The sequence below is a fragment of the Flavobacterium sp. 103 genome, assembly GCF_003096795.1.
Taxonomy (GTDB): domain Bacteria; phylum Bacteroidota; class Bacteroidia; order Flavobacteriales; family Flavobacteriaceae; genus Flavobacterium.
Window position 1 is genome coordinate 2,306,862 of sequence record NZ_QENX01000001.1, and the last position, 57,671, is coordinate 2,364,532.

52 protein-coding genes and 3 tRNA genes (2 of these 55 cut by a window edge) are annotated in these 57,671 nt (G+C 33.6%); 22 read left to right on the forward strand and 33 right to left on the reverse strand.

Going from position 1 to position 57,671, the window contains the following annotated elements:
- Both C8C85_RS09325 and pdxA read right to left on the reverse strand, forming a co-directional pair.
- Positions 1–79 carry the beginning of a YceD family protein gene (locus C8C85_RS09325; protein WP_116796837.1) on the reverse strand. Its footprint begins 470 nt before the window's first position, so the window shows 79 of its 549 coding nt (coding positions 1–79); its start codon is at positions 77–79; its stop codon lies beyond the left edge, outside the window.
- A gap of 84 nt (positions 80–163) precedes the next feature.
- Entirely contained in the window at positions 164–1,213 is a 1,050-nt protein-coding gene (gene pdxA, locus C8C85_RS09330; protein ID WP_116796838.1) for a 4-hydroxythreonine-4-phosphate dehydrogenase PdxA, read from the reverse strand.
- 58 nt (positions 1,214–1,271) lie between these two features.
- Between pdxA and C8C85_RS09335 the strand changes: the two genes are divergently transcribed.
- Positions 1,272–1,859, forward strand: coding sequence for a riboflavin synthase (locus C8C85_RS09335; protein WP_116796839.1), 588 nt, complete (start codon positions 1,272–1,274; stop codon positions 1,857–1,859).
- Between the two features lie 34 nt (positions 1,860–1,893).
- Here the strand turns inward: C8C85_RS09335 and C8C85_RS09340 are convergent, their stop codons facing one another.
- From C8C85_RS09340 to mce, 3 genes are all read right to left on the reverse strand, one after another.
- Positions 1,894–2,100 (reverse strand): hypothetical protein, encoded by a 207-nt coding sequence (locus C8C85_RS09340; RefSeq protein ID WP_116796840.1) that lies wholly within the window; start codon positions 2,098–2,100, stop codon positions 1,894–1,896.
- Between the two features lie 398 nt (positions 2,101–2,498).
- A tRNA-Ile gene (locus tag C8C85_RS09345) sits at positions 2,499–2,572 on the reverse strand.
- Positions 2,573–2,710: 138 nt separating this feature from the next.
- A complete protein-coding gene (gene mce / locus C8C85_RS09350; RefSeq protein WP_116796841.1) occupies positions 2,711–3,112 on the reverse strand; it encodes a methylmalonyl-CoA epimerase in 402 nt (133 codons plus the stop codon).
- Positions 3,113–3,372: 260 nt separating this feature from the next.
- Between mce and rbfA the strand changes: the two genes are divergently transcribed.
- Positions 3,373–3,765 (forward strand): 30S ribosome-binding factor RbfA, encoded by a 393-nt coding sequence (gene rbfA / locus C8C85_RS09355; RefSeq protein ID WP_100432845.1) that lies wholly within the window; start codon positions 3,373–3,375, stop codon positions 3,763–3,765.
- A gap of 3 nt (positions 3,766–3,768) precedes the next feature.
- The gene (locus C8C85_RS09360) at positions 3,769–4,968 is read left to right on the forward strand and encodes an ABC transporter permease (RefSeq protein ID WP_116796842.1); all 1,200 of its coding nucleotides are present in this window, start codon (positions 3,769–3,771) and stop codon (positions 4,966–4,968) included.
- Positions 4,969–5,050: 82 nt separating this feature from the next.
- Here the strand turns inward: C8C85_RS09360 and dusB are convergent, their stop codons facing one another.
- A complete protein-coding gene (gene dusB / locus C8C85_RS09365) occupies positions 5,051–6,043 on the reverse strand; it encodes a tRNA dihydrouridine synthase DusB (RefSeq protein ID WP_116796843.1) in 993 nt (330 codons plus the stop codon).
- A 395-nt stretch (positions 6,044–6,438) separates the two neighbouring features.
- On the opposite strand from dusB, the gene lepA reads away from it, so the two are divergent.
- The 3 genes from lepA (at position 6,439) to C8C85_RS09380 (ending at position 8,876) form a co-directional block, all read left to right on the forward strand.
- Positions 6,439–8,235 (forward strand): translation elongation factor 4, encoded by a 1,797-nt coding sequence (lepA, locus tag C8C85_RS09370; protein ID WP_100432924.1) that lies wholly within the window; start codon positions 6,439–6,441, stop codon positions 8,233–8,235.
- Positions 8,236–8,348: 113 nt separating this feature from the next.
- A complete protein-coding gene (locus C8C85_RS09375) occupies positions 8,349–8,570 on the forward strand; it encodes an addiction module protein (RefSeq protein WP_116796844.1) in 222 nt (73 codons plus the stop codon).
- A 3-nt stretch (positions 8,571–8,573) separates the two neighbouring features.
- Complete coding sequence (locus tag C8C85_RS09380) at positions 8,574–8,876, forward strand: type II toxin-antitoxin system RelE/ParE family toxin (protein ID WP_116796845.1); 303 nt, start codon at positions 8,574–8,576, stop codon at positions 8,874–8,876.
- Between the two features lie 115 nt (positions 8,877–8,991).
- On the opposite strand, the gene C8C85_RS09385 is transcribed toward C8C85_RS09380, so the two are convergent.
- The gene (locus tag C8C85_RS09385) at positions 8,992–9,924 is read right to left on the reverse strand and encodes a 1-phosphofructokinase family hexose kinase (RefSeq protein ID WP_116796846.1); all 933 of its coding nucleotides are present in this window, start codon (positions 9,922–9,924) and stop codon (positions 8,992–8,994) included.
- A gap of 182 nt (positions 9,925–10,106) precedes the next feature.
- On the opposite strand from C8C85_RS09385, the gene C8C85_RS09390 reads away from it, so the two are divergent.
- Together C8C85_RS09390 and thiL are read left to right on the forward strand one after the other, a co-directional pair.
- Positions 10,107–14,165, forward strand: coding sequence for a T9SS type B sorting domain-containing protein (locus tag C8C85_RS09390; protein WP_116796847.1), 4,059 nt, complete (start codon positions 10,107–10,109; stop codon positions 14,163–14,165).
- A gap of 583 nt (positions 14,166–14,748) precedes the next feature.
- Entirely contained in the window at positions 14,749–15,795 is a 1,047-nt protein-coding gene (thiL, locus tag C8C85_RS09400; protein ID WP_116796849.1) for a thiamine-phosphate kinase, read from the forward strand.
- A gap of 68 nt (positions 15,796–15,863) precedes the next feature.
- Here thiL and C8C85_RS09405 read toward each other — a convergent pair whose 3' ends face one another.
- The 5 genes from C8C85_RS09405 to C8C85_RS09430 form a co-directional block, all read right to left on the reverse strand.
- Entirely contained in the window at positions 15,864–16,559 is a 696-nt protein-coding gene (locus tag C8C85_RS09405; protein ID WP_116796850.1) for a response regulator, read from the reverse strand.
- Positions 16,559–18,604 (reverse strand): tetratricopeptide repeat protein, encoded by a 2,046-nt coding sequence (locus C8C85_RS09410; RefSeq protein ID WP_410501038.1) that lies wholly within the window; start codon positions 18,602–18,604, stop codon positions 16,559–16,561. The genes C8C85_RS09405 and C8C85_RS09410 overlap by 1 nt, the downstream gene beginning before the upstream one ends.
- Before the next feature lie 97 nt (positions 18,605–18,701).
- A complete protein-coding gene (locus C8C85_RS09415; RefSeq protein ID WP_116796851.1) occupies positions 18,702–18,959 on the reverse strand; it encodes a hypothetical protein in 258 nt (85 codons plus the stop codon).
- Positions 18,960–19,134: 175 nt separating this feature from the next.
- Positions 19,135–19,944, reverse strand: a complete 810-nt coding sequence (locus C8C85_RS09425) for a LytR/AlgR family response regulator transcription factor (protein ID WP_116796853.1) — start codon at positions 19,942–19,944, stop codon at positions 19,135–19,137.
- 309 nt (positions 19,945–20,253) lie between these two features.
- Complete coding sequence (locus tag C8C85_RS09430) at positions 20,254–21,795, reverse strand: glycine--tRNA ligase (protein ID WP_116796854.1); 1,542 nt, start codon at positions 21,793–21,795, stop codon at positions 20,254–20,256.
- Positions 21,796–21,891: 96 nt separating this feature from the next.
- Between C8C85_RS09430 and C8C85_RS09435 the strand changes: the two genes are divergently transcribed.
- Positions 21,892–22,575: a ComF family protein gene (locus C8C85_RS09435; protein ID WP_116796855.1), complete on the forward strand. Its 684-nt coding sequence runs from the start codon at positions 21,892–21,894 to the stop codon at positions 22,573–22,575.
- Positions 22,576–22,716: 141 nt separating this feature from the next.
- Here the strand turns inward: C8C85_RS09435 and C8C85_RS09440 are convergent, their stop codons facing one another.
- The 4 genes from C8C85_RS09440 to C8C85_RS09450 are packed head-to-tail and all read right to left on the reverse strand — an operon-like array spanning position 22,717 to position 26,897.
- Positions 22,717–24,978, reverse strand: a complete 2,262-nt coding sequence (locus C8C85_RS09440; RefSeq protein ID WP_116796856.1) for a hypothetical protein — start codon at positions 24,976–24,978, stop codon at positions 22,717–22,719.
- Positions 24,938–25,942: a hypothetical protein gene (locus C8C85_RS09445; RefSeq protein ID WP_116796857.1), complete on the reverse strand. Its 1,005-nt coding sequence runs from the start codon at positions 25,940–25,942 to the stop codon at positions 24,938–24,940. Before C8C85_RS09445 ends, C8C85_RS09440 begins: the two co-directional genes overlap by 41 nt.
- 23 nt (positions 25,943–25,965) lie before the next feature.
- Positions 25,966–26,136, reverse strand: coding sequence for a hypothetical protein (locus C8C85_RS18455; protein WP_165818112.1), 171 nt, complete (start codon positions 26,134–26,136; stop codon positions 25,966–25,968).
- A 2-nt stretch (positions 26,137–26,138) separates the two neighbouring features.
- Complete coding sequence (locus tag C8C85_RS09450) at positions 26,139–26,897, reverse strand: enoyl-CoA hydratase/isomerase family protein (RefSeq protein WP_116796858.1); 759 nt, start codon at positions 26,895–26,897, stop codon at positions 26,139–26,141.
- A 125-nt stretch (positions 26,898–27,022) separates the two neighbouring features.
- On the opposite strand from C8C85_RS09450, the gene C8C85_RS09455 reads away from it, so the two are divergent.
- The 4 genes from C8C85_RS09455 (at position 27,023) to C8C85_RS09470 (ending at position 30,083) form a co-directional block, all read left to right on the forward strand.
- A tRNA-Ala gene (locus tag C8C85_RS09455) sits at positions 27,023–27,096 on the forward strand.
- 125 nt (positions 27,097–27,221) lie between these two features.
- Positions 27,222–28,061 carry a hypothetical protein gene (locus C8C85_RS09460; protein ID WP_116796859.1) on the forward strand — a complete coding sequence of 280 codons (840 nt, stop codon included), beginning with the start codon at positions 27,222–27,224 and terminating at the stop codon, positions 28,059–28,061.
- A 244-nt stretch (positions 28,062–28,305) separates the two neighbouring features.
- The gene (locus C8C85_RS09465) at positions 28,306–28,602 is read left to right on the forward strand and encodes a helix-turn-helix domain-containing protein (protein ID WP_116796860.1); all 297 of its coding nucleotides are present in this window, start codon (positions 28,306–28,308) and stop codon (positions 28,600–28,602) included.
- Positions 28,599–30,083 carry a primase-helicase family protein gene (locus C8C85_RS09470; RefSeq protein ID WP_116796861.1) on the forward strand — a complete coding sequence of 495 codons (1,485 nt, stop codon included), beginning with the start codon at positions 28,599–28,601 and terminating at the stop codon, positions 30,081–30,083. Before C8C85_RS09465 ends, C8C85_RS09470 begins: the two co-directional genes overlap by 4 nt.
- A gap of 160 nt (positions 30,084–30,243) precedes the next feature.
- On the opposite strand, the gene C8C85_RS09475 is transcribed toward C8C85_RS09470, so the two are convergent.
- From C8C85_RS09475 to C8C85_RS09490, 4 genes are all read right to left on the reverse strand, one after another.
- Complete coding sequence (locus tag C8C85_RS09475) at positions 30,244–30,645, reverse strand: hypothetical protein (protein WP_116796862.1); 402 nt, start codon at positions 30,643–30,645, stop codon at positions 30,244–30,246.
- A 63-nt stretch (positions 30,646–30,708) separates the two neighbouring features.
- A complete protein-coding gene (locus C8C85_RS09480) occupies positions 30,709–31,311 on the reverse strand; it encodes a hypothetical protein (RefSeq protein WP_116796863.1) in 603 nt (200 codons plus the stop codon).
- 15 nt (positions 31,312–31,326) lie between these two features.
- On the reverse strand, positions 31,327–31,833 hold the full coding sequence (locus tag C8C85_RS09485) for a hypothetical protein (RefSeq protein ID WP_116796864.1): 507 nt from the start codon (positions 31,831–31,833) through the stop codon (positions 31,327–31,329).
- Positions 31,834–31,862: 29 nt separating this feature from the next.
- Positions 31,863–32,327 carry a hypothetical protein gene (locus C8C85_RS09490; RefSeq protein ID WP_116796865.1) on the reverse strand — a complete coding sequence of 155 codons (465 nt, stop codon included), beginning with the start codon at positions 32,325–32,327 and terminating at the stop codon, positions 31,863–31,865.
- A gap of 106 nt (positions 32,328–32,433) precedes the next feature.
- Between C8C85_RS09490 and C8C85_RS09495 the strand changes: the two genes are divergently transcribed.
- Positions 32,434–32,670 (forward strand): helix-turn-helix domain-containing protein, encoded by a 237-nt coding sequence (locus tag C8C85_RS09495; RefSeq protein ID WP_116796866.1) that lies wholly within the window; start codon positions 32,434–32,436, stop codon positions 32,668–32,670.
- Between the two features lie 131 nt (positions 32,671–32,801).
- On the opposite strand, the gene C8C85_RS09500 is transcribed toward C8C85_RS09495, so the two are convergent.
- Positions 32,802–33,236 carry a RadC family protein gene (locus tag C8C85_RS09500; RefSeq protein WP_116796867.1) on the reverse strand — a complete coding sequence of 145 codons (435 nt, stop codon included), beginning with the start codon at positions 33,234–33,236 and terminating at the stop codon, positions 32,802–32,804.
- A 149-nt stretch (positions 33,237–33,385) separates the two neighbouring features.
- Positions 33,386–33,781, reverse strand: a complete 396-nt coding sequence (locus C8C85_RS09505; RefSeq protein ID WP_116798446.1) for a hypothetical protein — start codon at positions 33,779–33,781, stop codon at positions 33,386–33,388.
- 674 nt (positions 33,782–34,455) lie between these two features.
- Between C8C85_RS09505 and C8C85_RS09510 the strand changes: the two genes are divergently transcribed.
- Complete coding sequence (locus C8C85_RS09510) at positions 34,456–35,097, forward strand: hypothetical protein (RefSeq protein ID WP_116796868.1); 642 nt, start codon at positions 34,456–34,458, stop codon at positions 35,095–35,097.
- Positions 35,098–35,318: 221 nt separating this feature from the next.
- On the opposite strand, the gene C8C85_RS09515 is transcribed toward C8C85_RS09510, so the two are convergent.
- The 11 genes from C8C85_RS09515 to C8C85_RS09565 all read right to left on the reverse strand — a co-directional run bounded on the left by C8C85_RS09515 (position 35,319) and on the right by C8C85_RS09565 (position 49,789).
- Positions 35,319–36,287 carry a hypothetical protein gene (locus tag C8C85_RS09515; RefSeq protein ID WP_116796869.1) on the reverse strand — a complete coding sequence of 323 codons (969 nt, stop codon included), beginning with the start codon at positions 36,285–36,287 and terminating at the stop codon, positions 35,319–35,321.
- Between the two features lie 486 nt (positions 36,288–36,773).
- Positions 36,774–39,095: an AIPR family protein gene (locus C8C85_RS09520; protein ID WP_116796870.1), complete on the reverse strand. Its 2,322-nt coding sequence runs from the start codon at positions 39,093–39,095 to the stop codon at positions 36,774–36,776.
- 3 nt (positions 39,096–39,098) lie between these two features.
- Positions 39,099–40,127: a PD-(D/E)XK motif protein gene (locus C8C85_RS09525; protein ID WP_243412095.1), complete on the reverse strand. Its 1,029-nt coding sequence runs from the start codon at positions 40,125–40,127 to the stop codon at positions 39,099–39,101.
- The gene (locus tag C8C85_RS09530) at positions 40,087–42,864 is read right to left on the reverse strand and encodes a Z1 domain-containing protein (protein WP_116796872.1); all 2,778 of its coding nucleotides are present in this window, start codon (positions 42,862–42,864) and stop codon (positions 40,087–40,089) included. Before C8C85_RS09530 ends, C8C85_RS09525 begins: the two co-directional genes overlap by 41 nt.
- A complete protein-coding gene (locus C8C85_RS09535) occupies positions 42,857–44,338 on the reverse strand; it encodes an ATP-binding protein (protein WP_116796873.1) in 1,482 nt (493 codons plus the stop codon). Before C8C85_RS09535 ends, C8C85_RS09530 begins: the two co-directional genes overlap by 8 nt.
- Positions 44,335–45,594: a DNA cytosine methyltransferase gene (locus tag C8C85_RS09540; protein ID WP_116796874.1), complete on the reverse strand. Its 1,260-nt coding sequence runs from the start codon at positions 45,592–45,594 to the stop codon at positions 44,335–44,337. Before C8C85_RS09540 ends, C8C85_RS09535 begins: the two co-directional genes overlap by 4 nt.
- Before the next feature lie 8 nt (positions 45,595–45,602).
- Positions 45,603–45,860 (reverse strand): helix-turn-helix domain-containing protein, encoded by a 258-nt coding sequence (locus C8C85_RS09545; protein WP_165818114.1) that lies wholly within the window; start codon positions 45,858–45,860, stop codon positions 45,603–45,605.
- Positions 45,861–45,873: 13 nt separating this feature from the next.
- Positions 45,874–46,116: a hypothetical protein gene (locus tag C8C85_RS09550; protein ID WP_116796876.1), complete on the reverse strand. Its 243-nt coding sequence runs from the start codon at positions 46,114–46,116 to the stop codon at positions 45,874–45,876.
- 397 nt (positions 46,117–46,513) lie between these two features.
- Positions 46,514–47,545, reverse strand: coding sequence for a DUF3871 family protein (locus tag C8C85_RS09555; protein ID WP_116796877.1), 1,032 nt, complete (start codon positions 47,543–47,545; stop codon positions 46,514–46,516).
- A complete protein-coding gene (locus tag C8C85_RS09560; RefSeq protein WP_116796878.1) occupies positions 47,526–48,389 on the reverse strand; it encodes an AAA family ATPase in 864 nt (287 codons plus the stop codon). Before C8C85_RS09560 ends, C8C85_RS09555 begins: the two co-directional genes overlap by 20 nt.
- A gap of 176 nt (positions 48,390–48,565) precedes the next feature.
- Positions 48,566–49,789 carry a site-specific integrase gene (locus C8C85_RS09565; protein ID WP_116796879.1) on the reverse strand — a complete coding sequence of 408 codons (1,224 nt, stop codon included), beginning with the start codon at positions 49,787–49,789 and terminating at the stop codon, positions 48,566–48,568.
- A 118-nt stretch (positions 49,790–49,907) separates the two neighbouring features.
- Here C8C85_RS09565 and C8C85_RS18460 point away from each other — a divergent pair.
- The 7 genes from C8C85_RS18460 to C8C85_RS09595 all read left to right on the forward strand — a co-directional run.
- Positions 49,908–49,996, forward strand: a tRNA-Ser gene (locus tag C8C85_RS18460).
- A gap of 112 nt (positions 49,997–50,108) precedes the next feature.
- On the forward strand, positions 50,109–52,217 hold the full coding sequence (locus C8C85_RS09570; protein WP_243412139.1) for a prolyl oligopeptidase family serine peptidase: 2,109 nt from the start codon (positions 50,109–50,111) through the stop codon (positions 52,215–52,217).
- Positions 52,218–52,735: 518 nt separating this feature from the next.
- Positions 52,736–53,509, forward strand: coding sequence for a threonine/serine exporter ThrE family protein (locus C8C85_RS09575; protein WP_111408129.1), 774 nt, complete (start codon positions 52,736–52,738; stop codon positions 53,507–53,509).
- A 1-nt stretch (position 53,510) separates the two neighbouring features.
- Complete coding sequence (locus tag C8C85_RS09580) at positions 53,511–54,032, forward strand: threonine/serine exporter family protein (protein ID WP_116796881.1); 522 nt, start codon at positions 53,511–53,513, stop codon at positions 54,030–54,032.
- A gap of 144 nt (positions 54,033–54,176) precedes the next feature.
- The gene (locus C8C85_RS09585) at positions 54,177–55,184 is read left to right on the forward strand and encodes a YhcG family protein (RefSeq protein WP_116796882.1); all 1,008 of its coding nucleotides are present in this window, start codon (positions 54,177–54,179) and stop codon (positions 55,182–55,184) included.
- 172 nt (positions 55,185–55,356) lie between these two features.
- Positions 55,357–55,752 (forward strand): (deoxy)nucleoside triphosphate pyrophosphohydrolase, encoded by a 396-nt coding sequence (locus C8C85_RS09590; RefSeq protein WP_116796883.1) that lies wholly within the window; start codon positions 55,357–55,359, stop codon positions 55,750–55,752.
- Positions 55,749–57,671, forward strand: the 5' portion of a protein-coding gene (locus C8C85_RS09595; RefSeq protein ID WP_116796884.1) for a DUF3427 domain-containing protein. The gene runs 1,218 nt beyond the window's last position; 1,923 of the gene's 3,141 nt are visible here — the first part of the coding sequence; the start codon lies at positions 55,749–55,751; its stop codon lies beyond the right edge, outside the window. Before C8C85_RS09590 ends, C8C85_RS09595 begins: the two co-directional genes overlap by 4 nt.

Genomic DNA, 57,671 nt, shown 5'->3' on the forward strand with positions numbered 1-57,671 from the left:
TATTAATTTGATACTCAAATTTGTGTTTCCCTAGCTTCAATCCTACGAAAGGAATTACATATTCTTTTGTCTTGCTCATTTCAACAACAATTTGCCCTAAACTTCGGGAGTGCAAAGATATAAAATAATTGGAAATCTAATAATGTTATTCACCTTTTTTTGTTTATAACTGTTTTTCTTTTGTTTTTAAAGGCTTCTCGCTGATTTCCGCGTATTGATTTCTTGAATTATACACATCAATAGCAAGATAAACAGCCTCTTTGAAAGAATTATAGTCGGCTATATTTTTTCCGGCAATATCATAAGCAGTTCCATGATCTGGGGAAGTTCTTATTTTGTTCAACCCAGCGGTATAGTTTACTCCATTGCCAAATGATAATGTTTTGAAAGGTATTAAGCCTTGATCGTGATAGGTTGCAATAACAGCATCATATTTTTCATATTGATTGCTGCCGAAGAAACCGTCTGCTGGGAAAGGGCCAAAAACTAAAGTTCCTTTTTCGAATAATTTTTTCAATGCGGGTTTCAATACAGTGTCATCTTCGGTTCCAATAACTCCGCCATCTCCGCAATGTGGATTAAGTCCCAATACGGCAATTTTGGGTTTGTTGATGCTAAAATCCTGAATCAAAGTTTGATTGATGGTTTCGATTTTCTTAAAGATTAACTCTTCGGTTAAATGTGAAGCCACTTCATTAATAGGAATGTGATCTGTTAATAAACCAACTCTTAGGTTGTCTTGCACCATTAGCATTAGGGCATCACCTTCTAGTTCTTGGTTTAAATAATCAGTATGTCCTGGGAATTTGAACTCTTCTGATTGAATGTTGTATTTATTTATAGGTGCTGTGACCAATACGTCTATAACGCCTTCTTTTAGTGCTTTGGTGGCGGCTACGAATGATTTTATAGCATATTCACCTACTTTTTCATCATTTGTTCCAAGGTTTAAATCAATTCCTTCTCTCCAAAGATTGAAGACGTTGACTTTGCCGATCACAATTTGATCCAATTTGTCGATACCGTGTAAGGCGACAGTGGATTCAAAATTCTTTCTGACGAACGAAAGTATCTTTACGTTGGCAAAGATAACAGGAGTACATAATTCTAACATGCGAGAGTCTTCGAATGTTTTTAGAATGACTTCGCTTCCAATACCGTTTAAATCTCCTATTGAAATTCCTACGATTATATTTTCTGCTTTTTTCATAATGTCCTCTAGTTATTTATTGCTAATTTTGAAGTGCAAATTTAGTAAAATAAAATAAGAAATGTTTACAGGAATTATTGAAACACATGGGATTGTCCAAGAAGTTAAAAAAGAGCAGGATAATATTCATGTTACTGTTGAATCTTCGATAACAGGAGAGTTGAAAATCGATCAGAGTGTTGCTCATAACGGAATATGCTTAACAGTGGTTGCCATAGAAGGGCATCATTATACGGTTACTGCAATAGGGGAAACTATAAATAAGACCAATATTTCAAGTTGGAAGGTAGGGGACAGTGTTAATCTGGAAAGAGCGATGAAATTAGGGGATCGCCTGGATGGGCATATTGTACAAGGTCATGTCGACCAGATAGGTACTTGTGTTTTGGTTAGAGAAACTAATGGAAGTTGGTTTTATACCTTTGAGTATGATTCTGCTTTGCAAAATATTACAATAGAAAAAGGTTCTATTACAGTAAATGGGGTTAGCTTGACTGTAGTGGATTCAGGTAAAAGTAATTTTAGCGTAGCAATTATACCTTATACACATGAACATACTAATTTTAATTCGTTTGTTGTTGGAACCAAAGTAAATTTGGAATTTGATGTAATTGGGAAGTATGTTTCCAGGTTATATGGGAATAAATAAACTGCAATTTAGCTGGTATAAAAAAAGCGTCAATTTAAATTGACGCTTTTTTGTTTTGAATGTGTTTGTAAATGATATAGAAACCAAATAGCAAGGCTATAAATAGTAAAATATTGATATTTTCATTAATTGGTAAATCTGGTGGGATTTCTTCTGGAGGAGGTGGGTCATCGCAATATCCGCTTACTCCTGTAAGGAGGAGTAAAATGCAGAGTAAAAATTTATTTTTGATAATTTTCATAAATTTATATAAAGTAATAAATCATTTTTATTAAATAATAAAAGAACTTTTTTGATTTAAAACTCCTAACACTATATAAATAATTTAATGCCGCGAAGTTATAGATATATTTTTTGAGAGACAAACGATAATTCTATAAAATGATACTTTTGACGTTAAAATTAACTTTATTAAGCTAAAGTTAATCTAATACTTACAAAAAAACAAGGTAGATCTTGTTTGTAACCTTGGGGTGATTACTACAACTAAGTTACTGTTTTTTTTGTACTTATGATATTTTCTAGTCAGGATTACGATGAATTGTATGTTTTTGTGGTTAAAGTGTATAAGAGAAGGATCTTTGTGGATTCTAAAAAAAAATAAACCCCTCAATATCAATCGATATGAGGGGTTTATTGTGGTCCCACCTGGGCTCGAACCAGGGACCACCTGATTATGAGTCAGGTGCTCTAACCAGCTGAGCTATAGGACCGGTTAAGAGTTTGCAATATTACTACAATTATTTTATTACTACAAGTATTTTAAGAGTAGATTTTCGGATAGTTTAATGACTAGGGGGAATCTGTTTTGAAAATGACTGATTATGAATTGAGTAAATTATGGATTTTTTTTATTTTATTTCTTGACATAGTTCAATTAATACGCCATTGGTGCCTTTTGGGTGCAAAAAAGCGACTAGTTTATTGTCGGCTCCTCTTTTTGGGGTTTCGTTTAGGACGGTGAATCCTTCTGATTTGAGACGTTCGATTTCGGAAAGGATGTCTTCTACATCAAAAGCGATGTGGTGGATTCCTTCTCCTTTTTTTTCGAGGAACTTGGCTATAGGACTTTCTGGATTGGTGGCTTCGAGGAGTTCTATTTTGTTGGGGCCATTCATGAAGAAGGAAGTTTTTACGCCTTCGCTGGTGACTTCTTCTTGTTTGTAGGCTGGTGCACCGAATAGTTTTTCGAATAACAAATTGGATACTTCAAGGTTTTTGACTGCGATGCCAATGTGTTCTATTTTTCTCATTGTGTGATGGTTTGTGTTTTTTATTTTTTTTGAATTGTTCCCAAAAAAGGACTATTGTTTGTCTTTAGCCCTGATGGAAGTGGCATCCCATCTCGTTTTTTCTGCGAGATGGAATATAGCGGACAGCAGGAACTTTGCCTCCTGAAAAAGCCTAATCTTTCGCTTTTGATTCTGCTCCCAAATCATAAAACAAATATAAAAAACTTTATGAGTTTCTGACTTTGTAAGGTTGTCTCTCAAAAAATTAGTATTTTTGCACTATGGAAACAAATAGACAGAAAAAAATAGGCGGGGTTATCCAAAAAGATTTGGTTGATATTTTGCAAGGTGAAGTGAGAAAAAATGGAATTACGAATTTGATAATTTCAGTATCCAAAGTTGTCGTGACTACAGATTTGTCTGTGGCCACGGTGCATTTAAGTATTTTCCCTCAAGAAAAAGCAGCGGAAACATTGGTAGGGATTAAGGCTAATTCGACTTTGATTAAACACGATTTATCTCAAAGAGTACGTTTGCAATTGCGTAAAGTGCCTAATTTGGTTTTCTTTATTGATGATTCTTTGGATTATATTGAGAAGATTGACAACGCCTTGAAAAATCAAGAAAATCCAATTGAGAATAGAGATTTGTTGGACAAACGCAGATTTCAATAAAGTTTGAATTTTCCTCTTTACATAGCCAAGCGGTATATTTTTAGCAAAAGCAAAAATAATGCTATCAATATTATTAATCGTATTGCCAGTATGGGAATTATTGTGGGAGCCATGGCATTATTTGTCGTGCTCTCGGTTTTTACGGGGTTGAAAGAATTTAGTCTTTCGTTTACCAATGATATTGACCCTGATCTTAAAGTAAGCAGTACGCTTGGAAAATCTTTTTTTATTGTACCAAAACAGGAAAAAGAGATTGCGGAAATTGAAGGTCTCGCTTCTTATTCTAAAGTTATTGAAGAGCGAGTATTGTTTACGTTTAATGGAAAACAAGAGGTTACTTTTCTTAAGGGAGTTGATTCTACTTTTAACACCGTTAGCGATTATAATAAAAAACTATATAATGGACAATGGCTGAAACCGGATACTTATCAGGTCGTTGTTGGCTATGGAATTGCTCAAAAATTCTCGATGGGTTTACTGGACTACAATAATGCCTTTGAGGTTTTTGTTCCAAAGCCAGGTAGGGGAGCTATTGAAAATCCAGCTCAGGCTTTTAACAAAACAGATGTTTTTCCGGTTGGAATTTATGCAATCAGTGAAGATTTAGATTCTAAATATGTGTTTGCCGATTTAGGTTTGGCACAAGAATTATTGGAATACAAGTCTAATCAGATTTCCAGTCTTGAGATTAAATTAAAACAAGGAGCTGACGAAAGTGCTGTTATTGAGAAACTCCAATCGATTTTCAAGAATAAAATTACCGTAAAAAACAAGGAACAGCTGAATGAAGCCTTGTATAAAATGTTGAATACAGAGAATATTGCGGTGTATTTGATATTTACATTGGTAATTGTTGTGGCACTTTTTAACTTGATTGGTGCGCTCATCATGATGATTTTGGATAAAAAAGGAAATCTTAAAACTCTCTTTAATCTAGGAACCGGCATCAAGGATTTGAGAAATATATTTTTACTGCAAGGAACTTTATTGAGTTTTTTCGGAGGGATTATCGGATTGTTATTGGGTGTTGTGTTTGTGTTATTACAACAACAATATGAGCTGATAATGATAACTCCTACATTGGCTTATCCAGTGGTTTTTACAATGGAAAACGTACTTATTGTTATGGCTACTATTGTCACGCTTGGTTTTATTGCATCATTAATAGCAAGCAGCCGAGTGAGCAAGAAATTATTGGATTAAGCAAAGATTTAAGAAAAAACACGAATTCCACTAATTTACACAAATTCATTCGTGAAAATTAGTGGAATTCGTGTTTAAGCTTTTAAACAACCTCATATCCAGAATAAGCCTCTTCTATTTCATTCAGCGCAGCGAATAATTCTTCTGGACGGTCTAGGGTAACTAATTTTTGTTTGTAAGTTTTGAAAGAATGAATTCCTTTGAAATAATTGGTGTAATGAGGTCTTGTTTCAACAATACCGAGTCTTTCGCCTTTCCATTCCATTGCCCAAGTAAGGTGATTTCGTACGGCTTCAACTCTATCGGCAACGGTTGGTTTTGCTAAATGTTCACCGGTTTTGAAGTAATGCTTGATTTCATTAAAAATCCAAGGATAACCGATAGCGGCACGACCAATCATTATTCCGTCGATACCGTATTCATTTTTATAATGCAATGCTTTTTCGGGTGAATCAATATCGCCATTTCCAAAAATAGGCATTGTGATTCTCGGATTGTTTTTCACACGGGCAATGTGCGACCAATCGGAATGGCCTTTGTACATCTGTGCACGGGTTCTGGCGTGGATGCTCAAAGCGGCAACACCAATATCCTGCAAACGCTCGGCAACTTCATCAATATTTATCGAACTGTCATCCCAACCCAAACGCGTTTTTACGGTAACAGGTAAATGGGTACTATCAATAACGGCTTGTGTCAAGCGAATCATTAAATCAACATCTTTCAAAACTCCGGCACCGGCACCTTTGCAAACGACTTTTTTGACAGGGCAGCCAAAATTGATGTCTATTAAATCTGGGTTTACGGTAGAAACTATTTTGGATGACAACGCCATTGCCTCTTCGTCTCCACCAAAAATTTGAATTCCAACAGGTCTTTCGTAATCGAAGATGTCTAATTTCATTCGGCTTTTGATGGCGTCTCGGATTAGTCCTTCGGAAGAAATAAATTCGGAGTACATTAAATCGGCACCATGCTGTTTGCATAATCTGCGGAATGGAGGGTCGCTCACATCTTCCATAGGTGCTAACAGTAGGGGAAATTCTGGTAATATAATGTTGCCAATCTTAATCATCGTCCTTAAATTTTTTGCAAAATTACATCTTTTAAGCGAAAGGATAAAAAACTTAATGATATTAGATAACTAAGAAGATGATTTTGAATAATTTGCTAACTAATTAAGGAGTATATGTATTACAATTTGAAAAGACTTTGGGTAAATGCTTGAGTTTCCTATTTTGAAACTTTGAAACTGTTGAATTTAGAGTATATTTGCAGATTAATTGTCGCTTTACGGCGTTTGCGTGAGGGATAGCAGCGGAAATCCTTTCCCTTTTTTCTTTAAAAAGGAAAAGATTGCAGCGAATAGCCCGACGGCTTTTTCTGCCGTCACGCCCAAATAAATTTGATATTAGTAGAAGATGACTTGCGGAGCATTGCATGTTTCCAAAAAGTAAATAAAAGTTACACATGAAACATATTAGGAATTTTTGCATTATTGCACATATTGATCACGGAAAAAGTACATTGGCGGACCGATTATTGGGGGCAACCCAAACGGTAACGGCTCGTGAAGAAAAGGCGCAATTGCTTGATAATATGGACTTGGAACGTGAACGTGGTATTACGATTAAGAGTCACGCGATACAGATGGAATATACGTATAAAGGCGAAGAATATATCTTGAACCTTATCGATACTCCGGGGCACGTGGATTTCTCCTATGAAGTTTCGCGTTCTATTGCGGCTTGCGAAGGAGCGTTGCTGATTGTTGATGCTGCACAAAGTATTCAGGCACAAACGATTTCTAACTTGTATTTGGCACTAGAAAATGACTTGGAAATTATTCCGGTTTTGAACAAAGTAGATTTACCAAGTGCCAATCCAGAGGAAGTAAGCGATGATATTATTGACTTGCTTGGATGTAAATTGGAAGATATTATTCACGCATCGGGTAAAACTGGTTTTGGTGTAGAAAATATATTGGCTGCGATTATTGAAAAAATTCCAGCTCCAAAAGGAGTGAAAGATGAGCCTCTTCAGGCTTTGATATTTGATTCTCATTACAATCCATTTCGTGGGATTGAGGTAATTTTCCGTGTGAAAAACGGTGAAATTAAAAAAGGCCAAAAAATTAAATTTATGGCTACCGGCAATGAATATTTTGCTGATGAAGTTGGAACATTGAAATTGAATCAAGTTCCTAAAAATGTAATTTCGACAGGAGATGTTGGGTATTTGATTTCTGGAATTAAAGAAGCCAAAGAGGTAAAAGTAGGTGATACTATTACGGATGCCAAAACGCCTACTACAAATATGATTACAGGTTTTGAGGATGTAAAACCAATGGTATTTGCTGGGATTTATCCTGTAGATACAGAGGATTATGAAGATTTGCGTTCTTCTATGGAAAAACTGCAGTTGAACGATGCCTCATTGGTATTTGTTCCAGAAAGTTCTGCTGCTTTAGGATTTGGTTTCCGTTGCGGATTCTTAGGAATGTTGCACATGGAGATTATCCAAGAGCGTTTGGAGCGCGAGTTTGACATGACTGTAATTACTACAGTACCGAACGTTTCGTATTTGGCTTACACCAAAAAACATCCAGAAGATGCTTTTGTAGTTAACAATCCATCAGATTTACCAGAACCTTCTCGTTTGGACCGAGTTGAGGAACCTTATATTAAAGCGACTATCATTACCAAATCTGATTTTGTTGGAAACGTAATGAGTTTGTGTATTGAAAAACGGGGTCAAATTACCAATCAAACGTATTTGACAACAGAGCGTGTGGAGTTAAATTTCGATATGCCTTTGGCAGAGATTGTATTTGATTTTTACGACAGATTGAAAACGGTTTCTAAAGGATATGCTTCATTTGATTATTCTCCAATTGGAATGAGAACTTCAAAATTAGTCCGTTTGGACGTTTTATTGAATGGTCAAACGGTTGATGCACTTTCTGCGTTGATTCACGAAGACAATGCGTATAACATTGGAAAGAAAATGACCGAGAAATTGCGTGAGTTGATTCCGAGACAACAATTTGATATTCCGATTCAAGCTGCGATTGGTGCTAAAATAATTGCCCGTGAAACGATTAAAGCCTTACGTAAAGACGTTACCGCAAAATGTTACGGTGGGGATATTTCCCGTAAACGTAAATTGCTTGAAAAACAGAAAAAAGGTAAAAAACGTATGCGTCAAGTAGGAAATGTCGAAATTCCGCAGGAAGCGTTTATGGCGGTATTGAAATTGAATGATTAATCTTTTTTTTAGAGAATAGAAGAAAGATTCAAGAATAAAGAGAAAACCTGACGATGATAAAATTGTCAGGTTTTTTTGTTAGTGACAATTGTTTTTTCTCTAATTTTGTTTTTATGGAAACTATAAAATTAAATATCGATTTGAGCGTTAATCAATTGATTGAAGCAGTGAAGCAACTATCGCCTAAAGACAGATTGAAAGTTAATGAAGCCATTTGGAATGAAGATACTGAGATTCCTGTTGAGCATCAACGAATTGTTTTAAATCGAATGACAAAAGCAAAAGCAAATCCAGAAAGACTTTTAGATTGGGATGAAGTTTCTAAAAATCTATAATTTTTGATTTACTCCGTAAAAATACATATTGATGCTTTCAATGACATTCAAGAAGCTTCTGAATGGTATGAGATGCAATTGAAAGGATTAGGTTTACGTTATAAAACCCAAACGAAAAAACAAATCAATTCTTTAAGAGAGAATCCATATTCTTTTGCTGTAAAATATAACGAGGTCAGATGTCGTAAGATTTCAAAATTTCCTTTTCTAATTCATTATACAATTGATGAGGAGTTAAAAACCATAACTGTTTTTGCCGTTTTTCATACTTCAAGAAATCCGGAGATTTGGAAAAAACGAAATTAATAACTTATTTTTTCTGCAAAAATAAATTTAGCTTTTATGAAAATATAGAGAAAACCTGACAATGTAAAAATTGTCAGGTTTTTTTGTTTTTCGTTCTCCTTCAGGGGTTAGGGGCTTATTTATCCTTCAACCAATTGAATAATCGTTGTGCATCTGCACATTTAAACAATTGGGTTCCTTCGTTCATTGTGGCAGCAGAACCACAGGCTACTCCCAAACGAATGACTTCTTTCAAGCTTTTATTTTGCGAAAGCGCCCAAACCATTCCGCCAACCATACTGTCGCCGGCACCAACGGTACTTCTCTTGGCAACATTGGGAGCCGGAACAAACTCATAGCTATCTTTGGTTACCAAAACTGCTCCTTGCGGGCCAAGTGACACTACTACAATTTCGGCGCCTCCTTTGGCAATGATTTGTTTAGCAGCTTCATTGACTTCTTCCATTTCCAGTCGTTCAACACCAACTAGTTTAGCCAGTTCTCCCACATTTGGTTTGATGAGGTATGCACCCGTTTCCAATACTTTTTTCAAGGCTTCTCCTGAGGTGTCCACTATTAATTTTGAATTAGATTTTTTCGCTATTTCGGCTACCTTTTGATAAAAATCAGCTGATAAGCCTTCGTTTAGACTACCACTGGCTACCAAGAATTTTGGCTTTAAGTTGGCTATGGCGTTAAGTACGGCTTGTTCCTCTTCATTCGTTATTTCACCTCCCGTAAACCCAAAACGATATTGCGAATTGGTATTCTCATCTACCGCTACAAAACTTTCTCTAGTCCAGGTCTGAATTGGAATTGCTTGAAAGGCGATGGATTCTTTGGCAACCAATTCTTCCAGCATTTTTCCTAATGGTCCTCCTGAAGTAAATACTGCTAAGGAAGATCCTCCCAAACGTGAAATAGCTTTGGAAACATTGATTCCGCCTCCTCCGGCATCAAACCTTGGTTCGGAACAACGTATTTTTTGTTCGGCAACCAAGCCTTTAAAATGGGTGCTTTTGTCCAAAGCAGGATTTACAGTAAGGGTGACAATATCAAATGAACTCATTTTTTGATTTTTAAGTAATAGTAATAAGGTGAATATGCAATTTACTAAAATTTGTATGGATAATCGTTCTTGTGCAATAATTAATTGTAAATGATTTTAACAGTCTAAAATACTGAAATTCATTACATTAAAAATAAAATCATTTGTATCTTTAAGCACCCCAAATTAATAAAATCAGAATTATGAGAACGCCTCTATTTCTACTTTTATTATTTTATTCGACTCTATCTTTGTCACAGGGGATCATAGTCGATACTACATCTTTGGGTATACCTGAACTGGTTCGGGAAGAATTAATGCAAAATGCCTGCGCCAATGAAAGCAACTTTAAATTTTCGTCCCACCAAGGCATTGGCAAATTCACTAATACCGATCCCAATTTCCCGATTTCTAGCGGAATTATTATTCGGAATGGAATGGCAAAATATACCGAAGGAATTTATACCGGAACTAATGAAAGCAGTCAATTAAACACAGCAAGCGATGCCGATTTGCAAGCTATAAGCGATAGTAATGGGCAAATGATCCCCATTACAGATGTGAGTTATATTCAATTTGATTTTACTCCTTTGTCGAGTAATTTTAGCTTTGATTTCCTTTTTGCTTCCAATGAATATGGCGAATTTCAATGTGGTTTTAGCGATGTTTTTGCATTTATACTAACTGATTTAACCACTGGAATCTCAAAAAATCTGGCTGTAGTTCCAGGAACAACTACACCTGTTTCTGTCAAAAATATTCGAGATGGGCAATTTAATTCTTCCTGTTTATCTGCCAATGCCAATTTATTTGACCATTATAATGTAACCAATCCAGGAGAGTCGGCCATAAATATGAGGGGTGAAACCAAAGTTTTGACGGCGTCGTCAACAGTGGTTCCAAATAGGACTTACAGTATAAAGTTGGCAATTGGCGATTATAATGACAGCAATTATGATTCGGCAGTTTTCATAAAAGGGGGAAGTTTTATGACCACCTTGAATTTAGGTCCCGACAGAGCTATTTGCGAAGGCGAAAGAATCGTTCTCCAATCGGGGCTTGTGGGCAATTATGATTACGTTTGGACTTTCAATGGAGCTGAGATTCAAGGAGAAAGAGGTTCTTCTTTGGCACTCAATAAAGCAGGGACTTATGGCGTAACGGCAACACTTTCTGGTTGTGTGATAAAAGACGAGGTGATTATTACTGATTTGGTCATTAAACCTCCCAAAAACCTAATCGCCTGCTATACCGGAAACCCTACTTATCAATATGACTTAACGCAGAACAATCTAATTACTTTGGGGCTCAATCCGGCGGAATATAATCTTGAATATTTTGATTCTTTGGCTGCCGCCAATGCAAATGGACCTACCATACCCGACAATCAATTGGCTTCTTTTACAAGTGCCGGTAACCAAACGATATATATAAAGGCGGTACATGTTTACAACAGGAACACGTTTTGCAATAATCTGCTTCCGTTTGATTTATTGGTAACTGCGCCAATCAATGTCGTGAAACCTCCAGACTTGAGTTTTTGTGATACCAATTTTGGAAGAGTACCCGTTGATTTAACAGTACAAGAAGCCCCTATTCTGAACGGATTAAATCCTTCGGATTACAAAATTAGCTATTATACTAGCCAAGCTGAAGCAAACACTGCTACGAACAGTATAGCAACCCCAGCTACTTTCGTTACTTCTCTTTCCCAATCACCGCAGACCATCTGGGTGCGAATAGAAAATAGTACAAGTTCTGGTTGTTACAAAACCGTCAACTTTAATATAATAGTTTATTCGCTTCCCACAGTAGATGACATTGCTGATGTGATTGCATGTAACAGCTACACATTGCCTCCAATTACGTATGGTGATTATTATACGGGATCAAATGGAACAGGAATTAAACTGAATGCAGGAGACATTATCACCAAAACAGGTATCTACTATATTTACAGTGGTCCAACACCAACAAACAAATGTACCAATGAGAATTCCTTTAAGCTAACCTTTGTTTACGAAATTGATTTTCCTAAGGAAGCCTGCGATAAATACATAGTTCCCGGTGTAGTTGTGGGTGGATTTTTTACGGAGGCTGGAGGAAGAGGCAATACTATTTCAGTTGGGACTACCTATACAACAGACAACACCATTTATTATTATGCCGTAATTAATGGTGTAGTTTGCCGTGACGAAGCAATCCCTTTTGTTGTTCATCCCTTGCCTTTGGTTGATAAGCCCAGTAATGTGGTGACTTGTGATTTTTATACGCTGCCTCCTTTGGCAAATGGAAATTATTACACTTTGTCCGGAGGTTTGGGAACTCCTTTGACTGCTGGGGATAGAATAACTTCGAGCCAAACGCTTTTTATTTATGCAAATGATGGAAAATGTACCAATGAGAATTCGTTCAAAGTTGATATTGTTAATTCTTCGGCTTTTATTCCCATTTCCGAATGCGGAAGCTATACGTTGCCGCCAGTTGCAATAGGCGGTTATTATGACAGTCCGAGTGGTCAGGGCAAAAGTATTCCGGCGGGAACGGTCATTACCAATTCACAAACGGTTTATTATTATGTTGCCACTACGACTTCTCCCAATTGCACCGATAACTTAAAATATCAAATTACCATAAAACCATTACCATTGGTCGACACGCCAAGCAATAGGTTAGAATGTCAAAGTTATGCATTGCCGCCCTTGGTTAATGGGAATTATTTTACCGAAACCAATGGTGGCGGACTTTCATTAAAAGCGGGTGATGTCATTACTGAAACACAGACGATTTATATTTATTCAGTTGGAACAGATTGTACTAATGAGCATAGTTTTATTGTCCAAATCAGGCCACTCCCTCCGGTCGATAGTTTTACGGATGTGGTCACCTGTACCGATTTCAAATTGCCTAAACTGAAAAATGGCGTGTATTATACCGCTACAGGAGGACCTCATGGATTGGGAAATCAACTTGCCGAAGGAACCGTCATAACAACCACTCAAACTATTTTTATATACAATGAATGGGCTGATTTTACAAAATGCAGCAACGAATCTTTTTTTAAGGTCAGTGCCAATGGAATAGATGTTGGCGACTTCAACGACGTAAGTGTTTGCGACAGCTACACATTGCCGCCATTAAAGTTGGGGAATTATTATTCACAACCCAAAGGGAAAGGCTCCGTTATTCCTGCAGGAACAGTCTTGACAATCTCACAGACCATTTATGTTTACGCTATAGTCGGGAATCGATTGACTTGTTCCAGCGAAAAGAGTTTTTCTGTTACCATTTCAACAGCACCCATATTGGTGAGCACTCCTGATGTTGCCATTTGCCAAAGCTACACATTGCCGCCCTTGTCAAAAGGGGATTATTATAGCGGACCTAATGCTACCGGAACGCTCTATTTGGCAGGGCAACAAATAAACACTAGTCAAACAATGTACATCTATGCTCCGGCTCCAGCTAATTCTAACTGTGCTTCCCAAGATGATTTTAATATTACCATTTATCCTTTGAAAGATTTACCCTTAAAAAGCGGTATAATCTGTGTCGATTACCAAACAGGAACACTAATCAATTCGGCACAATTGAGTTCCGGGCTTAATTCAAACAATTATACCCTCGATTGGTTTTTGGATGGAAATAAATTAAGCACAGGGGCTAATTACACAGCTGTTCAAGAAGGAATTTATACTGTTGTCATATCCAAAAAAACACCCAATATTGGCGAAGATTGCGGTTACAATCCAGCTACGGTTACCGTCGAAAAATCAAGCCCAGCAATTGCAACCATAACTGTGACCGATGCTTTCGAAGACACTATCGACATTGTTGTAACCCTGACCAATGGTTTTGGAATCTATGAATACCAAATGGATGACGGCAATTTTCAAACCAGCAATGTTTTTTCCAATGTAAGTTCTGGACAACACATCATCACCGTAAAAGATACTAAAGGGAATTGTGACAACCGGGTCTTAATTGCCAATGTGCTCAAATATCCTAAATTTTTTACCCCAAACAATGATGGTTTTAATGACACTTGGAACATACCCGATCTCGCTTTTCAGCCTGATGCTGTTATAAATATCTTCGATCGCTATGGTAAATTCCTAAAAGAACTGAGACCTTCAGGTTCCGGTTGGGATGGCAATTACAACGGTCATCCACTTCCCTCCACCGATTATTGGTTCCAGGTTTTTTACACCCAAAATGGAATACCCCAAGTTTTCAAATCCCATTTTAGTATGAAGCGATAATTGTGTACTTCGTTAGTTTACTTAAGCTCATTTGGGCGCGACCACATAAAGGGAAGGAGCCAACTCGCCAACTCGGTTATTTGGCTCCTTCCCTTTATGTGGTCAGGCTGTCCGCGTTACTTCGGTAACTTGCTTCCATCCTTCGCGCAGCATTTCTGTAGCACAAGATGTTTAGTTGTTCTAACAGTTTTTTTAACGTTTAGGTATGATTTGTTAATTAGTAAGACAACTGTTTCAATATCTAACAGGTCTCGAAGACCTGTTAGGATTGCCAAATATTAATCTGCACCAATTCGTTTGATCCTTATAATCTGTGTGCAATTGTGCAATCCAGATCAAAATAAATTGAAATTTTCTTTCTTAGATGATGCCAAAAAGACAAAATGCTTTCCTTTAGCCCCGATTGCAGTGAAAATCCTCCCGTTTTTTTTGGGAGATTGTAACGGAAAGCGGGACGATCTTTCCCAAAAAGCCAAATCTTTCTGCTCCAAAAAAATAATCGAACTCCCGTTTATAGTTATTAAATCATCAACTTCGTACCTTTGCAACCTTGGTAAAACCAAAATAGCAATAAATAGACAAAATGATTGAAGATAAAACCCCGCAACGAACGAGTATAGCCCAACTGGGAGAATTTGGCTTGATAGACCATTTGACAAAAAACTTCGAAATCACTCAGCCATCCACGCTAAAAGGAATTGGTGATGACGCAGCTGTGTTGGATTTCAAAAAGAAAAAAGTAGTTGTTTCTACCGATTTATTGATCGAAGGTGTGCATTTCGATTTAGCCTATATGCCTTTAAAGCATTTAGGATACAAATCTGTCGTGGTCAATGTTTCCGACATTTGTGCAATGAACGCCAGACCAACACAAATCACGGTTTCGATAGCGGTGTCCAATCGTTTCCCGTTAGAAGCATTGGAAGAATTGTACGAGGGAATTGCCCACGCAGCCCAAGAGTACAAAGTAGATGTAATAGGTGGCGATACGACTTCGTCCCAAAAAGGATTAATCATTAGCATTACCGCTCTTGGCGAGGCTGATGAAGATGAAATTGTGTATAGAAACGGCGCCAAACAAACCGATTTATTGGTAGTTACAGGAGATATTGGAGCGGCTTATATGGGATTGCAGGTATTGGAAAGAGAGAAACAAGTTTTTCAGGTCAACCCTAATTCGCAACCTGATTTGGATGCCTATACTTATTTGATCGAGCGCCAATTGAAGCCGGAAGCCCGAAAAGATGTACGCACTTTATTGCATGCTTTGGAAATAAAACCAACTTCTATGATTGATATTTCCGATGGATTGTCTTCGGAGATTATGCATTTGTGCAAGCAATCAGGCGTTGGCTGTAATCTATATGAAGATAAATTGCCATTAGATCCTCAGTTCATCAACGTTTGCGAAGAATTTAATATCGATAGTACAACAGTTGCTATAAACGGTGGTGAGGATTACGAATTGCTCTTTACCATTGCTATGGGAGATTTTGATAAAATAAAAGGGAATCCAAATTTCAGCATTATCGGGCACATGACGCAAGAAAGTGAAGGAATTCATTTGGTAACGCGTGCTAATACCAAAATTCCTTTGAAGGCAAGAGGTTGGGATGCAATAAGCGAGTAATAGATAAGACATAAAAAACAAAAAAGCGACACTATTTGGTGTCGCTTTTCTGTTTTTTATTGAAAAAGTTAAAAGATAATTCCCCTAACTTTTGCTTCCCGAATCAAATCAATATCACTTCCATCTTCAATTTTAAATAATTCTTTTAGATTTACTTTTCTATTTTCTATGGCGTGCAGTGAAATAGGAATATATTGTGGAATATCTTTGGTTTTTGTTCCTTTTGAAATATGGAATAAAATTAATTTGTCAAACTGATCGATACCTTCAAAATCATTGTTTATTTGATCCGCCATTTTAATTACAGAATGACTGTAATATATTTCATCTTTCAATATAATGTCAAAGCCAAAAAGTAATTCATCAAAGGTTAAGTCATTTTTTATAACCAGTCCAGCAGGATTTATAGTCTCAATTATGTTTTTTATTTTGAGTAATTCAGTGTACATCGTGAGCAAAATAATTTTGCAATTGGGCATCAATTCCAAAATTAATTTTGCTAAATCCTCACCGGAAACAATTCCTTTTTCTTCAAAGGCAGGCATACTGATATCTAAAAAAGCGACATCAAAAGGAGCAGTTTCAGGATTTGTGATAATATTATAACCTGTCTCGCAGTCCTTACCTTGGGTAAAGGAGTATTCATAAATGTCGGGTTTGTAACGAGTAATGGCGTTTTTATATCCGTCAATTATAAAGGGATGATCATCTACTATTAAAATGTTCTTTTTAATTAATTTTTCCACTTTTGAATCAACTGTCATTATGTTGTAGGTTTTTGTGTTTTTTTAATTGGGATTACTATTATTATGGTAGTTCCTTCTTCTTTTTTTGATTTTATTTCGAGCGTTCCTTCACATTCTATGGTCCTTGTTTTTATATTTTGGAGACCTATACCTTTTTTTGCACGATTGATATTAAACCCAACACCATCATCGCTGATTTTTAATATTAAATTGTCATTTTGTTTTTTGAATTCCACCTTTATCTTTGTGGCATTAGCATATTTATTACAATTTTGAAGGGATTCCTGAAGAATACGGTATATATTAATTTTTACTGTATTGTCAATAAAATCCCATTTAATAGCAGGGTCGATATGGGCAAGAAACTTTGTACTGTATGTTTTTTTCTGTTCTTCAAATAAATTAGCTACTATAGCAACGAAGTTATTAATTAATTCTGATTTTTCTCTGTTCAGGTTGTGTGAAATTTCACGAATATCTTGCTCAATGTTCTTGAGTTCAGTCAGATAATTTAGTCTTCTTTCGATTCCGGAATCGTCTTTGATTTTGTTTAAACTATCTAGATTGATTCGAACACCAAACATTCTGCCTAGGACACCATCGTGTAATTCTCTGGCTACTCTTTTTTTCTCTTTAATACTATTGATTTCAATAGCGTTTTGTTGATTAATCAATAGATTATAGATTTCGGCATTGGCTTGTTGTTGTTGCTGTTTGAATAGCAGTTCACGTTGCTTAACTTTTTGTAATTTAATAGTATACAATAATATTGCCAAGATTATAAAAGAACCAAAGATTAACAAAAGTTTCTTATTTTGGCCTTCTAGATTCGTGTTCTCCACTTTGATTTCATCGGTTTCATATTCTATTCTCGAGAATTTCTCCCCCATTTTGCGTTCTGCTTTTTGTAGGCGATCATTGATAAGGATGTATTCTTTAGAATATTTAGAAGCATTTTTGGGGTCTACAGCTTCTATTTGCTTAAGTGCTTCAAGTATGCTTCTCAATCGATTGGTGCTGCGGGAAAGAGCAAGTGCTTGTTTTGCATATTGCACAGCTTTGAAAGTGTCATTTTTGGAAGCAAAATACTCAGACAAATGGGTTTTGTTGATAATAATTCCAGAGGTAATATGTAAACTATCTCTAATTTTTAGTGCTCTATAAAATTGATATGGGAGTCCTTCTGATTCTTTAAGTTTGAATTTAGCATAGGCTAAATTATCCAATAACATGGCATATAATTTGGGCTTATCCACAAATAAATTTTCTTCTTCTAAGCCTTTTTCGAAGTAGCTTTTGGCTTGCTTGTAATTTTTCAAATTCAAATAGACATACCCCATATTATTTAATGAAGATGCTTTGGATTGCAAAACTGATGGAAAAGATTGGTTATCAATAATAGCCAAGGCTTTATTATGGTATTCTAAAGCTCTGTCAAATTCTTCTCTTTCATTATATAAAATACCCAAAAGATTATAGGATTCATAAAGTAAATCATTCGCATTTTCTCCTTTAAGAGTTTTCAACGCTTTGAAAACCGCTATTTCACTGTTAAAATAGTCACTTTCGTTGAATTGTAAATTTGCTTTACTAAAAATTGTTTTAGCTAGATTGTAATTATTGTTAAGATTAAGGTATAACTTTTCTGCCTTAAAGTAATTCAAATAGGCACTGTCAGATATGGCTTGTGCACTATAATAATCCCCTAGATATGTATAAGCCTTGGCTATATTCACAGAATCATGACTTTTTTGAGAACGTTCCAAAATAAGCTTGGAAGTTTCACGATAACCATTCCAATCGTTCATATTGTAATAGCGATTGGCAACCTTAAAGAGATTAATTTTATTAATGGAATCATCTTTTTGATTCATAATAATATCAAATGCCTTTTGATTGTATTTTTTTTTATAAGTAAAAGGCAAATGGTCGTCATTAGCCAGAGTAAGATAAATAGGAAGGCTGTCTTTTTTAGGATTAGAGTTTTCTATAGCAACTTTTTTCTTGTTGCAACCAAAAAAAATAACCAAAAAAAAGATTAGTATGTAGTTAATTTTATTCAATTGGAGCATTTGAGTTGAATCAAAAATACTAAAACTTTTCATATAAAAAAAAGGCTGCCAAATAAATGACAGCCTTTCTTATTATTTAAAATCTTTTTTAGTCTATTTTTTTTCCTCCTCCAGAATCTTGCCCTCCATTTCCATCAATATCGGATAATTGTTTCATCGCAGAGTTAGAAGAATTACCGATATAATCTAATTTTCTAGTTCTTCCTGAATCTTGTCCTCCATTCCCATCAATTGATGTGATTACTGCATTATCAGCAATTGAAGAAGTTGAAATTTTTGGAGAAGCAAATGAAGTTGTTGCCAATACTAATGTAAATAATCCGATAGTTAAGATAGCTTTTTTCATGATTTTTGGGCTTTTATGTTGTTGTTATTTTTTACGTTTTTAATTCCGTTTGTGTTGGAATTCTTTTGTAAAACTAAACAGGAAGCCGCAATAATCAATTCAAAAAAAGGCGTTTATGGTCAATGGTATTCGTTTGATAGTGAATGGATAGCAATTCAGGGCAAACGACTATTTCTTAGGTTTCGATATAATTTTCATTGGCAAATTCACTAATTATAAAGTCAATATTGGTTTTGTAAGATTTCGAGAATGGAAGCTTTATTGTGGTTTTCTTGATGTAGCACAAAGAGTTTCCGGTATGAATTCTGGAGATATAATTCCGATTTACAATATAACTATTGTGGATTCGTATAAAAGGATTGGTCAAGACGGTTTCAAAATGTTTCAGTGTCTTGAAAGCCGTTATCATTTCGCCGTTTTTTAAATGAATATCGGTAGAATTATTGTCGGCTTGAAAATAACATATCTCATCAGAATCAATATATCTATGGTCGCCATAGGATTTGACGCATAGGATAAATGATTTTTTGTTGTTTTTTGATTCTACATTTTCTAGATTTCGTTTTTCTCGGGCATTTGGATTTTGAACAAGAACAACTTCGTCTTCTGTATTTATTTTATTTAATTTATGAATCAGTTTTACAAAATCGATAACTAATAAGGGTTTCAATAAATAATCGATGACTTCATATTTGATACAGTCGAAAGCAAAATCTTTTTTCTTTGTGGTAATGACAATTTTTGGTAATTCTTTTAAATACATCATTAATCCATTGATTAGTTGTAAGGAGAGATTACTATTTTTATCGATTGGATCTATTTCTAAGAAGATGAGCTTGGGCATATGCTCTAAAATTAGATTTACGCCATCAGCATAATTATCAGTGGAAGCAAGAAAATTTAATTCCGAAAATTCGCTGGCAATTGCCTTTGTTTTCAAAACGCTTTCTGGGTCGTCATCTATAATAATGTAGGTGTAATTCATTTTTTAAAACTTAATTTTAATGCTTTATTTTTGTCTTTTTTAAATTTATAACTTTCTTATTTTAAATAATGCTCCAAAAAGAATAGAATGACTGAAGTAAAAAAATAGATAATTGTGTTATAAATCGAAATAAAAGTAGTCAAATTTATCTTTTTTCAATACAATTTGGCTAAAAATTGTTTAAAAACTAAATTGTATCCAGTTGTTAATTAAATGTATACGCTTAATGATAAGTGTTCTTCAATGATTTATAAGCAAAAAAAATGCTTCCCAATTGAGAAGCACTTTTTATATATTATAATGAAATGATTACATTTTCATTAACCAGTTTTTCATCGAAACTTCATTTTCGATGATTGATTTTAAGTCGGCAATAGCTACACGATCTTGTTTCATCGTATCTCTATGACGAATGGTTACCGTTTGGTCTTCAATTGTCTGGTGATCCACTGTAATACAGAATGGAGTTCCCAGCGCATCTTGTCTTCTGTAACGTCTTCCTACTGCATCTTTTTCATCATAGGCCACATTGAAATCCCATTTTAAATCATCAATGATTTTTTTGGAAATTTCAGGTAAGCCGTCTTTTTTAACCAAAGGTAAAACGGCCGCTTTTGTAGGTGCAAGAACTGCTGGTAATTTTAATACTGTTCTGGTTGATCCGTCTTCTAGCGTTTCTTCTTTTAGGGAAGTAGCGAAAACAGCCAAGAACATTCTGTCCAAACCAACAGAAGTTTCTACTACATAAGGAACATAGTTTTGGTTCAATTCAGCGTCAAAATACTGTAATTTTCTACCTGAAAACTGTTCGTGTGCTTTTAAGTCAAAATCAGTTCTCGAGTGAATTCCTTCTAATTCTTTGAATCCAAAAGGAAAATTGAATTCGATATCGGCAGCTGCATTAGCGTAGTGAGCCAATTTTTCGTGATCGTGAAAACGGTAGTTTTCTCTTCCTAATCCTAGAGATAAATGCCAGTTTAAACGAGTGGTTTTCCAATGTTCGTACCATTGCATTTCTTCACCTGGACGCACAAAAAATTGCATTTCCATTTGTTCAAACTCACGCATACGGAAGATAAATTGTCTTGCAACGATTTCGTTTCTGAAGGCTTTTCCTGTTTGGGCAATTCCAAAAGGAACTTTCATTCTTCCTGATTTTTGTACGTTCAAGAAATTTACAAAAATACCTTGTGCCGTTTCAGGACGTAAATATAAATCCATTGCCGTATCTGCAGAAGCTCCTAGTTTGGTGCCAAACATCAAGTTGAATTGACGCACTTCAGTCCAATTTCTAGAACCTGTTTCAGGATCTGCAATTTCCAGTTCTTCGATTAATGCTTTTACATCTTCCAAGTCACCAGCTCCTAAAGAACGTCCCATTCTTTCCAGAATTTCTCTTTCTTTGGATAGATATTCTACGACTCTAGCATTGGTTGTGATGAATTCTTGTTCATTAAAAGCCTCTCCAAAACGCGCTTTCGCTTTTTCGATTTCTTTTTTCGCTTTTAGATTTAACTTTTCAGCATAATCTTCAATCAAAACATCGGCTCTGTATCTTCTTTTGGAATCTTTGTTATCTATTAATGGATCGTTGAAGGCATCAACGTGACCAGATGCTTTCCAAGTTGTTGGGTGCATCAATATTGCCGCGTCCAATCCTACGATGTTCTCGTTCATTTGAACCATCGATTTCCACCAATATTCGCGTATGTTCTTTTTTAATTCTACTCCGTTTTGTGCATAATCATAGACTGCACTTAAACCATCGTATATTTCGCTTGACGGAAAAATAAATCCGTATTCTTTTGCGTGCGAAACTACATTCTTAAATAAATCTTCTTGTTTTGCCATAGTGATGCAAAAATATAAAAAGGGAAATTAAAAAAAGAAAAAAAATGAAGTTTGAATAGGAGGTTTTCTTATTTTTATGGATAAATCAATTTTTTTATGCTTAATTCCTTGATTAATTTATTTTTTCCAAAGGTTTGCGCTGGCTGTAAATCATTTATAGGTACTAATGAATATATAATTTGTACGGTTTGCCGACATGAATTACCTCTGACGAACCATCATTTGAACCCCGTAAATGAAGCATTCAAAAAGTTTTATGGTCGAATACCGGTTGAACACGTTTCGGCATTACTGTATTTTCATAAAAAAGGAATGGTTCAGGAACTGATTCATAATTTGAAGTACAAAGGACATGAAGAAATAGGAAGTTTTTTGGGCGAATGGTATGCATCCGATTTGAAAGACTGTTCAGTTGTCAAGGATGTTGATGTTATTATTCCCGTGCCATTGCATAAAAAACGTTTGAAAGAACGAGGATATAATCAGGTTACGAATTTTGGACTGGCCTTGTCCGAGAATTTTGAAATTCCGTTGAACAACACCATTCTAAAGCGGAAAGTGTATTCTAAAACACAATCAAAGAAAAACCTTTTAGGAAGAACGGAAGGAATTGAAACGGTTTTTGACGTTGCCTTCACTGAAGAAGATGCTAATAAACATTATCTGCTGATTGATGATGTGCTGACTACAGGCGCCACTCTCGAAGCCTGTTCAAAAGCATTACTGAAAATTCCAGGGGCCAAGATTAGCATTGTTTGCATGGCAATGGCGCATTCTTGATTTTTCTTGAATATAACTCTCTTAAGTTTGAGATTATTTTTCTGGCAGAGACGCAAAGGCGCAAAGTTTAAACCCATTTTCTTTGCGTCTTAGCGCCTTTGCGAGAGACAGATTAAGTAAAATCCTTGCGTGAAATCTCGTCTATTTTTGGACGTAGGTTTTGAAATACCCGCATTCGTTGATGATTTCTTTATAGTATTTGGTTTTTGAGTAATTGGCTTTTATGTTTTTGAAGCCCTGCCAAGCTATAAAATTGGTTTGGTCGTCTTGGATATCCCAAGTGGATAAATTAAGCGAATAGTATTTTTTGTTGTAATAATCGTTTCGTTCACATTTGGCCATCATGTATTGAGTTTTGGCTTTTTGTTCATTGTTTTTAGCAGCTAAAAATGCTTTTTCATAATAGGCTTTCGCCAAAGAACTATTGGTAATCATGTCTCGAATTGGATCTCTGAAAAAGTCGGGAGTAGAACCGTATCCGGCAATATTACCTTCATAAAACAGTCGGCCGTTGCCAAAATGCGTGATGTTGTAAAACGCATTTCCAAGTAAAAGACTATTATTGTACACATCGACTTGTTTGGTCACATTGTCCTGCATTTTTTGGATAATGGTAAGGAAATCAAGCATACTGTACTTCTTTTTTTGAGGGGCCTGATGGTCACAATCGTGGCAGTCTTTGATGTTGCCAAGAAATGGATTTCCATAAAAAACGGTGTTTTGGAGCTTATCCGATTGTTTCATAAACGCAATGGCTTCGGGGATTTTGTTTGCGAAAGTGGCTTTAACTCCTTGAAAATAGTTAATATCAGCCAGTTTAATTTCGTAAAAAGAAGCGCCAATTTTTTCGATTTCGGTTTTGTTTGTTTTGGATAAAAAAGCCTTCATCTCGAGCAGTTGTTTTTCATTGTCATAAAAACCGGAATCGTGATTGAAAATTTCGGTCATTACGGTATTTTTTTGAGAGCGGTATAATGCTGCCAAATAGTTTTTGCTCCATGCAGAAGCATTTTCATAGCGGAAATTTTCAACAGAGCCTTTAGGCAATTCAAAATACAACCAGGATAAATCAGCCAAGATGGTTTTTTCGTTTTCTGGATTCAGTTGGTCAATTTTGCTGAGGTTGTTTACAAAACGTAACAATCGTACTTGATTAATGGCCAAAGGGGTTTTGGGCATTTTGTTTTCGGCTTTGTCAAAATCTTTATCAGCTTGTTTGAAATTTCCGTTTAGTGTTTCCAAATAACCAGCAGCCACATTCCATAAATAAGGTTTGGATGTTTTATCCGATTCTGCAATTTTGGTAACCAAATTGATAGTCGATTTGTTGATGCTGTCCTTGGTTCTTTTTTTGTTTTCAAGAACAGTTTTGTCTTTGAACGATTGATCTATTTTATTTTCCTGGTTATTGATTAATCGGGTCAATAAAAAATCAAGGTGTTGGTTTTTTGGCTGCAGTTTATAGATTTCGGCTATGGCTTTCTCATCGTCATTGTAATAGCCTTGAATGGCCCAAAGTGCTGCTTTTTCATCATCGCTTTTAGCCATTGACAACGATTGTTTCCAGTCTTTTTGTTCTTGTGGATGAAAACAATAGGCCGAAACCACTCTCATAGAAGGGCATTTGTCAAAAACCTGACTGTAAAGAAAATTGGATTTGGCATAATGTTTTTGCTTGTATTCAATTCCTGCGATATAGGCCAATGCTCTGTAATATAGAGTGTTTTTGGGCGCTAATTTTTCTGTTTGGTTAAAGAAAGTAACTCCGTTTACTTGTTTGTCACTGTAAAAACTAGCTTTTATGGCCAGAAACCAATACCTGTTTTTTAGGAAAGGATCTTTAGTGTCACCGTATTTTTTTTCTATTGATTTGATCCAATTAGTATCAGTTAAAAGCTGAGGTTTTGTTGTTTCGTCATAATTCCAAGAATCGAATTGTTGCGTAGAATAGGTTTCAACAATTTGGGCATCATTCAAAAACAATAGAAAGTTCTTTATTTTACTATCGTTTATTTCAAATTTTTTACTCCATTTTTCAGTCCATTTATTTGTTTTTCCTTTCTTATAATAAATGTTCAAATCGGCTACATCTGTACTGCTTGAGTCAGTCAGGAAAAAAGTTAAGTCTTTCTCGTTTATTTTACCTTCTAGATACGTCGACCAGTCTTTTATATTCTCGGAGTTAAATCGTGTGCGATGTTCAGTGTCAAAACCAATTCCATAAAAAATATCAGTAGATAAGAAAAGAGGCGAGTAGGACTTGTCCACAAAGGTTTCTGGCGTGAAGTTGGAGTCAAATGACCAACCCCAATCTCCATCTGCACAGGCATAAATAGTACCGTAAACTAAAAGAGTAAGGGCGCTAAAAGCAATCAATAATTTTTTCAAAAAGTCCTTCTTCATAATTTTTTAAATTGAATTCGTCAAGATCATAAAAGATAATTTCTTTTGGATTTTGAACTGTATTTTCTTCAAGGTTATTTGCCATTTCAAGCAAATCATTTTCTGATATTGTTTCTATTTTTATTTGGTCATTTTTTTTGTAAAAAACACCGTCTTTAAAATCGGAATGTGCAACTACAAACCAATTCTTTTTTGTAAGAACAAAACTACTGTTATTTTTTAGATTTTTGACATTAATTTTGTTTCTTAAACCAATTATTTTACCGTCTCTTATGTGAATTCCCCATGAATAAATAGGCAATGCAATATCTATAGGTAGAGGGTAGTTTTTTAGACTTGATAAATAACGATTGGCAATGTTTAAATCGTATATCGAATTTAAAGAATCGGTGGCTATTTTACCCATATTGTAGTACATAAGGACGCCGCGGTCTACATTTGGGATTTTTGTTTTCTTGAAATATTTTATCTGATGGAGTCGAATGGTTGCCGATAGTTTTTTATTGGAAATCTTCTTAAAAGCATCTATAAATCGCAAGTAATTGTCTTTGCTTTCAAGAGTCCAATCACAATCGATTTGGATTTCCTGAATGGTAATATTGTTTTTTAAGTTGATTTGCTGAATGAAACTATTTGTTTTTTGAGCCAAATCCAACACATTTAATTTCTTGTCGAGCATCACCTTATTTTTGATATACACAACGGGAATGATTTCATAACCAGAAGTTGTATTCTCAAAACGGATTGGAGTTCTTGGAAACGGTTTTTGAGTTTTTGGACTTAAGTCAATATCAAAATACCGAATGTAAAGTCTCTTAACTTCGTTTGTAGTCAGGGTGTTTTTTTCTTTTGGCGAAAGCCTAAAAATGGTTTTCCAATAATAAAAAGAGATTGTAGGCTTCTCCTGTTGTTGGCAGGAAATAAAGAGACAGAGGATAACACCAAAAAGAATTATTTTTTTCAAAGATAAATTGTTTTTCAAAGGGGTTACTCTTTTCTGTTTTTGGCTCGAGTGTAAGTCCAATAGGCTAATAAAACCAATATAACAAAAGGCAGATAGGAACCAATAAGAACACCAATTTGATAGCCATCATTGGGAGCATTTTTAATTTTTTCGTTAATGTTTACCTTTTGAAGGAGTAAAATGAAAGCAGTCATTGTTATTTAATTAAAGCGTTTTTTGTAAAATCGGATAAGACTAGTCTACCGGAAATGGCTGCTCTTTCCTTTAAAAGTTTATCCCAATGTGCAGTTCCTTCCCAAAAGACTTTTTTCATTTCGGCAAGTGCTTCTGGATTGTAATGGGATAATTTTTTAGAGAAAGCGGTTATTTCAAGGTCCAGTTCTTCCTGAGTTTCCATTACTTTGGCATATAATCCTTTTTGGTGAGCCCAGGATGCGGCTTTCCATTCGTGTGCGGCCAAAGTCATTTCGGACATTGCTGTTTTTCCAATTTTTCTGCTTACGGCTGGTTCAATAACAAAAGGACCGATCCCAATGGCCAATTCAGATAATTTGACAGCACTTTCCTGGGTTGCAATTACATAGTCACAAGCTGCAATAATGCCAACACCGCCACCTACAGCTTTTCCTTGAATGCGTCCTATAATTATTTTTTTGCAAGAGCGCATGGAATTAATCAAATTGGCAAATCCAGAAAAAAAACGAGTACCTTCATCAAGAGTGCTTACAGCCAGTAATTCATCAAAGGAAGCGCCTGCACAAAAAGCGCCGATGCCTTCACTTTTTAAAACAATTACTGAAATTTCGGGATTATCACTCAAAAAAGTAAGTTCATTGGTCAATCGGTCCAACAATACTCTGGGGAAAGAGTTACTGGCGGGATGACCAAACTGCACCGTAGCGATTTTGTTTTCTATGGTTGTTAAGAGTGTTCCGTTTTTATCAGGTGTAAGCATAAGGCGTATTTTGATGTAAAGTTAAAAAAGTAACCGAAGCAAAATGTTATTTTTTTGGATTTAAAGAATAGTCTTTTTGAAATTTGCATATTCCTATAATTATATGTTATATTTGCGGCATCGTTGGGGGATTAGCTCATTTGGCTAGAGCGCTTGCCTGGCAGGCAAGAGGTGGTCGGTTCGAATCCGATATTCTCCACATCTAATTATAAAGCACTTATAGAGATATAGGTGCTTTTGTTTTTTCTACGGGTACAACATAGGTACAACAAATTTACGATTCCTAATTATTTATGTTTTCTTCAATTTTATTACTTTTGAAATATGGAAAATGAAAACAAATACATCTGGAGTAATTTAAAAAATGGGACTTATTCTAAATTAGCATCAGATATTCCTACTGTAGAATACAATACAATTCCATTTCGTAACATTGTGATTTCAGATAATGTATTTATTTTAAATTTTCACAAAAGCTACAAAAAAGTAATCATTCCAAAAAAGATAGAATCTTTATTTATATCGCTTTTAGATAAATATGAGCTATCTAAATTTCTTGAGGAATTTATCATTTTAAGTTGTGCTAGTCAAAAATCTTTTATTGATAATATAGGTACAAAAGCAGAACTGAAGCGTGACGTTTTATTGCAAGATTTTAATAATATGAAAAAGGATTATGCCGAATTCTTAAATGTTATTGGGATATACTTATCTTCCGAGTCAAAAAACAAAACTAATACTATTTCATTTAAACCTGATGCCGCTCCTACAGTATCGATTAATAACTTCTTTGTCTTAAATGATATCTACGACACTATATGTAAAGGACTAGACATTACAAAAGAGAATTTTTTAGAGCGTAAAGAAGAGCTATTAGACTTAAAAAATAATATCTCTGTGAGACATTATAGTGAAGTGGTCAAAACAAGCATAGTTGTCAATTTATATGAGTTTGCTTTAAAGAGTAGTAAACGACGTAGTGATTCCCTTCGATTTGTAGGATGCTTTCTCCATATATCACAAATCCCTACCAATAGTGAAGAAATAGATAAAAAAATAGATATTGATTTATTCAATGATATTGATTTATTCTTAAAATCTATTGAGATTAAAAATTTAGCTCATTACATAAACATAAAGCGCCAAAAAAGGTTTCGTCTTTAATCAGCTGAATTTCTTGAGACTATATTTCGAGGTTTCAAGGAAAAGTTTGTAAACCTAAGGCTTCCGTAAAACTAATAATTTGCCCTCTTCCCATTGGTACCCAGATGCTATGCTTCGGTAGTTCATTTTGAAACAAATTCAGCACCATTTTTACAATTTGATGTTTCAAATTCTTCCTTCCTTCAATTATACCTTTGCAGGACAAAATGGGAGAATCCTGTTTTGTTAATTAAAATTTAAACTTATGGATAACATAAATTTTATCAAAGAGATGAAGGGAACTGAGAGACTTAATCAGGATTTGGGTTTTCTTGCCAAAGAAGTATTAAGCTTCAAGGAAGCATTAGCTCTGCTGGACATATCTGCCAGTATGCTGTACAAGTTAACTCACAAAAGAGCTATTAATTTCTATAAACCAAGTGGGAAATTAATTTATTTTAAAAAAGAAGATTTAATCAATTGGATGTTAGGCAATAAGCAAGAAACCTGTGTAGATGTTTCAACTCAATTATTTGAAAATTTAAAACTTAGAAGAGCATGAGTGAAATAGCAACTATAGGAAATGAGCTCCAAGATTTAGATAGTTTCAAATTCTACACGGAAACACAAACTGATAATGGAGTAAAGGTTAAAATTAAAATAGCTAAAGTGATTGAGTTTTGGGAAAATAGAGGTTTTAGAACATTAAAACTGCCCAAAGGAAGTTATGAACTGGTAAAAATCAAATCTAGGAGTATTATTTGCTTAGCAACTGAAAAAGAATTGATGCAGGAGATAAAACATCAATTACTTACTATAGACAATAAACCCAATGTTTGGGAAGTATTCATGGAGGGAGATTACATAACAAAAAGGTCAAATTTAGCCTTGAATATGATTACAGAATTTAAATTAAACTCCTGCGATTCAAAAACAGCATATTTCTTTTTCAAAAATGGAATATTGAAAGTCATGAAAGATACAAAGGAATTAATTCAATATGAAGATTATGATGGTTACGTTTTTGAAAACCAAATTATTGACCATTCAATAGTAATACTGGGAGAAAAGGACTATTTAAAATCTGAATTTGACGTGTTTTTAAAAAAAGTTTCTAATAATAATTTGGAAAGATACAACCATTTAACTAGCGCATTAGGCTATATAATTCATGGATATAAAGACCCTTCATTTACTAAAGCTCTAATACTTGTTGACGAAACGGTAGATTTTTCGGGGGAAGCCAATGGAGGCACAGGTAAGTCAATTATTGGAAAAGCAGTTAGTTTTATGACTTCTACATTGACAAAAGATGGTAAAAGTCTTAATACTAAGGGAAATAAGTTTTTCTACCAAGATTTAAATTTAAGCCACAAAATACTGAATCTGGATGATGTCACTAAAGACTTGAATTTTGAGGATTTTTATTCTGTTGTTACTGGAGAACTACCCATTGAAGAAAAATATAAGTCTCCATATAAGATCCCCTTTGAATTAAGCCCTAAATTAATGATAAGTTCAAATTATATGGTTAAGGGCTCTGGGGGAAATTCTGACGAGAGAAGAAGGGTTGAAATTGAAATTTTCCCATATTATTCAATAGAATTTTCTCCTATGGATGATTTTAAGAAAAGATTGTTTGATGATTGGGATGAGACTGAAATGAATTGTTTCTGCAATGATATGGCGAGCTATAGCCAAAAATTTATGATAAATGGCATTATGACCGCAAATCCAATAAATTTAAAGGAAAACAAGCTCAAAATGGAAACAGATATTTCTTTTGTTGAATTTGTAGATATGGATATTGTTTTTAATTCTGGTCAAATAAAAGTTACCAAAAACAAACAATTACTTTATAATTTATTTAGAGAAAAACACCCTGCAGAAAGTAGGAACTTAAGTGCTATGATGTTTAAAAAATGGCTAGATTTATGGGGTAAAGCTAGGGGACTTGAGGTTTTGCACAGAAAAAGTGATGGCAACTCTTTAGTTGATTTCTTTAAAAAAATAGACTCTAATACAGACACAGTGAAGCAGTGACACTATTTTCCTAAACCTTAATTTTAAAGAGACTGTCCTTTTGTGGATGGTCTCTTTTTTATTAGTGTGAACAAGATGCGAACCTGTAACACTTCAGGTTATAATGTCAATACTTTACACGATTTGAAAATTTATGTAAACCTATCTGTATCCTTTTTTTTTATCTAATACTTTTTACTAGTTCTTCAATTAAGCTGTAGCTAGCGTAAATAATATACACGTTATTGCTAATGTAAATACAGGATATCTGTGAATCAAGTTTAGTAAATTCTTCAATGCAAATATGATGTTTGATTTCCCTATTTTTAGTAGCAGTAATAGGATTTATGTTTTTATAGAATTGAGAATTTTTGTCTTTGAAAGTTATAATTACAGCTTCTAGTATATCCATGTTAAAAAGAAGTTCAGTTTCATCTGCATGTTTGTTTAGGAACTTATTTAATTCAGTGCCTACATATTTATAGCTGTCATAGTACTCAATTCTGTCCTCTGTTACTTCTAAATCAAATTCCCAATTTTCGTACTGCATTCCTAGTTTAAAAGGTGTGTCTAACGGTTTCATGGTTATTGTGTATAAAAAAACCACCATGTGAGGTGGTTAAATGGATAAATGGAATTTCATTAATTATGGCTTTTTACCTTTCAAATTTTGCACTATAGAGTCTAGAAGAACACTTAAATGGGAAGTAAAAGTAAAATAGTAATTTTCTGATTCTAAACCATAAAAATAGAGTGATTTACCATTGTAATCCATTCTTCCAACATGTACAGCAAAATCTCCAATTTTTTCTATCTTTATTTCAGCGAGTTTAGGGTTTAATCTAATATTATCCTTAACTAAACTGTTTTCTAACCCTTTTATCACTTCATCTACTGAGGTTATAGAAGAAGGCATACCTTTCATTGTTTCTTTAGGTAAAAAATTGAATGTCAATTCTTGGTCACTAGTCTTAAAAGTATAACCACCACCAACACCAATTGCATCTTTGCCATATTTGTCTGTGATCTTATATTTTTCTGGATATCTGATAGTTAATTTATCTATTACAACTGAATCATAATTATACTCTAAATTAGTCTCTTCCCTGTATTTTGCTATATCTCTTTCTGCTGAATTGCCCATCATTTGAACACTCCAGAAGGCAATAATTCCTCCAAGTAACAGGATTAATATAAGTGCTTTGGGCAAAATTTTTACTGTAAGTATTCTTAATTGTTGTTTGTTCATAATTTCTAGTTTGTATTAATAATTTATATAGTTCTCATACTCATCAGAATAGTAGTGACCTTGATAGATTTCTTTAAATTCCCATAGGTAGGGCAATTCATTTTCTTTTAATTCAATGTTCTCTTGATAATATGGTCTTGATGTGATCTTAATTCTAATTGTAGGATGTATTGAAAGTAATTCATTACCATACTGTTTAATATCCTGTACCCATTCAAATACAGCATTTTGGTTGTGTTGTATTCTATAATATTCCTCTAGCAAATTCTTGTAAAAAGCTTCAGTTTTTATATATTGTACATACTTTTCTAGTTCTCTATAAATGTCAATGAAAACACACTCATTATTACGAGTTGGGCAAAGACATGGAAGAACAAATGTTGATTTATTCCTTTGCCATTTCTTCCATTTATGACATTCTGTTTTCTCTATAGACATATTGAAATTGGCACTATTCTCCTTTAGCCAATGATTAATGTAACCTAATTTTAGTGGTTGATTATTTTGAAGTTCTTGAATCATTGTAAAAAACCTTGGTTAGCAATTGTGAATTATATCGAAAAAATTAAATAGTAATCCAAATTAACTACCTGTTTGTCTTCTTTTCTAGTCCTTTGTACATATAAACTTGTTCGAGCAGGAAATTTTTTTGCTATATGCTGGTAATCTAGTGTTTTAAAAAAATAAAGATCTGTTTCAAAATGAAACTCTCCATCAATCAATTGAACTCTTTTATCAATACCTGGTTGGACTAAACTATCAAAAATATTTTCTGTTATTATTCTACCATATGTCCAACTGTCTTCTACCAAAATATCATTTTTATATCTAGGCATAAATCTCAATAATTCATATTTAAATTCTGGATTTGAATTGCTTACTATTTTCTCGAATAATGAATTGAATGTTGAAATAGTAAATTCATTGTCAATTTGAGTGTCAATTTTTCTAATGAAAACAGCTCTATAAGTGAAAAAATGATTTTCACTTAGGTCAAAAGTTTTATTATATTCCATTTTTGGATAATTAATTGTTGAGGCATTTTAATTACTCAACTTGTCATATATGGCATTTATAGGATGCTAATATACCACTTCTTTTGACTTGTCAAATATGTCAAGTATGGAAAAGCTGGAATTACTTAAAAGCATTGGAAAGAACATTAAAAATATTAGAGAGAAGAAAGGCTTAACTCAAGTAGATTTAGTTGGTAAAATGAATGGAGATATTGACACAACTAATATTTCTAGAATTGAATCAGGCAGAACCAATGCTACCTTATATACTCTTTATAGAATTAGCCAAGCTTTGGAAGTTACATTGGAAGAATTGGTTAAACATGAGTCTCCTACAATATAAAATTCAGCTATATTAATATGTGGTAGAAAAAGTAAAAAGTGCATTTTGCATTAAATATGGTCAAATAACAACACGCATACACTTTCACTTTTTTATAAAAACTACCAACATAATAGAGTAATGCTAGGTAATTATAATATACCATTATCGCTAAAGCTGTAATATCCCTCCTTAGTAATAATTAAATGATCTAGTAGATTTAAATCTAGTATTTTACTAGCTTCTTTAAGCCTTTGTGTAATTAACTTATCTGGTTGACTTGGTTCTAAACTCCCACTAGGATGGTTGTGCACAATCACAATACTAGATGCATTACATTTTAAAGCTATTCCAAGAATAATCTTTATATCTACCACTGTTCCTGATACTCCACCTTTGGACAATTCATATATACCTAAGACAATCTGAGCCCTGTTTAGAAGTATAATCTTTACTTCTTCTTGGAATTCTATTAAATCTTGGTTCCATTGTTTTAAAACCAGACTATATAGGATTTGGCTATTAGTGACTTTTATCCTTTCAAGATTAGTGTTTGAATAGGATACTTTGATTTCTGCTACTTCCATAAGATAAAAAAAGTGACAAAGTGATATTGTTTTATAAAAGTAAAACCGGTTTTAAATTCAGATAAATATTTAAATCATTCAAGACTAATATTTATTAAACTTTTTTCTTGGTTACTTCTTCTAAAGTTTATCACTTTGTCACTGTTAATTTAGATTGCAAATTCTTCTTTATGATGACCATTCATTGAGAATGTCTTTTCATCTGCTAGAAGCCTCTGAATTGCTTTGTCTTCTTTGGTGGAGATTGACTCTTCCGGATTGTATACAAACCTATGAGTTAAAGTAACTAGTTCTCCTGTGTCTTTTACCACGTATTCATAAGCCTCACATTCTTGTTTTACAACTCTGCCTGGCATTTCAGTGCCTATAAGTGCTTTACAAGTTTGCTCATCAAATGTGGATGAAATAAATGCTTTCTTTGAGGTGGCATAAAACTGATTAGTTGTTGTAGATTTTACCATTTCAATTCCTCCTGAAAGTTCTAGTACAAAGAATGCTCTACCATTCTCTGTTTGTCTTTGTTTGTAGTCAATAATACGTACCATTGTTTTTGTTTTTGAGTTGAACATTTGCTTAACCTAAAGCATTAGATAGACCTATTAAAATCACAGCTTTCAACTTGGATTTATAAAGCCTAGAGATAATGAATTAGATTAAACACAATCTTTCTAGATCGCCAACATAAGTGAGGGTAATTAGTGTGTGTGTCAGGGGGCTTTAAAAAAATAGAAGAAATATCTGTTTCGATTTATTTTCCTTGCACTTTAAATATACTTAGCTCTAGTAGCAAAGGATTAGGTTTCTAAACTAATATCATATAGATACTTGAATCAAAAAATAGATTTACTTTAAAGTCCTAGAACAACTCTATTGCTAGGGATTTGAATAATTTATTCTAGGATCAAAAAAATAAATTGTTTTAAAATAGGTGGGGGATGATTTCTTTCTAAGGATAAGGCCGGACTGTTTGTGAGGAAGAATACGTGAGTATAAAATTCTTGCTTGAAAAATTTTATAAAAAATTAATTAGGGAATGTTATCTAAACATGTTCAATATATTTAGACAAAATCAACTAATGAAGAAAAACATTTATCTTTGAATTAACTAACAAACATACTCGCTTAGGGAAATTCCTAATTAGTTTGAGTACCTATAAAAATTGTAATTAATAGTTGATGGTAGTGATCAATAAGAATTAGTAAGTAAAACCAAGAACAAATGAGCAAGGAAAAAATAAGTGTAGGCTGTCTACCTTTATTCATTATAGTCCTCATTTTATTTATTATTAGGTTTCAAGTAGCACCTGGAAAATCATGGGAAAGAGTATTTACTGACCTTACTGTTAATCTTTATTGGTTTGGAGTAGGATATATGCTACTAGTGGTAGTAATTAATAAATCTAATGAACCTAGAAAATTAAGTAAAGAAGAAAGCTTAACATTATCTATAGCAGAACACAAAAAGAATATTGAAGAATATATTGATACTAAAGGGCATTTTAAAATAACTTATAAAGTAGATAACTCTGAGTATTTATCTTATCATTTAGTTGAACTATTTAATGCTGAAAAGGAGTTGTCTTATTGTAAATCAAGAGGATGGTCTTTAAACTCATATTCTTTTAATAAAAAATCTGACCATGAGGAAAGAAGAAAGATGATAGCAAAAGTAATAAAAGATAGAGGACTAAATGGCTTTGCATTTTGGGGAGGACTTTATGGAGGACAGGCTTATAGTGTTTATTATGGAATAGGGGAATGCACAGAACCAGGTTGTTATAATCAAGTTACTGAACATTGGCACAAGCTATGTTATAGTTGTTTTAGAGCAAATAATTACAGCGATCAAAATAGATATTAGTTACAAAGTAAATCAGGTAAGTTCATAATTTGGATAACTCCGTGTAGTTTTTTACGTTTTTTTTTTTAGTCTTTTCGGGCATAATTAAAAGTCGTTTTAGTTTTTTAGAAGATTTGGATAGCCAAGGAATTTACTGCTTTTTTACATTGGAATCTAATATTCTTGCGATTTCAACTTACATAGTTATGGAGACACTACTTTTTTTAAAGTAATTTTAATTTTCAGTCTATATTCCAATAATTTTCAGGGTCACCTTCAAAAGCATTATCAATTGAATCGTCATCATATCCGTATGCACCTTTATATTTGTCATAGGTGTAGTCCTTTGAAGAATTTGATTCATCTTCATCTTTATATTTGTTGTCTTTCTGTGGCAAAGGATAATCTAATCCAGTTACATAATATTCTATATAGAAATTTTTATCTAAAGTCGTTTTTAATAGAAAATTAATTGTATTGTCATTTCTTAAAAACTGTAATAATTCTTCAGTTATGTAAAGGCGTTTGTTTGAAATTTTATCGAAATATCTTAATCTTCCATTACACCATTCCCAATTAATATTTGGTGCTAAATCTGTGCCTATTTCTAGAATATTTACATTTAATAACTTTTTGAAAGTTTCTATATTTCCTTCTGTATAATCATTATTATGGAAAATACTTTCGTCATTGTTTTTCCTATATCGTTCGGGAGTTATAAAATGAATAAAATCTATATTCTCTCTCCATCCTTCATAATGTTTCTCAGTATTTACATATTCAAAACCACTAAAATCAACAGCTTCATAAGATATTTCAGTGTAATATTGGGATGCTGAAATAATATCATCATTTAGGATTTTTAAAAAATATTGATATATATATTGAGAAAAACCATGAAAAAAGTCACAATTGATACGAATATTATTAGAATCATATTCGGGCATTTTGCTTTTATCGTTATTGTACTTCCAGCATAAAAGTTTAAATTCATCCAAATTAATTGTAAAAAGATATTTATCTAAAAAAGATTCGTCATTTGTAACAATTGTAATATAACCTGATTTAAAATTGTATCCACTTTCTTTATCTATTATTTCGAGGATTTGATTTCGAGTAAAAACTTTTTCTAAATGATATTGATCTTTCGTGCCTCGAGGACTATATTGATTATGGATTACTATGTAATAAATATTGTCTTCTAAATTCATATATCAAAAAATTATGTTTGGGTACTTTTTCAAATATAGGCAAAACCTTTATTGAAAGGTTTCTTTTATTTGTGAATTTTAATTACAATAGGCTTAATGGATAGTTGGTTTTGTATTTGGGAGATTTGATATTTCCAAAGGAATTACGACTCTGTTAGAAAAGCATCAAATATCAATACTATTTCTATTTATTAGCAGCTCATCTCACTATTTATTAAGTATTACTAAGCTGTTGCATTCTCATTAATCCTCTCAATGATACTAATCACTTTATGAGCATCACCATCTTCAAAAATCCCTAAAATCTCCAGCTCATTACTAATTGGTGAAAGAAGGTTTAGATAATATTCTTGGCTATATAACTATATTTTCATGATGAGGATATCCTCTACAAATTCACCATTTGGAAAGATGCCTTTCCAAAATTTTGACTTTATTGAAGATTCATAAGGCTAGCAATATAAGTGACTATTAAAGTAAATATAATTATCTGAACCCAAACTTTTCAATGGTTTTGAGATTTAATTTAGCTAGAAATTTATTCCTTTCTGTTAATGTTTTTTTACCGTTTAATAGATCTACCATAAACCCAAATTTATATGCATCAAGTCTTTTGTTTTTTTTGTCCCATAGTACAATCTTTTCTATAAGTTCTAATGTAATCTCAACTTCGTTTATCTCAACTTTTTGTTCTTCATTAAAGAATTCGTCCATATCATAGAACAGTTCCACATTTTGTTCAGCTACAATATTTAATATAATTTCCCCTTGATTTCTTTCGATATCTGTTATTGCACGGTTTGACTTGATTTTATTTCCAAGAGTATAGGCTACATCGAATTGATATTGACTTAAATTCCTTGTTTCTCGACCCCAGTTTTCAATTTTTTTCCAAGTCTTAAAATGAATCGATTTCAGCCTATTCAATGAAGCTTCGGTTTCTGCCTGCTGGGTTTCGTCTTCTGAAAGTTTTTTTCTTTTTTCGGAAGTTTTGTTTTCTAAACCACTTTTTAATGCCTCTAGATCAATGTGAAAATTTTGTTCCTTAATGAAATTCCAGCATTCTTCTTTCTTTGCCCATTCACCATATAAAGAGCCAGGGGCTTTGGTTTTAATTAATTCTTCCATCTTTGACATAATCTGGTGCAACTTAGATTTCAAAATATCACTAAGACTTTGCTCTTTCCATATTTTATACAAATCAAGTTTGTAATTTAACTTAAATCCAAGCCAAGCAATAGAGTATGGTACTGTGATGTAACGCATATCTCCAATTGCATTTGGTTTTACACCATAAACTTTTTCTGCAGAAGAGAACAAAATTGCATTAGCAATTGCATCTTCAAACCATATATTATCTGGTTTTTTGTTGAAATTGTAATTAAGAAATTGAGCATAATTTTTTTGACTTCCTCTCACGACTATATGTGGTCCTATAACGAGTTTTTTACCATTATAGATTTCTTCATAAGCATTGATGAATTTTGCAAGTGATTCCTTAGTAAACATTTGATTTCTAGGATTTTGTTTGTCGAACTGTTTTCTCTTGGTAGTGGTCAAGCCAAAGCGGATGCGTTCATTCTTGTATTGACCACGAGATCTCTCAAAAAACCAGCGCGTTTGATGTGTTTCACCTGCTAAAGGAGGTGCCCAAATTGTTCTTGATAATTTCTCGAGTAGAACGTGATTTTCTTTATTCGAACTTAAATCAGAAGCTGACACCTTGTTTTGTGTATTAGCATATTCAGCAATTCGTCCAACTATTTCTGAAAAATTTTCCCGGTCTTTCACAATGGTTAGCTTAACAGGAACGAATACATTGGAAATATTAACTTTGTCTTTTTTCCAAGTGTGATAAATTGAAGCAGTTGTTTGGCCTCCATTTACAATTTGAAAATCTTTGACTTGTGCAATTGCTTTACCTTGGTTGTTTGGTAAAATAGATATTGTAACCTCTTCGGCTGTTGCAGCAATACCATTATTGAAAGCCATAAACATATGCTGCTCATCCAGAATGGTCTTCCTTATCCCTTTATTTATTTTTCCTGTGAATTGAAGAAACGAACGCACATTTTGTTCTAGCAAACGTGCTCCATACTCTTCGTAGATATCTGCCAAGGCGATGCCTGGAATTATAGCCAACCAAGATTGATAATCGGAATTTTCAGTTTCATTGACGATGCAAGGTACTTTATATCCTGATTTTTCAAAATCAATTTCAATGGGCATTCGTGATTTTACTGAAAGATTAAATAAGTAATTAATGTCTATTGCTCTGTAAAAAACAGTATAGCCAGCAATTTTGTCTGATGTTTTTAAATCTGCTTTTATATCTCCATTAGAAATCAAGAAAATGTTAACCCTAGTAAGGAATTCTTTTACTTCAGGCACATTTGCTAATGTTTGAGCAAGGTCAAAAATTTCAGAACTTTCTTCAATTTCATTTACATAATCCTTATAAATAGAATTTCTGAAAAATTTAGCTGCTCTATCAATGGTTTTTTCAGCATCTCCCTTTGTAACTGATTGAACGGTTTCGTCACTATTGTATATGGTTACGAATAAATCAAGGGTTTCATAATTTTCATAAAGAGAATATCCATTGATTTTATGCTCAACACCTCTTTTACTAATTTTCTCATCATAGCAAACACGATAATTTTCGGTTTCGCCAGCATCAGCAAGAAATGACAATACAATTTCAGTAAAAATTTGTTCGGGATTTGTTCCTTCTTCTTCTGATATTAGGTTGGAATTTATTTCTTCCTGAATATCTATATAAAATTTATTGAGTTCTTTATTATTCATTTTTTATTTTGGATTTATTTCGCAAAAAAGTGTGTCTTGACTAATTCTCCATTCTTCTGATTCAGACAAAACAATAGAGTATTTAACATCACCAACTCCTATAGGAATTTGAGATTCTGTTATTCTAGGAAAATTTCCTGCAACCTTATAAAGATTTTCTTGTCTAATTGTATACCCATATTCCTCATAAAGTTGTCTATGAACCTCATAATAACCGGATTCCAATAATTTAAATTGAAATAAATTACCTGCCATTGTGCTGTTTGATAATGATTCCAAAACATTATCAATCAAACTGTTTAATGATTCTCCATTTCCAATACGAACGTCAAGAGAAAGGTGGTAAAGAAATATTTTTTCTATTATTGAATCATCTAATTGTCTTTCACTTGTTATGTGGATTTTTTGATGATTATTTCCGTGGGTTGTTTTTACTTCTACAGCCCAATTTGAATATTGAAAATCCTGAATTGATCTTTCTGGTCCAAGCCAAGATTTGAGACAGTAATTTTTGTCTGATGAATTTTCAAGAAATTCTCTCAAGAAAAAAACTTCGCCATAAAGACCTCTTTGTGCTTCATCCGATAATCCTTGATTGCCAACTTTTTCAAATAGTGATTGCCATTTGGCTAATCTTTCAAACAATTTTTCTACTAAGGACTTTTCAGATGCGACTTCTGACACTCCAAAAATTAAATCTTCACAAAGGGTTGAAAATATGTCTTTATGTTGTTTATTAAGCAACAGAATGAGCAAAAATTTCTTTGATTTATCTCGTTCATCAGGCATTGTTTCAACCTTAATGTCTTTGAGTTTGTTCCATTGATTTTCATCAAAAGAAAATGAAACACTTATCCTAAAGGCAATGCACCTAAGTTTTTCAGGCGCCTTTATTGCAATAAAAACATCTGGTATTACTTTGGCATCATATCTTTTATAAAGTAATCCAGTGTGAGAAGAAGTGTCACTTTCTAAACTCATCCAAATATTTTCAGTTTTCATCATCTCCATAGTCTTCAAAATCTTCTTCAACAAAATCAATTTTATCAAGCAACTCCTCATTTACAGCATAAGAAACAGGGGCATTGAAGTTGCTTTTTGGAAAACTTATAGCATAACCAACAAATGGATTAGTTCCATCAGGTAAATTTGTTTGACTTTCTTTTGGGTTAAGTAAATAAATTAATAACAATGGTTGCTTTGGGTCTCTCAATTCATTTCTAACAACTTGTCCGTTTGGATATATAGCTTCACCCTCTTTTTTTCTATGAAGGTTAGTAAGCTCCATTGCTCGTGCCTTTTCAGGCTCAGTAAAATCTATAAATTCGTCAGATGGACTTATGATATGTGATTTTCTTAGGTAATACAATTGTTCACTTGAGTTTTTCTCATCTTCCGTTCTTTTCCAATGACCAATTTGTATGGTGATGTTGTTTATGATAAAATCTGAATTATTGATTGCATTAGGTTTTGACATTAATGCAACCCTCCAATCAGTCAACTCTCCATTTCGCATTTGGGTTGTAATAAATTGAATTAATTTTCTTGGTTCTGCTTTTTTTAAATTTTCAACTGATTGAATTCCTTCAAAAAATGAAATAATATTGTGTGCCGGAACATCATACCACAAATAGGCATTATTGGGTTTTGGGACATTATATGGTTGTAAAGTTGAAATGAATCTTTTAGTATTCTGAAAGTTATTGTTAATTACTGAAATATCTTTTCTGAATTCATAGGATTCAACGAGTCTTCCAGCCCAAGAGATTTGAACAGTAGTTGCATTGCGCATTTTGTTTATTGCAGATATCATCAAACCATCTGGAGATGTTCTAATTTTTAAAGCATATTGTTCAGGTGTTGAGCCTGCAATATCTGACATATAATCAAACTCTTCTCTTAGTTCTTCTGATGCTAAGGTAATATGGCAAAACCATTCGTTTAATTCTCTACTCGTGAATAAACGACACAAATCAACATAACCTCCACGATACCCAAACCAACGCCCCATTTGCATTAGGGTGTCATACATTCTGGATGCACGCAAATAATAGCTTACCGAAAGCCCTTCTAAAGTTAAGCCTCGGGATAATTTATTTCCACCAATTGCAATGACTGATAGTCCAGATTTATGATCATAATAATCAAGAGCTTCACCAGATCCGCCGTGAATCGCTCTTACTTTAATTCGTTGGGCAGCATCATTTAAATGTTCCAAGACTTCAGACCAATTATGAACGCTAATTTGCGAGTCTATTTTGGCTAAATCAGAATCAGCAATTTGTTTGGAAACGGAAACATATGAACTGTAGCCATTTTCATTAACTTCAAATGTCTTTCTAAACAATTCTAAAGTTGCTTCGTCATTTTGGTCAATTCGATCTCGATAATTAACTAGTTGACTTGAAACTAAATCAGTTATATGGTCTTGCCAACGCTGAAATCTCGAAACATGGATCAACATTGAATTATGAACTGATGTTTGCCCTCTTAATCTTCGAATTGCACAAGTAATAATAAAACAACGAATGGATTTTTTTAGGCTTTCGGGAAGTGAAGATGGTAGCTGGTCTTCTTTTTTATGTCTATCAGGGACAAAAATACTATAATCATTTATGCGATTTAGAATTGGCAAAACAGCGTTAGAAGTTTCGTTTTCTTCTATTGGGCTAAAACCAAAAATTTTTTCTGGACCTATATAATTTGAAGGAGCAGGGATATTTTTAATAAAATTCCGAGGAAATAAGTTTTCGTCATTCAATGGAATAAAAATATTAGCGAAAGGAGTTGCTGTATAACCCACATAAGCACTCTTATTAAAAAGATTAAGAATATTTCTAATTTGACCATTTATTCTTGTAGGTTCACATTCTTTTTTATTTGTATTAATTGAAGCATTATCAGCTTCGTCATCAATAACTAAAATTGCTTTTTCTAATATTATTTTTCTAAATTCTGAATCTTCTTTAGCATTAGCAGACAACCAATTATAAACTTGTTTTAATGGACCAGGATTTTTTTTAATTACTGCAATTAATGTATCAGAAGTTTCAAAATTTAGACCTAATGAATTAGCTACTGCTTGATTAAAGTCGCCTTTCTCTTCGCTTGATGTTAGCGAATGGGCTACTTTTTTATTTGAATAACTGGGTTGACCAACACCAATTCTTATGTTTTTTGTAATTAAGGCACGTTTATGTTTAGTGTCAAATCCTAAAAAACTCTCATCAATTCTGAGTTGGGTTTGGCTTCTTAAATTATTATGTATTCCTGCCAATACTATGATAAGTCCAAAACCCGCGTCGGCTGCTTTACAAATCAAGCCTGTGTAGTTTCCTGTTTTACCAGATTGAACTTGACCTACAACTAATCCCTTTTTATTTATTTTTATTTTTAATGTCGGGTCAAAAAGGTTATTTAAAATTTCATCAGTAAGCAAATCAAGTTTATTCACGACATCAGGTGAATAATTCTTTTCTTCCTCTAAGAACTGTTTATAATTACCCCAAAAACCATTTGAAAAATCAATTGAAGATCTCTTTTCGCTTAGCCAAGGATTATTTTCATCTTCTTTTACAATGGACTTCCAATCATCCTGTCGGATTGTAAAAAGTTCTTCCACTTTTCTAATTAACATTTCTCGAGAATCTCTAATTGGGAGATTCATTTTTAAAAAAGTATCCACAGCACTTTCAACTTCTGAAATAGTCACTGATGTTTTACCAAATAATAATTGGCGGATTATTTTGATTGGGTCTATGTTACTCATTCGTTAAAAATTCTATGTATTCTGGATAAAAATTAAATGGTTCGGTGTTAAGTATTCTTGCTTTTGCTTTCTCTTTTGAGAATCCACTAAAAACAAAGTTGTTAAACAACTTTTGCATAGTTTCTTTTATAGCATTGTGGTCAATGCCTTCAAAAGGCTGTCCATGTGGTTTTTCGTTTTCGCTCTCCTGAAGCGTGATTAAAGGAATAGGGATAGTCTCTTCAATAAATTGAATTACTTTTTCAATATCTCTTTTTAAATCACCGGATTTTGAATATAACTCGCTCAATAAGGGATGATTTCGATTAATCTTGTAAAATCTCTTTCCGTGTCTTGCACGTTCTTCCCAAAAGGGAAAATATTCATCTGATGCGAGTTTTCTTTTAAGTACTTTACCTTTATGTCTATATACTTCTACAGCTTGATTTCTAACTTCTTTTGCTAAGGCAATAATAGATTCTGTATATTTGGATGGTGGTCGTGCAATTGATTTCTTGATATCAATTTGCCAATCAGTATCAAAATTATTAGGCAAATCAACTTGAATTCTGCATAAATCATAATGAACCTCTTTTTTGAAAAGGTCTAACCAATCTCCTGCAACTAAAAGCCTTCTGTTTCGGTATACATAAAATCCTTGGTGTGCAGTCCAACTGTCTTTTGGACCTTTACCATAGTTATATTGTTCAGCAGTGAGTTTTGAACGATGAGGCAATACAAATCCTTTTATTTTTATTTGACCAGCTTCCAGTCGTGTTTCTGGTTTAGTTTGTAAACCATCTACACCAAACATAAAAGGATCCCAAGAAGTAATAAGTCTTTCTCTAAAAAATATTTTTAACCCATCATCTATGTATCTGTGAAATACCATTGATAGATGGGATTTGACACTATCCATAGTCCTTAAAAACTTACTTTTTGATTCTTCACTATCTTCAGATGTGTCTTTGGTTAATCTGTCTAAATCCCACCAAATAACATAGGTTCCCGAGTTAAAGGATTCAATTTTTTTAATCCATCTTTCTTCGTCGGGAACGTAACGAATAAGTTTCCAAGATTTTTTTTTATTCACATAATCTAAATCCCAACTCCATAAAACAGCTTTGTAATCAATGCTTTTAGATATAACTGTAAATTTTCTTGATTGAGAAAAAGATGCTGTTTTCAATCCTAATCCAAAACGTCCTAAATCATCAGCAGGTCTATCAACCAAAGGATTTTTACTTCCAGGTCTCATTGCGTGAATGAGCTGTTCATTGTTCATACCATTACCATCATCCAAAATTGAAAGAGTTGTTTTTGGACCTTTCCAATCGTAATCAATCCATATGTTTTTTGCACCTGCCGTTATTGAATTATCAATAATATCAGCAATTGCGGTTTCAATGGAATAACCGATAGCTCGAAAGGTTTCAATCATAGAACTCGCTTCTGGTTCTGCTGATGTAGATTGTAGGTTGGAGTAATCAATCATATGCCTTTTAGTATATTTAAAATTTCTTCTCCTATGAATTTTGCCATTAACGGTGGTACAGCATTTCCAATTTGTTTGAATGCAGCTGTTCTATTTGCTCCTTCTTTTTCACCTTCAAAGTAATAATCATCAGGAAAGGATTGTAATCTGGCAGCTTCACGAACACTAATAGACCTATTTTGTTTTATGTCTGGATGAATGTAATAATGCCCATCTTTAGCAATGTGGGCAACTACAGTTTGGGAGTAGGGAACATCTGCAGCTACTACTTTGAATCTATCAAAAAATGATGTTCTGTTTTGATGAGTTTTGAGTCGTTCCGGTAAGTTGTTGTAATTTAATCGTTCCTTATTAGTGTTCCAACTTTCTACGGCAATTTTATATATTTCCTTGTCTTGTTCACGGTGAGGTCTGGCAACATGCTGTGTTAAAACATCAATACCATTTCTTAATGAGTGTTTTTTTAAATAATCTGTAGTAGAAGATTTATATTTTAAAAATTTATCTTTTCCTTCTCCTGCCATTATTATCGGTAAGTCTTTTAGTAAATCATTGACTAAAAAAGTACTATCAATTTTAATTTCTTCAAGATTTGGAACTATCAATTTTTTATTTGGTTTCCATCCTAAAATAATGACTCTTTTTCTGTTTTGTAATACCCCAAAATTAATTGCCTCAAGTGTAAACAACTTGATTTGATATCCTTTTTTATTGAATAGCTTTTCCATCTCAGCTAGATAGTGTCCTTTCTTTGCTGATTTAAGACCAATTACATTTTCAAAAACAAACATTTTGGGATGGTACTTCTCTAAATATTCAGCATACTGTACAAACAAATAATTTCTTGGGTCACCTTCCATATTGTTTTTGGATCTTGATCTTCCTGCTAATGAGTATGCCTGACAAGGTGGGCCACCAATTATTAAATCTACCTTTTCTTCACCTAAGCTTTTGTCAATTTGATTCTGGATTAATTGATTATTCTCTTCTCCAATTGGTAAGTTTATTATTGAATCTAATATTTTTTTTGGGATAAAGCTATACAATTCCTCTCTTGATATTTCGCCTTTTAAGTAGGAGACATAAGTTTTGTACTTATTGTTTGATTTTAAGTAATGATAGGCAGCTCTTGTTTTTAAAGTGTTGCAAGCGGATTTTTCAATTTCAACGTGAGCAATAGGTTCAAACCCTGCCTGGATAAATCCCTCGGATAAACCCCCAGCTCCTGCAAATAAATCTATATATTTTAATGACATTTTTAAATTTAAATATTATTTGTTTTTAGTGAAAGAAAAAAATCGAATTCTAAGAACCAAGAAAACTTTGACAAGTAATCCAAACTGCAATTAAATTTTCCGTTTTCAATTTTAGAAATTGTTGAACGGCTGATCTGCATAATTTCAGCTAATTGTTCCTGATTGTAACCTCTTTTTTCTCTTATTTCTCGAATAGTTTCACCTATCTTCAAGCGACAATCATGCAGGTGATTTTCCACAGTATTATCTGTTACCTGAAATTCCATATTGATCATTTTTTTATGCTTCTGTAATTTGTCGGGTTATAATTTCAATCGCTTCTTCTTTGCTTACAATGTTGCCAAACTCCTGTAAAGAATCCTCATCTCTGTATACGCCATTTCTATCATTCCAAGAAAGCCATTCTATTAAATCTAATCTGGACCAAGAATTTAATTCAGATTCTAATGCGACATCTCTAAGCTCCATTAACTTATAGTATGGATGATTTTGTTTTTCTTCTTCATTTATGTATGTTTTCATGAAAATTAAATTTTATTTGGATAAGTATGTTTCTTTTTTTTTGCCTTCATGATAAATCTTATTTAGGCGGATAATTTCTTATAAGCAGAAATCAAATATATTAAAATAACTGCTTCAAAGTGCAATATATTGAACATTTAGTTAATAATATTTCAAATAAAAACGAAATTTCAATTAACTGAATTCATTAAATAGTTCCCGTTATCCGTTGGTAGTTGGTTTGGAACAAAAAATTTTCACTATTAAGTTTGACCAGACTTAATAAGTCTTTGTTAGAAATCAGTAATTGGTTAAACTATTTGGGTTTGACTATTATTACTAATGCTATTTATATGAGCATAAAATTTAAAAAAAATTAAAATTAACCCAATCCCTAATTAAAGAGATTGGGATCTTCTCAACTCAAAAACCAATGATAGTTAGAGCTACCATTTAGTGTTTTTAGCAAGCTATTTGAAAAGTCAAATGCATTTACATTCCTGTCTAGGAACGTGTCAATATAGCTTGATTTATTAGCTTGAGTAAAGAGATTATAGACATTCCAAAGGTTTATGTCGCCTTTTTCATTTCTGCTGAAACTATCATCTTCATAATAGTCTTTAGCAATTGTATTAATTTGTCCATCATTAAAAGATAGTGCGGGTATATTTAGCTTGTCCTTTTTAGGTAGATGCTGATACAATCTAGTTCTACCCAATAATTGAGCAAACTGATGCTCTGTTAAAGAGTGTTCAGAAAGTTGTCTCATTTGTCTTAGTTGTTTCTCTGCATTGTAATTCTGTAGCACTTCTAGAATCTTGCTTTGTAGTTCCTGATAAGAACTCACTCGCATTTCTTCTACAAATCCATCACTAGTAACTGCCAGATTACAACAGACTTTAACTTGGAAACCAATAAAGAACTTGAACTTTTCAAAGGATTTCTTGTTGTACAGGTTCTCCAAATTATAGCTTCTAACTCCTCCAATAGTCAAAGCTATTTCATTACCATTCACAGTATCTATAATGCTAGGAATTCTAATAATGAAAGCCATTCTTTCAAAGTATTGTGTCTTCTCATGGTCTAATAAATCCCTAGCTTGTTTATTTATTGCATCAGGAGTTCTTCCCTTAATTTGATGGCTTACTCTAACTTCTGGCTCATCAAATATATGATGTGGAAATACTTTACTTGCACAGCCTTGAACTATCTCTATGAATTCTTGATGTGCTATTGTCCTTTCATTATCTTTAGAGAAGACTGGTATTACACAATCATTCTTCAAATGGGCTAGGTTAATTTCACTTGTATTTGCCTCTATGAAAGGTTTTGGAACAAATAGAGGTTTTGTATTAATACTGCTCTCTATTTCTAGGTATTTAGGTGCGTTTAGCTGATGAACAGGTTTTAATTGTAGCTCAGGCTCAATTTCAAGGATATGTGCTTCCATTGATATTAGATTTTAAAGGGTTTAATAATGTTTTTTTCACACTGATTGTTTCTTTTTGAAGTTTAAAATCATATTCTAATTCTTTTTGCCAACTACTATATTGATTGTAAAGCTTTCTCAATTCTTCAACAGTTTTAGTGCTTTTGATTTTATCTCTAGCCTCTTGTAAATTGGTTCCACTATTGCACCATTCTAGAATTTTCTTTCCGGTAAATGTGTTAATAATGAATTCAGGCTTGCCCATAAACATGCCTGTCCTGTCTTTAGAGGATACAGCAAAATGCTTTATATCCACATCAAACACAACTGTAAACTCATAGTCTAAACCATCTCTTTGTACAGCTTTTAATCCTACCTTTTCAGGTATGTATTTACCATCTTTCTGATTTAGTACATAGTCTTGTTTAGTTCTCATGGTAGCAATGATATGAACATCTGCTTGCATCATTTTATCAGTAAAGGATTTATGCATTGGAGTTATCTTCCCCCAATTCGTAAAGGAGTTTCCTGATAGGTTAGAATGATAATCCAATAAGTAGTCCCAACAATGGCTAATACTGTCTAGAATGATTACTTCCATGCCTGCGTTGACGCATACATCAATGGCTTTAATATAATTCTCTGGTGTAAATGGAGGGGCTAATGTCAGTACATTATATTGGCCTAGATGAGAGTACAAATCTGCACTTCCATTTTCTGAATCTATAATGGCTACTTTAGAAAAGTCTCCATTAGTTAAACCTTGTGCTAGGAGTAAGCTTGAATAGGTTTTACCTGAGCCTGCTGAACCTTGAAAAGCCAATTTGATTTTAGCTTTCTTCCTTTCTGAATGTCTTAATTGCATAAATAAAAATGTTTAAAATGATTAATAATTGAATGAAAAAAGCAACTATCACAGTGCTAAAGTGACAATTGCTTTGAGAAGTTTTATAAGCAGAAAAAGCCATTCATAATAAAATGAATGGCTTTAAATAATAATCTGAATCAAATATAATTCAAATTGATTTTTAGATATTTAGATCACTTTGTCACTTTTTGTAGTAATGTTTCCATTGCAGAATCAATAACATCATTTTCTAATTCCTTTAAGTATACTTGAGTAATTGTTAAGTTCTGATGTCCCATTGCTTCAGAAATTATATCTGTTGAAACGCCACTTTGCTTCAGATTAGTAGCAAAACTATGGCGGGCAACATAACTTGTAATTTTGCCATCAATCTTGCAAATGGTGGCAATTGCTTTCAAATCCTTATTGTATTTCTTTATAGTTCTTTCTTTTCTATACTCTAATTCCATAGGTGTAGAATCTTCTTTTAGGATAATAGGGAATACATATTTTGTTGCTCGTTTTTGGTTTTTATAGTAATCAAGAATTTGCTGAACAGGTTCTAGTGTTTTGATTATAAAACGCGCTTTGGTCTTGCTTCTTACATAGATAATTTTATCATCAACAATATTCTCCCATCTTAATCGCATCATGTCATTAAAGTTCATTCCACGTGCGTAATAACTAAAGACAAAGTAATTCCTAGAATCAATTAATTCAGGATGTTCTGTGGTGTTAAGATTGATGACTTTATAAACGTCTTCAATGCTTAAAGCTCTTTTATTACTTGATTCTTTAAGCTTTGAGATTTTATACTCTGTAAATGGATAATGTTCTTTACTGGCGCAACCTTTATTAATAGCATCATTGTACAATGCTCTAATAGCTCGCATTTTTGCCGAAACACCACTGTCAATATTGTTGTTGGCTCGAAGATAAACTTCGTATTTGCTGAGTAGAGTTGGAGTTATGTCTTTAAAATAAACATTCTTGTCTTTTAAGAATTTAAAAAAGCTATTCTTAGAGAATTTATAGAACTTTGCATTTCCTGTACGTCCTGATTTGTTTAAATCTCCAATATGCTCATCCCAAAACTCTTTAACGGATACTTTTTTAGCTCCCTTAAAGTTTAGAAATAGTCCTTCAAATTCATCTAGAGCGAGGTCTTCTCCTTTGGCTAAATAATCTGTAATAATCTTCTCGGCTCTGTTTCTTATATCAGTTAGAGCAGAATTCATCTGTTTATAATTGGTATGGTTTTTTCTGAATTCTGACTTAGTCTCGTTCCATTGTGATAAATCACATGATAACTTTAATGAGATAAACTTAGTTTTTCTATCTTTAGTAATTCTTAAGAAAATTGGATATTCTCCATTAGCTAGGACTTTAGCTCTCTGCGTAATTTTTATAGTTGCCATAAGGATTAAATGATTTTAGGTACAACACGGGTACAACATAGGTACAACAAAAGTATAAAAAATAGGTTAAAATAGGATAATAAAAGAAAATAAGAATATTGTAAACCTCGTAATTTAAGGGGTTTTGAAAGGATAAGAAAATAAAAGAAAGATTGCTGACCTTGCCTGGCAGGCAAGAGGTGGTCGGTTCGAATCCGATATTCTCCACATATCAAACCCAAACATTGTTTGGGTTTTTTTTATGTCTTGTTCTGAAAAAACTTTCCCTATTTTTGTTAGGTACTTAACCTAATAAATTATGAAAAAAATCCTATTTCTGATGGCTGTATCTTCTTCATTGGCTTCTTTGGGGCAAAACCAAAAACCAACTCCAATAACTTATCCCAAAACTGCAAAAGGGGAAACGGTTGATGTTTATTTCGATACCAAAGTAAGCGATCCGTACCGTTGGCTCGAAGACGACAAATCGGTCGAAACAGCTGCTTGGGTTAAAGAAGAAAACAAAGTTACTTACGATTATTTGTCTCAAATTCCTTTTAGAGAAGCTTTGAAATCCAGACTCGAAAAATTGTGGAATTATGAAAAAATAAGCGCACCATTCAAGGAAGGGAATTTCATTTACTATTATAAAAACAACGGACTTCAAAATCAGTCGGTTTTATATCGCAAAGATGCCAAGGGCAAAGAAGAGGTCTTTCTGGATCCAAATACATTTTCAAAACTAGGAACAACTTCATTAGGAGGAGTTGATTTCTCTAAAGACGGTTCGAAAGTAGCCTATTCCATCTCCGAAGGTGGAAGTGACTGGCGAAAAGTAATCTTGATGGATGTCAACGACTTCAAGAAATTAGAAGATACATTGGTGGATATCAAGTTTAGCGGTGTATCTTGGAAAGGAAACGAAGGATTCTACTATTCCAGTTATGACAAACCAAAAGGAAGCGAACTATCAGCCAAAACCGACCAACATAAATTGTATTACCATAAATTAGGAACGGCCCAAAAAGACGATCAAGTCATTTTTGGCGCAGACCAAAAACGTCGTTATGTAGGCGGAGGCGTAACCGAGGACAACCATTATTTAGTGATTACTGCTGCCAATTCCACTTACGGAAACGAATTGTACATTCAGGATTTGACCAAACCCAACAGTCCTATTGTAACAATTGTGGATAATTTTAACAGTGATAACAACATCATAGAAAACGAAGGCGGAAAATTATTTATAGAAACCGACTTAAATGCACCCAACAAACGCATAGTGAGTGTAGATATCAGCAATCCAAAACCAGAGAACTGGAAAGATGTTATCCCTGAAACCGAAAATGTGTTGACACCAACAACAGGAGCTGGTTATTTCTTCGCCAATTATATGAAAGATGCCGTATCGATTTTGAAGCAATATGAGTATTCGGGTAAATTAGTGCGCGAAATTCAATTACCGGGATTAGGAACAGCCACTGGATTTGGAAGCAAGAAAGAAGAGAAAATACTTTATTATTCCTTTACCAATTATATTACACCGGGAACGATTTATTCGTTTGAACCAAAAGCCGGAAAATCTACAGTGTATGATCAGCCGAAAGTAGATTTCAAAAGCGAGGATTATGTTTCTACCCAAGTGTTTTATACTTCCAAAGACGGAACCAAAGTCCCAATGATAATCACCCACAAAAAAGGACTGAAACTCGATGGAAACAACCCAACCATTCTTTATGGATACGGCGGTTTCAACATTAGCCTGACGCCAAGCTTTGGTATTTCGAATGCCGTTTGGATGGAAAACGGCGGTATCTATGCAGTAGCCAACCTTCGCGGAGGCGGAGAATATGGTAAAAAATGGCACGATGCGGGAACCAAACTGCAGAAACAAAACGTATTTGATGATTTCATAGCTGCAGCCGAATACCTGATTGCACAAAACTATACCTCTCCTAATTATCTTGCCATCCGTGGCGGATCCAATGGCGGATTATTGGTTGGAGCTACCATGACACAGCGTCCCGATTTGATGAAAGTCGCTTTGCCGGCCGTGGGCGTGATGGACATGTTGCGCTACCACACCTTCACCTCCGGAGCCGGTTGGGCTTTCGATTATGGAACCTCGGCAGACAGCAAGGAAATGTTTGAGTACTTAAAATCGTATTCACCAGTCCAAAATGTGAAAGCTGGTGTTCAATATCCCGCTACTTTGGTCACCACTGGCGATCACGACGACAGGGTAGTTCCTGCACACAGCTTTAAATTTGCCGCCGAGTTGCAGGAAAAACAAACAGGAACCAACCCCGTTTTAATCCGAATCGATATCAACGCAGGTCACGGAGCCGGAAAATCACTCGCAGCAACCATTCAGGAAATCTGCGACATACAAGCCTTTACGCTTTATAACATGGGATTTACAATATTGTCAACGATAAGCAATCCATAATAACAAGGAGCTTGATCCTGCTGTACGCTGCAAGCTTTTTCATAAAACGCCCTTTTTCTAAGAATAAAAAGGAGCTTCCGTTGGTCGCTCTTTTTATTCAAGAAAAAGGGCATTTTATTTCAAAAGGCTTTTCGCTTCCATCAGGGCTAGGGCATCCCTTTTCATAAGAAGATTTTATTTATCCAAAAGATTAAAATATCCTCTTTTAACCCTAAAAAAAGCAATAATTAGATAAAATAACACCCAAAAAAATACGCTTTTGGTAAACATCAGTCGTCAGTCTGACGTTTTTTGTGTTTTATAACTCGTAAAAAAACCTCCAAAAAACCAAATAGTAGCTCCAAAAACATCAAACCAACTCCATTTTTGATATTTTTTTTGCCCTTAACCATAAGCGAAATCGATAGAAATCACTTGTTATTTATTCTCCAAATAAATTAATGTTTTAGGGTTATAAATCAGTCTTTTTAAGGGGTTAAATCCTTAAATTTGAGAGTAAAATTAACAACCGCATTTATATGGAATTAGTTGCAAAACCAAACAAATATGAACTGGGAGAAATGCTCCTGGAAATAGGTTCCTTACTCATGGTTTCAGGAGCCAATACCGAACGTGTCAAAGTTACCATCAGCAGAATAGCCGGTGCTTTTTGTTGCGATTCGGATTTAATGATTACCAATCATGCTTTGATGATTACTTTAACCTATAAAGACAATATCAAAACGTTTACCAGTGTAAAATGGGTGCCGAATATGCACCTCAATTTCAATCTCATTTCGGATATCAGTACGATGAGTTGGAAAATTGTGGAAGAAAAATGGTCCGTGGAGCGCATCAATAAAGAAATGAAATTACTGGACCGAAAACCATTATATCCAAGATTTGCAGTTTTGTTTTTGGTGGCCTTGGCAGGAGCTTCCTTTTGTAGATTGTTCGGTGGTGGATTAATCGAAATGATACTTTGCTTTTCCGGAAGTTTCTTGGGGCTTTTTGTGAGACAGGAAACCATGAAACTCAAATTCAATTTTTATGTATGCATTTTCTTTGCGGCCTTAACCTCTTCTTTCTTGGTAGGGCTCTATTCGTTTCTAAATCCCGAAGGAGAATTTATACATGCCTTATCCACTTCGGTGTTGTTTTTAATTCCCGGTGTGCCTATGATCAATTCCTTCTCGGATTTGATTGACGGAAACATATTAAACGGAACCACCAGAGGCGTAAATGTTTTGGTTATCGCTTTTGCCATTGCACTAGGATTGATGGTTTCATTATTAATTTTTAATTTACACTAAAATGGATTTTGCATTATTAGAAAAAGGAATATGGTTGGGTTGTGCAGGTATCGGTTTTGCCGTTTTGTTCAATGTGCCTCGCCGTACTTTAGGAGTTATATACATCATCGCAGCCTTGGGCGGATTGCTCAAATTTTATTTAATATCACTCGAAGTTGGGTTGGTTTTCGCGGCTTTATGCGGTGCGAGCCTTATCGGTTTTTCTAGTGTATTGGCGGCACACTATCGCAAAGCGCCACCCATGACTTTTGCGCTTCCGGCATTAATACCTATGATACCAGGATTTTTTGCCTACAAAGCCATGGTAGGAGTAATGAAATTAACTGCCGAACAAGATCCGGATGTCTATACCAAACTCTTTTTTGAAACCGTCAAGAACGGTCTTTCAGCTTGTTTTATCATCTTGGCTTTGGCCGCAGGGGTCGCCATCCCGCTACTCATCACCCGTAAGGAAACCGTGAAGCGAATCAAAGCGGATAAAGTTTTAGAAAAACAACTCGAAAACTTAGAAGAAGAAATTTAAAATAAGCCTTTTGTGAACCCAAAACGCCAGTCGAAAGATTGGCGTTTTTTTTTATCCTTAATTCAATACATAATTTGTTTTGAGTGAATTAGTTATTTCGTGTTTCCTGTTTTTTTAGTATTACTGTAAATAAATTCACTCTAAATGATAAAGAATCAATCCATAATTCCTGACATAAAAGCAATAATAGCAAATGCGAAAGACAAAGCCGTTAGGGCTGTTGATAATGAGCGTACGATCATGTATTGGCATATTGGACGACGTATTTTTGAGGAAGAACAACAAGGGAAAGACAGAGCGGATTACGGGGCATATTTGATTAAATTTCTATCCAAACAATTACAGCCAGATTATGGAAGTGGTTTTTCGGTTAGACAAATAGAACGGTATCGACAGTTTTATCGTACTTATCCAATTGCGTCCGCACTGCGGACGCAATTGAGTTGGACGCAGTATAAATTACTTATTTCTATTGATAATCAAGATAAAAGAGATTTTTATAGTGCCGAAAGCGTTAAGAACAATTGGATATCAAGACAACTCGAACGCCAAATTTGCAGTAATCTTTGGGAATGCCTTTTGATAAGCAACGATAAAGAAAGTGTGCTTGCCGTAGCCAAAAATGAAAAACTGCCTTCGGATGCTAAAGAGATTATAGAAGATCCCATGTTTTTAGAATTTTTAGACTTAAAACGGGAAGCTTCATATTACGAGAAAGATTTGGAGCAAGCCATAATAACCCATTTACAGGAGTTTTTATTAGAAATGGGTAACGGTTTTTCATTTGTGGCAAGACAAAAAAGGATTCACATTGAGGGTGATGAATTTTTTACAGACTTAGTTTTATACAATAGACTTTTGCAATGTTTTGTAATCGTCGAAATCAAAACAGATAAACTCACGCATCAGGATATAGGGCAATTGCAGATGTATGTAAACTATTATGATCGGGTGGAAAAGCTGGCTCACGAAAATCCAACAATTGGAATTTTACTATGTGCCACAAAAAATGATGGTGTTGTGAAATTTACTTTGCCCGAAAATAATAAAACCATAGTGGCGAGTCAATACGAATTGTATTTGCCTACGGAGCAACAACTATTAGATGAAGTCAATAAAGAGCTAGAAAATTTTGACGAAACAAAAGAATAACTATAAAAAGAGTAATATGTTTTAAAACGCCAGTCTTTCGATTGGCGTTTTTTTTGGTTCGAAAACTTATAAATAATAATCATAAGTGACCGTTAGAATCTATTAAATCTGATTATCTTTCGTACGAGTTAAAATAATGTATAATTGATTGATAGTAAGTAATACAGTTAAAATGCGTAATACAATAGATGTTACCTGTGCAATTATTATAAAAGAAAATAAAATTTTTGTAGCACAAAGAAGTGAAATAATGAAACTTCCTTTGAAATGGGAATTTCCGGGTGGTAAGTTGGAAGAAAATGAGAGCGAAATAGAATGTATTAAAAGAGAAATTAAAGAAGAAATAAATATTGAAATTGATGTTGTGAAAAGACTTTCAAATAGTATTTATGATTATGGAACTTTTAAAATAAACTTAATCCCTTTTTTGACAAATTATATCTCTGGTGACATTGTTTTAGCAGAACATAAAGATTTTCAGTTATTAGATAAGTCGGAATTGTTGAATTTAGATTGGGCAGAAGCAGATATACCAATTGTTGAAGAATTTTTAAAACTTGAAATATGAATCAAGGATTGTATGAAGAATTAGTTACCAAACTAATCAACTTTAAAATAAACGAGTTAGATAAAGATATTTTTCAAGTAAAGAAAGCATCAATAGATAAAGCGGAAGCGGCTCAATTACTATCTCAACATATTGGGAAAACAATTAAGCATGCTTTTACTCTAATTAAAGGAGAAGATGTTATTGAAACACAAATCGAAATTGCTAACAAAATAATTTTATTTCTGAAAGAAGAACTAAAGAAAGAAGAGTTTGAGGGTGATTTGATTGAAACAGAAGGAAAAATTCTAAAAGCTGTTTTTACAAAAGTTGATGCTCATTTCACTGATTTAGATTTGCATTTAAAAGAAATTACTCCTTATACAAGATTAATTCATAGTGAGCTTTTTACAGGTGGAAATTCGGGAACAACCCTTGAAAGTGAATTAAGAAAAGAGATTTTATCGTCCGATAGAATTGATTTATTAGTTTCTTTTATTAAATGGAAAGGAATTAGAATTCTTGAACGTGAATTGAGAGAATTTACAGAAAGAGGTGGAAAATTAAGAGTAATTACAACTACTTATATTGGCGCAACAGATGCTAAAGCAGTTGAATTTTTAGCCTCTTTAGAAAATACAGAAGTAAAAGTTTCTTATAATACAGGGAATGAGAGATTGCATGCTAAAGCCTATTTATTCGAAAGAAATACAGGATTTCATACAGCGTATATAGGTTCTTCTAATTTTTCTCGTTCAGCATTGACTGATGGTTTGGAATGGAATTTAAAAGTCACTACTAAAGAGGTTGGGCATATTATTGATAAATTTAAGAAAACATTTGAAGCATATTGGCAAAATTCAGAGTTTGAATTATACGATCAAAAGAGACATTCTGTAAAATTGATAGAAGCCCTCAAACAAGGAAAGTTTTCAAAAGAATATACTTCTACAATCTCCTATTTTGACATCAAACCTTTTCACTATCAAAGCGAAATATTAGAAAAATTAGAAGTAGAAAGATCTGTTCATAATAGAAATAAAAATCTTTTAGTTGCGGCTACAGGAACGGGAAAAACTGTTATTTCAGCATTTGATTATAAAAATTTTAAAAACAATAATAAATCATCCAAATTACTTTTTGTAGCTCATAGAAAAGAAATTTTGCAACAAGCAAAGGCAACATTTCAAGGGGTTTTAAAAGATAATAATTTTGGGGATTTATGGGTTGATGGAATTGAACCAAACAATAATGAATATGTTTTTGCATCAGTTCAAACTTTAAATAATAGATTAAAGGATATTAAACTGACTCCTGAATATTATGATTTTATAATTGTTGATGAAGTTCATCATATTTCGGCATCAACATATAGGCCAATTATAAATTATTTTAAACCCAAAGTTCTTCTTGGATTGACAGCAACTCCTGAAAGAATGGACGGTGAAAATATATTGACAGACTTCTGTAATCGTATAGCTGCAGAAATCAGACTTCCTGAAGCATTAAATAAAAAATTATTATGTCCCTTTCAGTACTTTGGAATAACAGACAGCATCGATTTAACAAATGTAAAATGGGAGAAAGGGAAATATGTAGCAAGTGAATTGACAAGTTTATATACTAAAAATAATGTACGTGTCGGTGAAATAATTTCTAACCTGAATAAATATACAAATGATATAAATGATGTTCGGGCGATTGGTTTTTGTGTGACAATTGAGCATGCGACTTTTATGGCTGAAAAATTCAATTTAGCTGGTTTAAGGGCTGAATGTTTAACAGCTAAAAACGCTAGCGAGCGAAATAGAATTAGAGAGGAATTCAAGAAAAAAGAATTCAATTATTTATTTGTTGTTGATATTTTTAATGAAGGTGTAGACATTCCAGAAATTGATACCGTTTTGTTTTTGCGACCGACAGAAAGTTTAACGGTTTTT

Bases quoted from the DNA above. Each gene is read 5' to 3' on its own strand.
- C8C85_RS09335 (WP_116796839.1), top strand. From the start codon at position 1,272: ATGTTTACAGGAATTATTGAAACACATGGGATTGTCCAAGAAGTTAAA.
- C8C85_RS09340 (WP_116796840.1), bottom strand. From the start codon at position 2,100: ATGAAAATTATCAAAAATAAATTTTTACTCTGCATTTTACTCCTCCTT.
- mce (WP_116796841.1), bottom strand. From the start codon at position 3,112: ATGAGAAAAATAGAACACATTGGCATCGCAGTCAAAAACCTTGAAGTA.
- rbfA (WP_100432845.1), top strand. From the start codon at position 3,373: ATGGAAACAAATAGACAGAAAAAAATAGGCGGGGTTATCCAAAAAGAT.
- dusB (WP_116796843.1), bottom strand. From the start codon at position 6,043: ATGATTAAGATTGGCAACATTATATTACCAGAATTTCCCCTACTGTTA.
- lepA (WP_100432924.1), top strand. From the start codon at position 6,439: ATGAAACATATTAGGAATTTTTGCATTATTGCACATATTGATCACGGA.
- C8C85_RS09375 (WP_116796844.1), top strand. From the start codon at position 8,349: ATGGAAACTATAAAATTAAATATCGATTTGAGCGTTAATCAATTGATT.
- C8C85_RS09385 (WP_116796846.1), bottom strand. From the start codon at position 9,924: ATGAGTTCATTTGATATTGTCACCCTTACTGTAAATCCTGCTTTGGAC.
- C8C85_RS09390 (WP_116796847.1), top strand. From the start codon at position 10,107: ATGAGAACGCCTCTATTTCTACTTTTATTATTTTATTCGACTCTATCT.
- thiL (WP_116796849.1), top strand. From the start codon at position 14,749: ATGATTGAAGATAAAACCCCGCAACGAACGAGTATAGCCCAACTGGGA.
- C8C85_RS09405 (WP_116796850.1), bottom strand. From the start codon at position 16,559: ATGACAGTTGATTCAAAAGTGGAAAAATTAATTAAAAAGAACATTTTA.
- C8C85_RS09415 (WP_116796851.1), bottom strand. From the start codon at position 18,959: ATGAAAAAAGCTATCTTAACTATCGGATTATTTACATTAGTATTGGCA.
- C8C85_RS09425 (WP_116796853.1), bottom strand. From the start codon at position 19,944: ATGAATTACACCTACATTATTATAGATGACGACCCAGAAAGCGTTTTG.
- C8C85_RS09430 (WP_116796854.1), bottom strand. From the start codon at position 21,795: ATGGCAAAACAAGAAGATTTATTTAAGAATGTAGTTTCGCACGCAAAA.
- C8C85_RS09435 (WP_116796855.1), top strand. From the start codon at position 21,892: ATGCTTAATTCCTTGATTAATTTATTTTTTCCAAAGGTTTGCGCTGGC.
- C8C85_RS09440 (WP_116796856.1), bottom strand. From the start codon at position 24,978: ATGAAGAAGGACTTTTTGAAAAAATTATTGATTGCTTTTAGCGCCCTT.
- C8C85_RS18455 (WP_165818112.1), bottom strand. From the start codon at position 26,136: ATGACTGCTTTCATTTTACTCCTTCAAAAGGTAAACATTAACGAAAAA.
- C8C85_RS09450 (WP_116796858.1), bottom strand. From the start codon at position 26,897: ATGCTTACACCTGATAAAAACGGAACACTCTTAACAACCATAGAAAAC.
- C8C85_RS09460 (WP_116796859.1), top strand. From the start codon at position 27,222: ATGGAAAATGAAAACAAATACATCTGGAGTAATTTAAAAAATGGGACT.
- C8C85_RS09465 (WP_116796860.1), top strand. From the start codon at position 28,306: ATGGATAACATAAATTTTATCAAAGAGATGAAGGGAACTGAGAGACTT.
- C8C85_RS09470 (WP_116796861.1), top strand. From the start codon at position 28,599: ATGAGTGAAATAGCAACTATAGGAAATGAGCTCCAAGATTTAGATAGT.
- C8C85_RS09475 (WP_116796862.1), bottom strand. From the start codon at position 30,645: ATGAAACCGTTAGACACACCTTTTAAACTAGGAATGCAGTACGAAAAT.
- C8C85_RS09480 (WP_116796863.1), bottom strand. From the start codon at position 31,311: ATGAACAAACAACAATTAAGAATACTTACAGTAAAAATTTTGCCCAAA.
- C8C85_RS09485 (WP_116796864.1), bottom strand. From the start codon at position 31,833: ATGATTCAAGAACTTCAAAATAATCAACCACTAAAATTAGGTTACATT.
- C8C85_RS09490 (WP_116796865.1), bottom strand. From the start codon at position 32,327: ATGGAATATAATAAAACTTTTGACCTAAGTGAAAATCATTTTTTCACT.
- C8C85_RS09495 (WP_116796866.1), top strand. From the start codon at position 32,434: ATGGAAAAGCTGGAATTACTTAAAAGCATTGGAAAGAACATTAAAAAT.
- C8C85_RS09500 (WP_116796867.1), bottom strand. From the start codon at position 33,236: ATGGAAGTAGCAGAAATCAAAGTATCCTATTCAAACACTAATCTTGAA.
- C8C85_RS09505 (WP_116798446.1), bottom strand. From the start codon at position 33,781: ATGGTACGTATTATTGACTACAAACAAAGACAAACAGAGAATGGTAGA.
- C8C85_RS09510 (WP_116796868.1), top strand. From the start codon at position 34,456: ATGAGCAAGGAAAAAATAAGTGTAGGCTGTCTACCTTTATTCATTATA.
- C8C85_RS09515 (WP_116796869.1), bottom strand. From the start codon at position 36,287: ATGAATTTAGAAGACAATATTTATTACATAGTAATCCATAATCAATAT.
- C8C85_RS09520 (WP_116796870.1), bottom strand. From the start codon at position 39,095: ATGAATAATAAAGAACTCAATAAATTTTATATAGATATTCAGGAAGAA.
- C8C85_RS09530 (WP_116796872.1), bottom strand. From the start codon at position 42,864: ATGAGTAACATAGACCCAATCAAAATAATCCGCCAATTATTATTTGGT.
- C8C85_RS09535 (WP_116796873.1), bottom strand. From the start codon at position 44,338: ATGATTGATTACTCCAACCTACAATCTACATCAGCAGAACCAGAAGCG.
- C8C85_RS09540 (WP_116796874.1), bottom strand. From the start codon at position 45,594: ATGTCATTAAAATATATAGATTTATTTGCAGGAGCTGGGGGTTTATCC.
- C8C85_RS09545 (WP_165818114.1), bottom strand. From the start codon at position 45,860: ATGGAATTTCAGGTAACAGATAATACTGTGGAAAATCACCTGCATGAT.
- C8C85_RS09550 (WP_116796876.1), bottom strand. From the start codon at position 46,116: ATGAAAACATACATAAATGAAGAAGAAAAACAAAATCATCCATACTAT.
- C8C85_RS09555 (WP_116796877.1), bottom strand. From the start codon at position 47,545: ATGGAAGCACATATCCTTGAAATTGAGCCTGAGCTACAATTAAAACCT.
- C8C85_RS09560 (WP_116796878.1), bottom strand. From the start codon at position 48,389: ATGCAATTAAGACATTCAGAAAGGAAGAAAGCTAAAATCAAATTGGCT.
- C8C85_RS09565 (WP_116796879.1), bottom strand. From the start codon at position 49,789: ATGGCAACTATAAAAATTACGCAGAGAGCTAAAGTCCTAGCTAATGGA.
- C8C85_RS09570 (WP_243412139.1), top strand. From the start codon at position 50,109: ATGGCTGTATCTTCTTCATTGGCTTCTTTGGGGCAAAACCAAAAACCA.
- C8C85_RS09575 (WP_111408129.1), top strand. From the start codon at position 52,736: ATGGAATTAGTTGCAAAACCAAACAAATATGAACTGGGAGAAATGCTC.
- C8C85_RS09580 (WP_116796881.1), top strand. From the start codon at position 53,511: ATGGATTTTGCATTATTAGAAAAAGGAATATGGTTGGGTTGTGCAGGT.
- C8C85_RS09585 (WP_116796882.1), top strand. From the start codon at position 54,177: ATGATAAAGAATCAATCCATAATTCCTGACATAAAAGCAATAATAGCA.
- C8C85_RS09590 (WP_116796883.1), top strand. From the start codon at position 55,357: ATGCGTAATACAATAGATGTTACCTGTGCAATTATTATAAAAGAAAAT.